This window comes from Serratia sp. K-E0102, from assembly GCF_029962625.1.
GTDB lineage: Bacteria > Pseudomonadota > Gammaproteobacteria > Enterobacterales > Enterobacteriaceae > Serratia > Serratia sarumanii.
Window position 1 is genome coordinate 2146429 of the sequence record NZ_CP124754.1, and the last position, 55573, is coordinate 2202001.

The following is a 55573-nucleotide window of genomic DNA, read 5'->3' on the forward strand; positions in this document are numbered from 1 at the left end:
ATGCCGTTCGCCCAAATCGCCACGCGCATCGGCGGCGCTTCCACGGTCATTGGCGCGACGCTGCTGCTCGGTTGGTTAGTCTGAGTCCAGAATTTCTTATGGATAGCCGGGGTTGGATTGCCCCGGTTTTTTATTTCGAGGACAGCCGCACCCACAGCGTGATGAGCTATTTCAGCGAAAGCAACATCGGGCAGGACTTTAAAGGCGCGTACTCATCCGGGCCATTGCTCAACGACATCACGGCGATCCCGCATTTCTACGGCGCCAACATGCACACCCGCATTGGCGATACGATCTACGGTTTCAATTCCAATACCGATCGCGACTTCCTCACCGCCACCGGCGGATTGGATCCGCGACTTCGTGCGCGGTGAAGACAAGATCGATCTGACGCTGTTCAACACCGGCAGCGATTTCCTGGTGAAAGTGGTGGGGCAGCCGCTGGATGCGGATGATTTCGTGCTGGCGTAATGCAGGCAACAAAAATAGGGCGTTTTGGGCAAAAACCCGACAATTCCTATTAATTCCGTCATATTAGCGTGACATAGTAGCGCGCAGAAGGCCGGGCTTGCATACCTCGGGCTTCTGTCGGATCGCCAACCTTTTCGGTTGGCGATTCATTTTCCGCCTTTCAGCATGTTGATGGCGGCGCCGAGCAGGATGCGCCGTTCGATATCGTTGCTGTCCGCCAGCTGCCGCGCCAGATGTTTTTCCAGCGTTTCCACCGACAGCGCTTCGCCGCGATGGCGCAGCTGCATCACGCCGTCGCCGATCAGGCGTGCGACCTCATCCCATACGGGTTTAATCTCCTGTTCCGAGAACGTCATGGCCTACCTCGGTTGGTTGATTTTTGCCCAATGTAGCAGCTGAACTGCGGCTTCGCTACCGGCTGCCTAAAACAGGAAGCATAAAAAACAAGCCATCAGTATTTCTTCTGGTTTTTACGCTCAATACTTGCGGTGTCGAAAAGCAGGAGAAAACATCATGAACTGGGTCGAAACCTTTACGGAGTACTACCGCCTGAGCCGCACGGGTGAAACGCAGCATTGGCTGTGTCGCCGCTGGTTGCCGCAGGGAGAGGCGCGCTTGGCCTATTTGCGGGAGTTGCTGGAGCCGACCGCGCCGCGGCGGCGGTGAGCAGGGCGCCGGCGTTTGGCCGGCGTCGTTTCGCGGGATTAACCGAAGGCTATCGCCGCCCAACGCAACAGCAGCAACGCCAGGCAGATCAGCAGCAGCACCACCACCATTTTACTGAGCTTGGCGCCCATGCGTTTTGTTGCCACGTTGTTTCCCCTTTAGCTGAAATACCATCCACCGGCGAGGATGATGAGGAAAAGCGTCACTAACGCGACGCCGTTGAGTAAATCGCTGAAGGTATCGTCAGCATCGATGTCATTTTGCCGCATGTTGCCGCCTGGCGGTCGCCATTGGGTGAATAATGTTCACAGTATGCGCCCGACAGCGCGACAGGCACAGCGAAGAACGGTAAAAACGCGTAAAGGCGGCGGTGGCGGAACGCGCAGTCGCGCTTGCGACGGATGCAGACGGCCGGCAATACGTTGTACTATCCTGTCTGCATTGATGCATTTTTCCTAAAGGTATAATCATGGCGACGGCAATTCCACAGAAATACGAGCACCTTGAGCGCTGGGCGTTCGGCGATACCGAGCAGCAGGCCGATGAAGTGGTGCAATTGATCCTCAATGGCACCAAAACGGCCACCTGTTCCAACCTCGACGGCGAGGGGATCCCGCAGGCCGGCGATCGGTTCCTGGTGGTGGACGGCAAGGGGGAGCCGGTCTGCGCGGTCGAGCTGACCGCGGTGGAAATGAAAACTTACGATCAGGTCGATGAAGCGCACGCCTTTGCCGAAGGCGAGGGCGATCGCTCGCTGGCGCACTGGCGCAAAGAGCTGCAGCGCTTCTTTGAAGAGTACGATCTGTTCTCGCCGGACATGACGCTGGTGCTGATGAATTTCAAAGTCGTCGACAAATTCTAATCTTATGCGCGCCGTTCCCTACGAGTGCCAGTGGGCCAGCCCGGAACTGGCCGCCGATCTGATCGCCGGCCGCGCGACGCTGGCGCAAGACGAAAATTGGGCGCGCAGCGGCGCCCGCGATCGGGCGGAGTACGTCGAGTGGGCCAATCACGTGTGCGGCATGGCCTGTCTGAAAATGGTGCTGGGCCACCGCGACGGCGAAGCGCCGCCGCTGCTGGAGCTGGCGCGGCGCAGCCTGCCTTACGGCGCCTATGTGCGCGAAGGGGTGCGGATAAAGGGGCTGATTTACGCGCCGTTCGTCGAGTTTGTACGCGAGCAGTTCGCGCTGCAAGCGGAGGTGAAGGTGGGGCTGGAGGCCGCTGACGTGCCGGCGCTGCTTCAAGAATGCCGTTACTTTATCGCCTCGGTACACCCTTCCATTCGCCGGCCGGAGAGCATACCGCCGCAGCGGGGCGGGCATCTGGTGCTGATCACCGCCGCCGATGCGCAAAGCGTGACCTTCCACAATCCTTCGGGCGACAGCCCGGCGACGCGCGAGCGGGTGCACCTGCCGCTCAGCCGCTTCACCCCTTTCTTTGCCGGCCGCGGCATCGCCATCGCATAAAAAAACGCGCTGTTTCCGATGAAAACAGCGCGTCGTCAGCAGTGCTGATGCATTTTCATGCCAGCCGCATCACCCAGGCGTCCGCCTGCCGATCGTAGTGCTGCTTGTACAGTAGTGACTGTTTGCCGTCGAGGATCGCCGGAATGCTGGTGTGTTCATCCCAGCCGTCCAGCTGCATGCACAGATCCGGATCGGACTTGCAGGGAATGCTCAGGGTGCCGGCGCGGTCGGCGCCGGCGTGAAGATGCGCGTCATCGACCTCGAAGCTGCCAATTTTTACGACGGTTTTGCTCATGGGAACTCCTTGCTCAATGGTGTGGTAGGAGGTTAGACCAGTGCGGCCATCGGTAAGAGCATAGCCAAATGAGCAAAAAATGCCACATAAAAATTACATTTTGGAAACAATTTCCACGGCGGCAAAGCACCGCGCCTAGTACTCCACCACAAAACTGAGATTGTCTTGATAGCTACCGACTGCCACTTCCGTCTGCGCCGCATTGACCGCCGCCTTATACGGGATGCTTTGCGCCAGCCCGGTGCCGGCGCCGCTCTGTTTGTTGGTGCTATCCCAAACGGTCGTCGTATTGGGCAAGTAAATCTGATACTGCATGAAATTGCTGGTGCCGCTTTTCATACGCCGCCAACCGGAGACCGGGTTATTGCCGTTGGTGAAATAGGTGTTGTATCCCTCGGTTTTGGTGCAGGTCAGGGTGATGCTCTGATTGACAGGATTGAACTGCCCGACCAACGCCATGCTGCCGAAGTTGACGTTGGGCGCGGTGCCGATCAGGCAGTCTTTGGTGATGGCGACGCTGACGCTGACCGTGCTGGCCTTGTTGACGCCGTCCCACCAGATGCACAGGCCGAGCACGCCGAGGCCGCAGATATGGTAGTTCCAGATCAGGTTGATGGTGTCGGTATAGGTGCCCGAACGCACGTTGGCGCCGGCGGTGGTTTTGATATACAGCGGAAAGTTGACGTTGGAAGAGATCAGGATCAGCGACAGCAGGTTCAGCGAGCTGTAGTCAATGGTCTGCCCGATGCTGTAGGGATATTGATAGTTGGCGTCGGGATAGATCAGGTAGGCGATTTTATCGCCGGAACCGTCGGTGTTGGCGACCGCCATGCCGTTGGTGGTTGACGCAACCTTGACCGTGACGGTGTTCTGCGACAGCAGCGATAGCCCGAGGCCGGTGCAGTTGAGGCCGGCGGTGCCCTGGGCGTTGATCTGCCCGTTGTAGACCACGAAAGAGCTGCTTCCCGGTAAGGTGACGGTGCCGTTGGTGGTGGCGCAGTCGGCGAATGCGCGCTGACAGAACAGCAGCGAGAGGGTTAACAATAAGAAGGCTTTCAATCCCCGAAACATAGTGACTCTCCGTCGTTGAATTAGCGGCAGACAACCGGGCCGACGCGCTGGATGCCCTGAGGCTTCGCCAGGCTGAATTCCGCCTGACACGGCGGGCCGCCGTCGGCCGGGATCACGCTCAGCCGATTGTGTTGTTGCACCGGGTCGATATAGGTCATGCCATCCCAACCGACATAGCTTTGCTGATTGCCGCCAACCACCGCCACCTGGCTGCCGTTGGCCAACGGTTTGCCTTGCTCGTCAACCAGTTCGACGTCGGCGGCGGAGATGGGTTGGATGGGGAACTCAACCAGAAAACCGCTGTGATCGCGAATGGCGACGGTTTTTTCCACCGTCGGCAGCGCGACGTCGGCGGGCAGGTTGAGCGGATCAATCTGGAATTTCGCATGGTAGTAAGAGGTGACGGTCGGCACCAGTAAATAGCCCTGGGCGTCGGTCTTGCCGATCGGCTGGTTCTCATAGCTCACCGGAATGTCGGCGTATCCTTGCGTGGACACCAGCGCAAAGGCATCGTTGATGGTGTTGGTGGCGTACACGCCGCCGTTCATCGCCACCAGCGAACCGCTGATTTCTCCCCAGTGGTTGGTTTCATCGCGGGTGCCGTATACGCCCGCTCGGGCTTCGAGTCTGCGGGTGCGCCAGGTCAGATCGGCCTGGCGGTAATCGCCGCCGCTCGGGTTATTGGCGTAGGCCAGATTCCAGCCGAAACCGCCATTGGTCGGCGCGGCGCGGCTGTAGCTGACGCGTTCGCTCCAGCGGTTGTTGTTGTCGCGCGCGGCGCTGAAGCTGGCCGTGCCCCAGCTGTCGAACGGAATGGAGAGCTGCAGCTGGGCGCTGTAACCGCTGCTGCCGATTTCCCGGTTCAGCGAGGCGTACAGGCTGCTGTTGCGCCAAAGCGATACGCTGTAGGACAGGTTCACCAGGCGGGTTCGCTGAGCGATGGCGTCGCGGACGTCAAAATAACCGGCGCCGAGGCTGCCGAGCCGGCCCAGGCTGACGCTGCCGGTCAACTGATCGGTGCGGCGGCTCAGGCGGTAGTCGCTTTTATACACGGAAATGTCGCCAAAATCGGCGCTGCGCAGGATGCGTTGGGCGTTGAGGCTGAAACGTTGGTTGCTGTAGGTGTAACCAAAGCTGCTCTGATCGCCGTGGTTGCCGGTGTAGCGATAGACGGGCTGGGGATCCGGCTGTTGCAACGGCCTGCCGGTCAGCGGATCGTAATAGGTGGGGGATTGTATCGCCCGGCCGCCGTTAAACGCTTCATCACCGGCCTGGCTGACGCTGTAGGACGCGTTGAGAACCCCCCATTGCCCGACGCGAAGGTCGGCGCCGGCGCCGCCAACCGCCAACTCGGCTGCGCCTTCGGCGCGTCCTTCCAGGGTTAACCAATCAGTGACGCCGTAACGTAAGCTGGCGCTGCCTACCCATTGCCCGTAATCGGCAGAATTCAACCCGTAGTTGCGCCGCAGCAAACCGGTGGAAATGCTGAAATCGCTCATGCCGGTCTGCAGCAGGTTGCTGGCCACGTAGAACGGCACCGTGGTGCTGACCTGGCGGCCGAGGGCGTCAGTGGTGACGACGGTGGCCTGACCCGCGCCGTTAATGTAGGGCACGCTGTTGAGGGTGAACGGCCCGGGATTGATGTTGGTGGTGCTGTTTTTATAGCTGTTGATGTATAAATCGACGCTGCTGGGCAATGCCGCCTGGCCGGAAAATTGCGGCAGCGGATAGGTGATAAGATCCGGGCGCACCGCGAAATTGCGCGCCAATTGCAAGCCGCCGATGCGCACGGCGCTGCTCCAGGGGAGCGAGCCGGTGGTAAGGTCACCGGCGATCACACTCAGCATCCGCTGGTCGTCGTTGAAACGCCAGTAGCTGTCGTATCGAATATAGCGCCCGCCATCGTCGTTCGGCCCGCCGTTAAACCCGCTGCGGTAGATGCCGGTGTTGGCGATGACGCCGAACCCGTCGAACAGCCGCTGTTCGCTCCACGCCGACAGGTAGCCCGGCCGGCCATTGCCGTTGCTTTGGCTGGCATAGATATCGTAGTTGAACAGCAAACCCAGGCTGCTTTGCGCCGGCAAGCGCTGCAACGGTGAATGGGCGCCGATGGTTTGCTGCGGCAACCAGTCGTTAGGCACGTTGATCAGCAACTGCTGGCTCTCGCCGCTGTAGCTGACATCCACCTTCTCCAGCCGATCGACGGCGATCTCTTTCGCCTGCTTATCCGCTACCGGCAGCCCGGCGTCGAGCAGTTGCTGGGGCGTCATGTAGTAATGGCCGCCGCGGTAGTTGACCGGCACGACGTTGCCGGTTTGGCGCCCGTTGACGACCGGCTCCAGATACAGCGTGGTGTCCGGCATGCTGACGGCGCTGGGCGGCGGCGGCAGATCGTCGCCGAGCGCAAACGGCAGCCAGCCGCCGGCCGCCATGCTCAGCATGGCAAACGCCAGCGGCTTAAGGCTGAAACGCCGCGTCGATAGCCTCCCTGTCGGCTGCACCTGGGCCTCAATAAGACGGAATGGCTACGGGCTGTTTGTTGTCATTGACCGTGGCCATCAGTTTGCCGCTGCTGAAACCGCCGGCGGGCGGCAAGGCGAAGCGCATTTGCGAACCGGGCAGCACGTATCCCATCAGGCCGGGATTCAGGCTGCGGCCTTGCAGCGTCACTTTCGACATGCGGGCATGCACTGCGCCTTGATTTCGCACCTCCAGCCAGCGTTCGCTGCTTTGCTGCTGTAGACGATAGCTGAGCTGAGGTTGGCTGGCGGTCGCGTAATCGCGCGGTTTTTCGCTGTCCTGTTTGGTCCAAATGCCCTTGCCGCTGACGAACAGCGGCACCGAGTAGCGCATCTGGAATTTCAGCCCCATCTCCGCACCGCCGGGGGCGGCGCCCGACGATTGTTCTTTCACCGGCACTTCATCGACCAAAATGCGGTAGGCACGTTCCTGTCCCGCCGCCGGGGCCGACTGTTTGATCAGGCGTATCAGCTGGCGTTTGCCTGGCGCGATCGACGCCACCGGCGGGCTGGCGATCACGTCGCTTTGGTTGCTGTAATCGTCTTTGCCGGCGGTTTGCCGCCAACCCAACACGCGAATTTGCATATAGACCGGTTTGCTGTCGCGATTTTCCAGCCACAGCGCGGTGGCCTGTTGTTGATCTTCAATCACCGGATCGATCGGCCAAATGAGAATGGAGGCCGCGGCCAGGGCGTGCTGCTGGCTTGCCAGGAGCAGGGCTGCCGTTAACGGCAGGCGGAAGGGTATGCGCATAACTCATCCTTATTGCAAAAAAACTTAATAAGTGACCGTCAACAAGACCGTATCGCTGTAAACGCCACTGGTGGGCAGGGTACTGGTCGAAAACAGACGGGCGTAAACCTTGATTTCTTGCGTGCTGCCGGTGGCGGCGACGGTCTGCGCCGCGCCGCCGTTGGCGCCATCCCCCCAAAGGGTGGCGTAGTTGCTGTCTTGATAAAGTTGATACAGCAGCGTTTCCGACGTGGCGGCGTTTTGTAATTTTCTGCCGCCGGCGATGGATCCGGTCACATGATTGCCGACGCCGAGGGCCAGCGTAACGCTCAGCCCCGGGTTGCAGCGAAACAGCACCGAACCGGCGCCGCTGCTGGAGACGACGCTGACCGCGTTGCTCAGCGAGGACAGTTGGCCGAAGTTCAGGGTGCCGAAGGTGGTCACGTCGCTGACGCCGCTGCCCAATACGCAGCCTTTTACCACGGTTGCATTGACGGTGAACGGCTGGCTTTTGGTCAAGTCGTTGACGCCGGTATCGCTTTGGGCCGGGGAAAGCGGCAGGCAGAACAGCAAACCGCAAATGGAAGCGCGCATCGTCATTACCAATTGATCGTGACCTGTACCGTGTCGGTGTAGCTGCCTGTCGGGGGCGTGGACTGCGCCGGAATCATGCCATAGACCGGCAGCCAGTTGTCCGAACCGTTGGCGGTTTGTGACACGCCCGTCAGATTGTCCCAAATGGTGCTGTGGGCGGCGTTGGTGTACAGGTTGTAATTCACCCGTTGGCCGGCCGCGCTTTGCAGGTAGCGGGCCGCGGTATTGCCGCTTTGCCCGCCGCCAAGCAGAACGCTGTAGCTGGTGCCGTTGGTGCATTTCACCCGAATGGCGCCGGCGTTTTGCTGCCCGGCGACGCTGGTGGCGGTGCTGAGAAAATACAGCGTGCCGAAATTCAGCGTGCCGAAGCTGACGTTGCCGCCTGAGCTGCTGCCGGCTTCACAGGCGCTGAGCAAGGTCGCGCTGACGCCGAGGGTCGCCGTTTTACTGTCGGCCAGCGCCAACAGGCTGCACGCCCATAATCCGCCGCAGCAAAGCGCGAGCCGCACCGTTACCAGGTGACCGTCATCGTGACGGTGTCGTTATAGGTGTCCGCCGCCGGGGTAGAACCGGCCGCCGGCACGCGGCCATACACGATCAGCGGAACGGCGGCGCCGGTGCCGGTGCCGGTCAGCGCGTTGGCGCCGCTGCCCCAGGCGGTGGTGCGCGCGGCATCCTGGTAAAGGTTATAGCTGATGAATGCGCCTGCGGTGCTGGCCATGCGGCGTTGGGTGCCTGACGTGACGTGGAGCCCGTTGTCCAGCGCCACCGTGTAGTCTGTGCCGGTGGTGCAGGTCAATGACAGCGTACCGGCCCCCCCTGCGCCGGTGGCGCTGGCGTCGATGATGTTGGCCAGTGAAGAGTAAGTGCCGAAGCTGATGGAGCCGAAGTCGTTGACGGAACCGCTGCTGTTGCCGCCCCCCACGACGCAACCGGCGCCGATGGTCAGCGTCACGCCTAGCGTGCCTTGAATGGTGCCTGCTGCGTTAGCCGCGCCGTTGGCGCACAGCAGGGTTGCTACCGAGGTCAATGCCATCAGAGTTTTTTTCATCTTAATTCCTTGCCGTATGAGAGAAAGCCCGCAAAGACGCCACCCAGAGGTGGGTTGAACGTATTCATTTAGCTGCACTTTAATTAATAGAATAAGAATCGGGAATTGTCTTGATGAAAGCGAGAAACTTTTTATTCCCATCCCCCGGCTGACGGGGCTTACAGGTGAGGTATACCGATAAATTGAAATGATTAGAATAATAACGAACGGTGATGGGAATATTATTAGCGTTATTTTATCGCCGGGGCGTTTAATTCCCCGGCGCGGTATCGTTTACAGGTGGAAATCCAGCGCGCCGTCGCGCACCAGCTCGCGCGGCAGGTTGTTCTTGATACGGCTGCCGATGCGCTTGGCGATGCCCAGCGGCTGCCCTTGGTAGGTGACGATGCATTCATCGCCCGCCGGCGGCAGTTCCGGGTAGAGATCGCGGCCGTGATACCACTCCTGCGCCAGCGCGGCGTCCAGCTCGAAATGCGCTTTGCCGCCGGTGCCGGCCAGCGCGATCGCCGCCTCGTGCTGCCAGCGGAAACCTTTAGGGAAACGCTCCGCCAGTTTGAGGCCGATGCGCGAGAAGCGCACCTTGCCGAACAGCGGTTCCAGCTCGGCCGGGAACAGCCAGATCTCTTTGTCGCGCTCCCACAGCCGGCCGTCATCGCCCCAGGTTAAGCCGGATGCGGCGGCGGCTTGGGCGACCTGCGCCGCTTCTTTGCCGGACAGCGGGCTGAACGGGAATTTACCGACTTTGTAGGTCGGCTTCGGCAACGGCGCCACGGCGCGCCGTTTGCGCAGGCGGGCGACGAAAAAGCCTTCGCTGTCGTAAATCTGCGGGAAGACGTGCAGGAAACCTTCGGCGGTCAGCGCCTTGTCGGCGCCGGGGAACAGCCCGCCCAGCGATTCGACGCTGACCGCGTCGCTGTAGGTGTCCAGCAGCCAGCGCACCACCTGCTGGTTTTCCTGCGCATTGAGCGTGCAGGTGGAGTAAACCATCACGCCGCCCGGCGCCAGCGCATGAAACGCGCTGTCGATCAGCTCGCGCTGGGTGGCGGCGATCTCGGCCACGCTCTGTGGCGACCAGTTGCTCATGGCGTCCGGATCCTTGCGCACCACGCCTTCGCCGGAGCAGGGGGCGTCGAGCAGAATGGCGTCGAAGCTCTCCGGCAGCGCGGCGCCGAACACCCGGCCGTCGAAGTGGGTCAGCGCGGTGTTCTTCACGCCGCAGCGGCTGATATTGGCGTGCAGCACTTTCACCCGGCTGGCGGAGTATTCGTTGGCGACGATGCCGCCCTGATTGCCCATCAGCGCGGCGATCTGGGTGGTTTTGGATCCCGGCGCCGCCGCCACGTCCAGCACCCGAGTCGGCGCCGCGCCGCCCTCAAACAGCGCGCTGACCGGCAGCATCGAACTGGCTTCCTGAATGTAGAACAGGCCGCTCAGGTGTTCGGCGGCGCTGCCCAGGCGCAGCTCTTCATCGTCGCGCTCGATCCAGAACCCTTCCGCGCACCAGGGAATGGGCTCCAGTCGCCAGTCGTAATCCTGCACCAGCGCCAGGAAGTCGGCGACGCTGATTTTCAGCGTATTGACGCGCAGGCTGCGGCGCAGCGGGCGCTGGCAGGCGGCAATAAAATCGTCCATCGCCAGCTCGGCGGGCATGATGGCGCGGGTGGCATCAAGGAAAGCGGGGGGCAGAAAAACGGCGGTGGATTTGGCCACGGGCGAACTCTCAGGGTGCAATAAAGATAAGGGCGAGAGTTTATCACAAAGCGGAAAAAAACAGGGCCTGGCGATGCCGGGCCCTGAGGAAAATGCGAAATTTAATCGCGCGGAATGGCGGTGCCCCAGGTTTTCCAGTCCTTAGGCTCTTCCGGATTCAGCAGGAAGTGTTTGTTCGGCGTGGCTTTCGGCGCCAGCGGAATGGTCGGCGGCGTGGCGAAGGCGATACCGCCGCGGATGAACTGCTGGAAGGTGCCGCTCTTGATCACGCCGCCGGTCAGGCCGAACTGCAGGTTGTAACCCGAAGCCAGCCAGAACACGCTGTTGTTGCGCACCAGATGCTGATATTTCTTGCTGATGCGCAGCGCGACGTGCACCCGATCGGACATGGCGCCAAGGTAGAAGCCGGTGATGGTACCGACCTCTACGCCGCGGAACAGCACCGGCGTGCCGATCTGCAGCGAGCCGGTTTCGGCGGCGTCGAGCACTACGCTCAGGCCGTCGAGATAGCGCGAGTCGGTGATGCTGGCCTGCTGCAGCTCGAAGGTGCGCAGCTCGCGGCCGCGCCCCGGCTCCACGTTGATATAAGGCTGGAGCAGGGTATCGAGATTGCTGACGCCGGCGGCGGAGATCTCCGGCGAAACGATTGAGAAGCGGCTGCCCAGGCGCGCGAAAGTGTGCACATATTCCGGATACAGCACCGCTTTGGCCAACACTTCGTTGCGCTCCGGCGCCAGCTGCAGCGACTCCACCTGGCCGACGTCGATACCGAGGTAGCGCAGCGGCATGCCCGCCGACAGCTTGCTGGCGTCGTAGGTTCGCAGCATGATTTGGCTGCCCACCGCGCGGGCGGCGGTTTCGCTGGCGTACAGCACGCGGTTGGCGCCCTTGTTGAGCGTCACGCCCTGCAGGTTGTCGAAGCTGATGGCGCCTTTCAGCGCGCGGTTAAGCGGCGAAGCCTGCACCGTCAGCCCGCTGCCGTTGAGCTGCACCTTGGCGCCGCCTTCGGCCCAAAAGATGCTTTCGCGGGTCAGCAGCTTGCGGTATTCCGGGCTGATGTACACGTCCACCTCAAACTCGTTGGCCTTCGGCCGAACGTTGACGATCTCGCCCACCTGGAATTTGCGGTACAGCACCACCGAACCGGCCTGCACATCCGGCAGGCTGGTGGCGCTGAGGGTCAGGGTGGTGGAAGGGGCGTTGCCGACGATGCCTTCCTCGGCTTTTTCGCTGTTGGCGTACAGCGGGTATTGGCCGCCCGGTTCCCCCTTGCTGCCGGGAATAATGCGCACGCCGCCGTCCACCCATTCTTGGGCGCTGGCGCCGAGCACTTCCATGCCGTCGATGCCCAGCTTGACGTCGAGCCGGCTGTTGACCACGAATTTGCTGTCTTTGTGCAGCAGGCCGCGATACTGCGCGTCGATGGCGGCGGTGAACACCACGCCGCCGGCGGTCAGGGTGCGGCTCAGGATCTGGCCGACTTTCACGCCGTGCACCACCAGCGGTTGCCCGACGTCGATGCCGTAGCTTTGCGGCGCATTCAGCGTGACGGTCAGCACGCCAGGCTGCTGTAACAGCGTTTCGCTGCTGTCCAGCACGTTGAAGCGCTGCTGCGGCTCACCTTCGCCCGGCACCAGCTCCAGCGTGGTGCCGGTCAGCAGTTGGCTGAGCTTGGCGTCGTTGAGGCTGATGCGCGGGCTGCGCATCACGATGCGGGTGCCGCTGCGCATCAGATCGACCACCGAAGGATCGATGGTCAGTTCACCGACCACTTTGCTGTCCTGTTGCAACGTCAGCTTGGTCAGGGTGCCGACCTGCAGCCCCTGGTACATCAGCGGCGTGCGGTTTTCACTCAGGCTGTTGCCGCTCGGCAGATCCAGCAGGATATTGACGCCGCGCTGGCTGTGGGCCAGATCCGGATACAGGGTATAGCTCTGATCGCCCTTGGCCTGCTGGCCATCGGCCGGCGAATCGAAGGCGATGGCGCCGTTGACCAGCGCCGCCAGGCTCTCCATTTGCACCGTCGCGCCGGACAGGCTGAAATCGCCCTTGAAACCGGAGACATTCCAGAAGCGGCTGTTGCTCTTCACCAGGTTGGCGAAACGGCGGTCGATCAGTACGTCGATGGTCACGCCCTTGTTACCTTCGCTGATGGTGTAGTCATACACCTTGCCGACCGGGATTTTACGGTAGTAGACCAGCGAGCCGCTGTTGAGCGAGCCGAGATCGTCGGCGTGCAGGTGGATCATCAGCTCGCCGGTGTTCAGGCGGTATTTCGGCTGGGTATCGAGCGCGGTGAAGTGAGTTTGCTCCTTGCCGCTGCCGGGCATCATGCCGATATAGTTGCCGCCGACCAGCGCATCGAGCCCGGAGACCCCGGCCAGCGAGGCTTTGGGCGTCACCAGCCAGAACTGAGTGCCTTCGCGCAGCGAGTCTTCCAGATCGCTTTTGATGCTGGCCTCCACCACGATGCTGCGCAAATCTTTGCTCAGGCTGATTTTCTGCACCGTGCCGACCTCTACGCCCTGATAGCGTACCGGCGTGCGGCCGGCGACGATGCCCGCCGCCGATTGGAAATCGATGGTGACGGTGGTGCCGCGCTCCTGGAAATTGTTATAGACCAGCCACCCGGCGATCAGCAGGGCGATGAACGGCAGTAACCAGAACGGTGAAATGCGGCGCTTGTTCTTGACCCGCGCTTCAGTCGGTGTAGTCGGCGTTTCCTGTTGCATGTGCATCCCAAATCAATCGGCTATCCAGCCACTCAACGGCAAGAATAGTCAAAATGACCGCCGAGCCAAAGTAAAACGCGGCCGGTCCCATAGTAAAAGATAACAGCTGGTCGCGGTTTACCAGCGACATCATCAAGGCGATAACGAACAGATCGAGCATCGACCAGCGGCCGATCCAGGCGACCAGACGCAGCAGACGAATGCGCGTCTTCAGGCTGTGCGAGGTTTTGAAGTGAATGCTGAACAACAGCGTGATCAGCACGATCACTTTGGTAAAGGGCACCAGCACGCTGGCGATGAACACAATGGCGGCGATCGGCACGTTGCCGGAGGTGGCCAGCGAGACCACGCCGGAGAATATGGTGTCTTCGAGGCGCACGCCGTTGGCGTAAATGATGGAAATCGGCAGCAGGTTGGCCGGTATCAACAGGATCATCGCCGCGATCAGCGCCGCCCAGGTTTTCTGCAGGCTGTAAGGCTGGCGGTGGCACATCGGCACGTGGCAGCGCGGGCAGCGGCCGCGCGCGTCGGGGTAGCCGGTATAGTGGCAGGACAGGCAAATGTGCAGCGCCGCCGGCGGGCCTTTCGGCTGTTCCTGCGGGTAGTAACGCTCCCACAGCTGCTCCAGGTTGGCGTGGATCAGCGTCAGGATGCTGAGCAGGGTGAGCGACAGGTAGGCGATCAGCGCGCTGCCCGCCTGGATGTCGGCGTAATCCTGCACCTTGATCGCCGCCACCGCCATGCCGATCAGATAGATGTCCAGCATCACCCACTCTTTGAGCCGCTCCAGCATCAGCAGCACCGGCCGCAGGTTCATGCCGAGCGCGTGGCCGAAGCGCAGGTACAGCAACGACAGCGCCAGCGTCAGCGGGGCGCCGATGGTGCAGAACGCCACCATGCTGGCGGTAAGCGGGTCGCCCTGACGGCTCATCTGCCAGATGCCTTCCAGCAAACTGGCATCGATGCGCGTGCCGAGCAGGCGGATGCTGATCAGCGGTTCGGTGAAGGCGAACGGCATCAGCAGCAGCATGGCGATCGCCATGGCGGTCAGGCGCGTCATCGACCAGTCGCGGCCGTTCACCACCTTGGCGTTGCAGCGCGGGCAATAGGCGGCCTGGTTGCCGCTGAGCGGCGGCAGCACGAACAGCAGATCGCACTCGCAGCAGCGCTGGTGGCGCCCTTTGGAAAGGGGGGCGGTGATCGCGTGTATTTTCATCTTTGACAAGTCGCTGCCCTTGAGCCCGCCGGAACTGTCAGCGTAGCTGAAAAATAAACCGGCCGCGTCACTGGCGATCGGGCGCCGGACGGTAAAACGAGGTAAACCGGGATTCTGAGCGGCAAACATACCCCGAGCGACAGGGTTTTGTGAAGCAACAGATGATTAACCTTGTGGCTATACGCATTTAATGCTTATTTTATAGGGCCTAAGCTTTGGGCTTCTGGCCATCTTCACTGTTTCAATGGTTATCACATGACAAAAGAACAATTCTACGCGGAATTAAAACGTGACCTGAGCGCGTTGCTCGGCGGGGAAACCAACTTTATCGCGGCGTTGTCCAACGCCAGCGCGTTGCTCAACGAGCGTCTGGATGACGTGAACTGGGTCGGTTTCTATCTGATGGATGGCGGCCAGCTGGTGCTGGGGCCGTTCCAGGGCAAGATCGCCTGCGTGCGTATTCCGGTGGGCAAGGGCGTGTGCGGCACGGCGGTGGCGGAAAATCGCGTGCAGCGCGTCGGCGACGTGCATGCGTTCCCGGGCCATATCGCCTGCGATGCGGCCAGCAACGCGGAAATCGTGCTGCCGCTGGCGGTTGGCGGCCGAGCGATCGGCGTTTTGGATATCGACAGCACGGTTTATCAACGCTTCGACGAACAGGACGAAGCGGGCCTGAAAGCCGTGGTGGCGGGGCTTTGTGAGCAACTGGAACAGTGCGACAGTGCGAAATATGTGACTGTGGCGGCAAGTTGATCGACGGTTAACGTGGCAATTACCGATGGCGTCATTATAATGACGCCTGTTCATGCCTGTGGCTTGTTGGCAATACCGTTGTAATCAGGAAATTTCATGGAAAATCAACCTAAGTTGAACTCTAGTAAAGAAGTCATTGCTTTTCTTGCCGAGCGTTTTCCGCTCTGCTTTAGCGCCGAAGGCGAAGCTCGTCCGCTGAAAATCGGTATTTTTCAGGATTTGGTAGAGCGCGTGCAGGGGGAAGAGAATCTCAGCAAAACGCAATTGCGTTCTGCCCTGCGCCTGTACACCTCAAGCTGGCGTTACCTGTACGGCGTCAAAGTCGGCGCGCAGCGCGTCGATCTGGACGGCAATCCGTGCGGTGAACTGGAGCAGCAGCATGTCGATCATGCTCGCCAGCAGCTTGAAGAAGCCAAAGCGCGCGTTCAGGCACAGCGTGCCGAACAAAACGCCAAAAAACGTGAAGCCGCCGGTGAATCCGCCGATGCCGCGCCACGCCGTCCGCGCCCAGCCGGTAAAAAGCCCGCTGCACGTCGCGAAGGCGGAGCCGCGCCGGAGAACCGCAAGCCGCGCCCACAAACTCGCCCACAGCCAGCTCGTCAACCTCGTGCAGCAAAAGAGGAAAACCAGCCGCGTTATGCGCCAGTCACGGATATCTCTAAACTGCAAATTGGCCAGGAAATCAAAGTCAGAGCAGGCAAGAGCGCGATGGATGCTACCGTACTCGAAATCGCTAAAGATGGCGTACGTGTGCAGCTCTCTTCCGGTCTGGCGATGATTGTGCGCGCAGAACACTTGCAGTTCTGATACGGAGGCCAACCCAGGCATGAACAAATTCGTCAGATTAACAGCGATTGCAGGGCTGCTGTGGGCGGGTGTTAGTTACGGCGCGGAAACAGCCAACATCCGCATCGGCCAACTGCCTCAACTGCAACAGGAACCTCAGCACGCTACGGTGAGTGAGCGCGTCACCTCGCGCTTCACTCGCTCTCATTACCGCCAGTTTGCCCTCGACGCGGAGTTTTCAGGCAAGATCTTCGATCGCTACCTGAACATGCTGGACTACAGCCATAACGTGTTGCTGGCCTCCGACGTGGCGCAGTTCGCCGGCAAACGCAATCAGGTTGGCGAAGAGCTGAAAACCGGCAAGCTGGACACCTTCTACGCGCTGTTCAATCTGGCGCAGAAACGCCGCTTTGAGCGTTACACCTATGCGTTGTCGTTGCTGGACAAGCCGATGAACTTCACCGGCAACGGCACTATCGATCTCGACCGCAGCAAAGCGCCGTGGCCGAAAGACAAGGCCGAGCTGGATAGCCTGTGGGATGCGAAAGTCACCTATGACGAGCTGAACCTCAAGCTGACCGGCAAGACCGACAAAGAAATCCGCGACACGCTGACCAAGCGCTATCAGTTCGCCATCAAGCGCCTGACGCAAAGCAACAGCGAAGACGTCTTCCAGCTGGCGATGAATGCCTTTGCGCATGAAATCGACCCGCACACCAACTACCTGTCTCCGCGCAACACCGAGCAGTTCAACACCGAAATGAGCCTGTCGCTGGAAGGCATCGGCGCGGTGCTGCAGATGGATGACGACTACACCCTGATCAACTCGATGGTGCCGGGCGGCCCGGCGGCGAAGAGCAAGGCGATCACCGTGGGCGATCGCATCGTCGGCGTCGGCCAGGCCGGCAAACCGATGGTGGACGTGATCGGCTGGCGCCTGGACGACGTGGTATCGTTGATCAAAGGGCCGAAAGGCAGCAAGGTGCGCCTGGAGATCCTGCCGGCCGGCAAGGGCACCAAAACCCGCGTGGTCACCCTGACCCGCGAGCGCATCCGCCTGGAAGACCGCGCGGTGAAAATGACCATCAAGACCGTCGGCAAAGAGAAGGTGGCGGTGTTCGACATCCCCGGCTTCTACGTCGGTCTGACCGATGACGTGAAAGTGCAGCTGCAGAAGATGGCCAAGCAGAACGTCAAGAGCGTGATCATCGATCTGCGCACCAACGGCGGCGGCGCGCTGACCGAAGCGGTGTCGCTGTCCGGCCTGTTCATTCCGAGCGGCCCGGTGGTGCAGGTGCGCGACAACAACGGCAAAGTGCGTGAAGACGCCGACACCGACGGCGTGACCTACTACAAAGGCCCGCTGGTGGTGCTGGTCGATCGCTTCAGCGCCTCCGCCTCCGAGATCTTCGCGGCGGCGATGCAGGATTACGGCCGTGCGCTGATCGTCGGCGAGCCGACCTTCGGTAAAGGCACCGTGCAGCAGTACCGTTCGCTGAACCGCATCTACGATCAGATGCTGCGCCCTGAGTGGCCGGCGCTGGGGTCGGTGCAGTACACCATTCAGAAGTTCTACCGCGTCAACGGCGGCAGCACCCAGCGCAAAGGGGTGACCCCGGACATTCTGATGCCGACCGGCGTCGATCCGGCGGAAACCGGCGAAGCGTTTGAAGACAACGCCATGCCGTGGGACAGCATCAATGCGGCGACCTACAGCAAGACCGGCGATATGGCGCCGTTCGAGCCGGAGCTGCTGAAAGATCACCAGCAGCGCATCGCGCAGAATCCGGAGTTCCAGTACATCGCGCAGGATATCGCGCATTACAAGGCGCTGAAGGATAAACGCAACATCGTGTCCCTCAATCTGGCGGTGCGCGAGAAAGAGAACCACGACGACGATGCGACCCGTTTGAAACGCATCAACGAGCGCCTGGAACGTGCGGGCAAGAAGCCGCTGAAATCGCTCGACGATTTGCCGAAGGATTACCAGGAACCGGATCCGTACCTGGATGAAACCGTGCATATCGCGCTGGAGCTGGCTCATCTGGAAAAAGATCGGCCCGCTCAGCAGCCAACGCCGGCCAAATAAGGCCGCGTCCGGCAGGATGAAAAACGCACCCTCGGGTGCGTTTTTTTATGGTGACGCGAAGGCCTGCTTCCCTGCAGGGGGAATGGGGGCGGGCTTATGCGTCGCCTGACAAATTTATGGCAAAAAACCCTCCGCCTTGCGCAACAATCGTTTACAATTTGCCAAATCCCGGTCGCGCGCCGTTTTTGTAAAGTTTCGTATTTTTAGTAGGTTAATGACGCGCGACTCTTGAAACTGTGACGAATGCCCATACGATCTAGGGTATCTTCGACAGCGTTTTGTTAACATTTATGAGGAAGTAAACATTTTATGATGCGTATAGCTCTGTTCCTGCTCACCAACCTGGCGGTGATGTTGGTTTTCGGGCTGGTGCTCAGCCTGACAGGAATCCAATCCAGTAGCGTTCAGGGCCTGATGATCATGGCCGGTCTGTTCGGCTTCGGCGGCGCTTTCGTGTCGTTGCTGATGTCCAAGTGGATGGCGCTGCGCTCCGTCGGCGGGGAAGTGATTGAACAACCGCGTAACGAAACCGAAAACTGGCTGCTGGAAACGGTGCGCCGTCAGTCGCAGCAGGCGGGCATCGCCATGCCGCAGGTTGCTATCTACCACGCGCCGGACATCAACGCCTTCGCCACCGGCGCACGCCGCGACGCCTCGCTGGTCGCCGTCAGCACCGGCCTGCTGCAGAGCATGAGCCGCGACGAAGCGGAAGCGGTCATCGCGCACGAAATCAGCCACGTCGCCAACGGCGATATGGTGACCATGACCCTGATTCAGGGCATCGTGAACACCTTCGTCATCTTCATTTCGCGCCTGATCGCGCAGGTGGCCGCCGGCTTCCTGGGCAACCGCGACGGTGAAGGGGAAGGCAACGGCAACCCGATGATTTATTTCGCGGTGTCGATGGTGCTGGAACTGGTGTTCGGCATCCTGGCAAGCATCATCACCATGTGGTTCTCGCGTCACCGCGAGTTCTACGCCGACGCCGGCTCCGCCAAGCTGGTGGGCCGCGAGAAGATGATCGCCGCCTTGCAGCGTCTGAAAACCAGTTACGAGCCGCAGGAAGCGGGCAGCATGATGGCGTTCTGCATCAACGGCAAATCCAAGTCGTTCAGCGAGCTGTTCATGTCGCATCCGCCGCTCGACAAGCGCATCGAAGCGCTGCGTTCCGGCCAGTACCTGAAGTAATCGGCTGAATGAAAGGAAAAACCCCGGCTCGCCGGGGTTTTTTACGGCATGACGAAATCGCTTTTTCAGGAGGAGGATGCTGATTCAAGCGTCAGATTTCGCGATTTGAATACGGCCTTTCCGCCTCTCGCGGTACGCTAGCCGCTGCAGGCTACCATGCCTGACGCCTTCGCTTGCTTGATTTGGGAAGCTCATGCTATATGCTTTGGCACCATAACGTCTGTCCCTGAGGCCCTATGAAAATCAACGCTCTTCCCTTGCTCGGCTGTGATGAGGCGCTGGCGCGCCTTACCATATTGGCGGGCGGCGTCGCCGATGCGTCTGCGGAGTTGTTAAACCGGAATGGTTACGATTCTGAACAGCCAGCTATACGCTGGCATTCAGGCGACCTGCACCTCCCATCGTTTTTCCCAGACGAGAACGACAGGCACGATTACGATTATCTGGTTGTAGAAGGAGATTTGATCGTAGAGGGGTGCATGGCGGTGTCACCCCAGCGGGAGGATGGCGGCATCATTGTGCTGGGGCGGCTGCAGTCGGATACGCTGATTTGTTTGGGCGAGCTGCTCGTGCGTGACGATGCCCGCATACGCCATGCCTATTGCAGCTCTGGAAACGACGGCGCGTTTGTGGTGGGGGGAAATCTGGCCGTGCTCACCCTGGTAGAAACGGGGGAATTTATCCATGTACATGGCGATCTCGACGCGCGATGTCTCGCCTCATTGCAGAACTTCGTTCAGGTTGACGGAGAGACGCGCTGCGACTGTCGAATCGACAGCGCGCAGTCCGCTGAACCGATCACGCGCATGTTCGCTTCAGACCTGCTGAAGGCTTTTGAGGGGGAGGATAACGACGGCCAACACATTGTTGGCTGGTATCCGGATGACGATGCCTATTTAGCGTGTTTGCAACAAGGCCGCAGCCCTTTGAGGAGCGGCGACTGACGCCAAGCGTATCACACCTGGCGCGGCGTGATTCAGGCCGGCCGCATTGCTGGAACCGCCGGCTTTAGAATCGATGGGGTTTCGGCTGTTTCTATGGCCGCTATTTCACCTCGCGGCTTGGCTGCGCCGTTTGCGCCGTCGATTGGGTGATGCGCAGGCTGCTGACCGCCGCCGCCAGAGTGGCGAACACGCCGGCCAGGACCAGCGATGCGTGGGTGCCGGAGGTGGGGAACAGGTTGAACATCAGCGCCACCAGCGCGGCCCCCGAGGTTTGCCCCAGCAGGCGAGCGGTGCCCAGCATGCCGCTGGCGCCGCCGCTGCGGTTACGCGGCGCGGCGGAGATGATGGTGTGATTGTTGGGCGACTGGAACAAGCCGAAGCCGGCGCCGCACAGCACCATGCGCCAGATAATGTCCCAATTTGACGGAGCCGCGGGCAGCAGCGCCAGCGAGAACAGCCCGAGCGCAAACACCGCCAGCCCAATGCAGCCCAGCAGGCCGGCGTGCACGCGCTCCACCAGCCGGCCGGCGATCGGCGCCATGACGACGATCGCCAGCGGCCACGGCGTCAGCAGCAGCCCGGTCGCCACTTCGTCGCGGCCCAATGCGCTTTGCAGGAAGAACGGCAGCGACACCATCGCCAGCATTTGCGCAGCAAACGAGCAGATTGAGGTGCCCATCGACAGGGCGAAGATCGGGATGCGCAGCAGGTCGACCGGCAGCAGCGGAAATTCCTGGCGCAGCTGGCGGCGCACGAACACCGCGCCAATCGCCAGCAGCGCGGCGATCTCGCTGAAGATCAGCGTCAGGCTCTGGCCCTGGGCGAAGCCGCTGATGGCGGTGATCAGCAGGCCAAAAGTCAACGCGTTCAGCACGGCGCTGGTGGGATCGAAACGGCGGTTATCGCTTTTTTGGCCGTTGGCCGGCAGGAACTTCATGCCCAGCAGCAGCGCGACGAGGCCGATCGGCAGGTTAATGGCGAACAGCCACTGCCAGGACGCGACCGACAGGATCGCCGCCGCCACCGTCGGCCCGGCCGCCGAGGAGCAGGCGACGATCAGCGAGTTGATGCCCATGCCGCGGCCGAGAAAACGCTGCGGATAGATGATGCGGATCAGCGCGGTGTTGACGCTCATGATGGCGGCGGCGCCAAAGCCTTGCAGCACGCGGGCGATGGTCAGCGTAAGCAGCGAGTCGGACAGGGCGCAGAACAGCGAGGTGATGCTGAACACCAGCAGCCCGGCCTGATAGATGCGGCGATAACCGATCAGATCGCCGAGCGACGCCAGCGACAGCAGAGAGACGGTGATCGCCAGCTGATAGGCGTTAACCACCCAAATGGAGCTGGCCGGGCTGGCGTTGAGATCGCGCGCGATGGTGGGCAGCGCCACGTTGGCTATCGCGCCGTCGAGCACGGATACGGTAATGCCGAGGGCGATGGCGAGGATCGCCCCATAACGTTGCGGGACGGGGAGGCCGTCGGAACAAGGACGCATGTTGGTCTCAGCGGTATTTATTCAGGGGAGTATTATCATGCTAATCATATTCGCCCGTGATTGCATGCCCCTTGTCCGCTGAATTGTAAACGGCGGTGAGCGGGCCGGCGGTTATCCATTTGGCTTCAATCGTTTAGCGTTCAACTGCGTTGCGCGTCGCGATCTGTTCCGATTATACTGAAACCCTTGTTTAAATTTCCTGAAACAGAACCGTTAAGTAGGGTATTCGCCATGGCTAACGCAGATTCAGACAAGCAACCGGATGCCGTCTCATCCGTAATGAAAGTGTTCGGTATTTTGCAGGCGCTCGGCGATGAGCGCGAGATTGGCATTACTGAACTGTCCCAGCGGGTGATGATGTCCAAAAGCACCGTCTACCGTTTTCTGCAGACCATGAAAGCGCTGGGCTACGTTTCGCAGGAAGGCGAGACGGAAAAATATGCGCTGACGCTCAAGCTGTTCGAGCTGGGCGCCAAATCGTTGCAGAACGTCGATCTGATCCGCAGCGCCGACGTACAGATGCGCGAACTGTCGAACCGCACCCGCGAAACCATCCACCTTGGCGCCCTGGACGAGGACGGTATCGTCTATATCCACAAGATCGACGCGATGTACAACCTGCGCATGTATTCGCGCATCGGTCGCCGCAACCCGTTGCACAGCACCGCCATCGGTAAAGTGCTGCTGGCCTGGCGCGAGTGGGATGAGGTGGCGCAGATCCTGTCGCAGATTGAATTTACCCGCAGCACCGAGCATACCCTGACCAGCGCCGCCGAACTGCTGCCGGTGCTGGAGCGGGTGCGTGAGCAGGGATACGGCGAAGATGCCGAAGAGCAGGAAGTGGGGATCCGTTGTATCGCGGTGCCGGTATTCGATCGGTTTGGGGTGGCGATCGCCGGGTTGAGCCTCTCTTTCCCGACGCTGCGCTTTTCCGAAGCGGCGCGGGAGGAGTATGTGGCGCTGTTGCACGTCGCCGCCCGGCGCATCAGTGAACAGCAGGGCTATCACGACTATCCGTTCTGACCCTTCGCTTCCATGAACAAGGCGCTGCCATGGCAGCGCCTTGTGGCTATTTCACGCCCGGCGTCAGCCGCTGCGAAATCCGTTCCAGCACTAACATCAGCAACAGCGTGGCCGCCACCAGGATCATGGTCAGCGTCGCGCCGTTGGCGATGCTGCCGCGATCGGTCAGGCTGAAGATAGTGACCGGCAGCGTCGCCCAGCTCGGCGGGTAGATCATCATAGTCGCGCCCAGCTCTCCCATCGACAGCGACAGGCTGAGGGCGAAGGCGGAGATCATATAGGGGGCGATCATCGGCAGGGTGACGTGGCGCAGGCGGAACAGCGGCGAAGCGCCCAGGCTGGCGGCGACGTTCTCGTAGTCGCCAGGCAGCCGGGCCAGCCCGGCCATCACGTTGCCGAAGGTGAAGGCGGAAATCAGCACGAAGTGGGCGACGGGCACGATCAGGAAGGTGCCGTTCATCTGCAGCGGCCCCTGGCTGAACGCCACCAGCACCCCGAGACCGATCGACACCGAAGGCACCGCGCTGGGAATGAAGAACAGCGTGCTCAGCAGGCGCTGGCCGCGCCCCTGATGGTGGCGCAGCGCCAACGCCGCCCAGGTGCCGCACAGCAGCGCGAACAGGCTGGCGCTGAAACCGATAGCCAGGCTGGCGACCAGCGCGTCCCAGGAGGCGCCGCCAAAGGCCTGGCGGAAGTGGCTGAGGGTGAAACCGCTCGGCAGCACGCCGTTCCACTGTTCGCTCAGGCTGGACATCAGGATCACCGCCAGCGGCAGGCAGAAGAACAGCGCGAACAGCGTGACCGCCAGCGTGCAGGTCAGGGTGCGGCCGGTGCGAGACCAAATCAACATCGTCAGTTCCTCAGCCCGGCGCGCGCCGCGGCGTAGCGGTAAAGGGAGAACAGCCCGAGCGACAGCGCGATATTCACGACGGCGATCGCGCAGGCGACGGCGTAATCCGACTCCAGAATCGCTTTGGAGTAGACCATCATCGGCAGCGTGGTGACGCCCTTGGCGCCAATAAACAGCACGATGCCGAACTCATTGGTGGTCAACAGCAGGCACAGGCTGCCGCCGGCCAGCAAGGCCGGCAGCGCGGCGGGCAAAATCACCTGGCGCACCACGCGCCCCGGCCGGGCGCCGAGGATGCTGGCGGCTTCGAGCTGGCTGCGATCGATCTGCGACAGCGCCGCCATCAGCGGACGCATCACCAGCGGCGTAAACACGGTGATTTCCGCCAGGATCACGCCCCAGATGGAGTAAAGAAAGTCTACCGGCGGCAGGGTGAAACCGAAGGTCGCCATCAGCGTACCGTTCAGCAGGCCGGCGGAGCCGTAGATAAAGGTGAAGGCCAAGGTGATCAGGAAGGTCGGCATGGCGATAAAGGTATCGATCACCCAGGCGATCAGCCGGCTGCCGGGGAACGGCGTGAACACCAGCAGCAGCGACAGCAGGGTGCCGAGCACCAGGCAGCCCAGCGTCGCCAGCAGCGCAATCTGCAGCGTATTGAGCAGGGCGCTGACAAAGCGTCGGGATTCGAACACCTGCTGCAGCGCGGCGGCGCTGAACAGCCCCTGATCGTCGGTAAACGCCTGTTTGACGATCAGCGCCAGCGGATAGAAAAACAGCGTCGCCAGCACCAGCAGCGGCAGCAGGATCCATAAACGGCGCGGTGAACGCGGCCGCCGGGCCGGGCGAGTAAGCGTAGAGTCGGTCATGTCAGTCCTCGATCAGTACCGCGTCGTCAGGGGCGAAATAGAGCGGCACGCGCTCGCCGATCTGCGGCATCCGGCTCTGATGGGTGGTGACCACGCGCAGCGGGTGGCCTTGCGCGTCGAACTGCAGGTGCGTCAACTCCCCCTGCCAGTGAATATCGCGCAGCGTGCCGACGATGCAGTTGCTGCGCTGGGCATCGGCATCGAGCGCAATATGCTGCGGCCGAATGCACAGCAGTTTGTCGAAGCCGCGTTGTGCGCCGTAGGTGAAACAGCCGATCACTTTTCCAGCGCAGCTGACGGTGGTCATGCCTTGGCCGGCGGTGGTTTCCAGCGCGGTGGCCGGCAGCAGGTTGGCGCGGCCGAGGAACTCGGCGGCGAAGCGGTTTGTGGGATGACGGTACAGCGCGCGGGTCTCGCCGTGGGCGATCAGGTGTCCGTCGCGCATGATGCCAATCTTGTCCGCCAGCGTCAGCGCTTCGCCCTGATCGTGGGTGACGTACAGGATGGTCAGCTCCGGCAGCTCGCGGTGCAGGCGGGCGATCTCTTCCACCATGCTGTGGCGAATCTGCGCGTCCAGCGCCGACAGCGGTTCATCCAGCAGCAAGACTTTGGGTCGCACCGCGATGGCGCGGGCGATCGCCACGCGCTGCTGTTGGCCGCCGGAGAGCTGGCTGGGATAACGCCTGGCGTAGGCGGACATGCCGACGATGGCCAGCGCCTCCTCGACGCGCTCGGCGGTGAGGCCGCGCGGCTTGCCCTGGGCGCGCAGGCCGAACGCCACATTGTCCTCGACGCGCATATGCGGAAACAGCGCGTAGTTCTGTACCACCATGCCCAGACCGCGCTCATAGGGCGGCACGTCGGTGACATCGACGTCACCGATGGCAATACGCCCGGCGGAAGGCTGCACGAAACCGGCGATCGCCCGCAGCACGGTAGTTTTGCCCGAGCCGGAGGGGCCGATCAGCGCCAGCACTTCGCCGGGGGCGATGGTGAGCGTCAGGGGTTTCAGCACTTCGGTGCCGCGATACGACACGCTGACGCGGTCGAGTTGGATGCCCGACGGCCCGGTGATGTCGAGGCTGTTATCCCGCGCCTCGGCGCGGGAAGAGAGGGTAGAAGGCATTGTCAGCGTCATTCGGTCACCTTGTGCCAGCGTGAGATATCGGCGGACAGGCTGCTCACCACCTGATTCCAGTCCGGCGCCCAGATGTCCACGCCTTCCAGCGCCGCCTGCGACCGCTTGAAGTTATCGTCGGTCGGGATGACGTCCTTACGCACCGGCATGCCGTAGGACATGGCGCTAACGCTGCTCTGCGCTTCTTTGCTCAGCAGGAAGTCGATCAGCTTTTTGCCGTTGGCGCTTTGCGGCGCGCCTTGCACCAGGCCGACATAGTAAGGCAGCGCCAGCGTGCTGCGCTTGCCGTCCGGCCCGGCCGGCCAGAACACCTGCACGTTCGGGTTGCTGCGCATCTGCGCCAGGTTCATCTGCAGATCGCCGTTGGCCACCAACAGCTCGCCTTTATTGACCAGCGCGGTCAGCTTGCCGGTGGAAGCGGAAGGGCCGACGTTGTTGCTTTGCAGCTTGCCGAGGTAGTCGAAACCGGCGTCTTTGCTACCGAAGCTGTGAAACGCCTGCAGCAATACTGCGGTGCCGTCACCGGCCTGGCCCGGCGTGGAGTACTGCAGCTTGTTGCGGAACTGCGCGTCCAGCAGCTGTTGATAGCTGGCGGGCGCCTGCGGCAACAGTTTGGCGTTATAGATGAAGCTCAGGTAGTTGTTTACCAGCGGCACGAACTGCGGCTGAGCGTCGGCGATCTGCGCCGCATCCTGCGGGGTGAAATCCTGCAGCAGTTTTTCCGCGGCGGCGCGCTGGATGAACGGCGGCGGCGTCACCAGCACGTCGGCCTGCGGGTTGCTGCGCTCTTTCGACAGCCGCTCTACGATGGCGCCGGAACCGCCTTCGACGTACTGCACCTTGATGCCGGTTGCCTGAGTGAAGGCGTCGAACTGGGTTTGATACCAGCTGTGATCGCCGGCGTGCAGACCATCGGCGGAGTAGACGGTCACCACCGCGTCGGCGGCCCAGGCCGGCGCGGAGCCGAGTGCGATGGCGGTCATCACGACCAGACGAGAAAGTTTCATAGCTTCAGCCTCACTGTTGCGGATTTATGCGTAACTGGTATACACCAGATATGCGGCCACGCTAATCGGCGAATATGACAAACAAATGAAAGCGGCAAAATATATTTGCCGGCAACGGGGAATTGGGCGTGGGGGAGAAAGGCGGGGCGGCGGGCGCAGCCCCTGTCATGCGGGGTTAAAGCGTATCGACTTCGATGCGCAGGCTGTCGTGGCGCCAGTACTCGATATCGAAATCAAGAATGCGGCCGTGCTGGTCGTAATTCAACCGGCGCAGCAATAAGGCGGGCAGGCCGACCATGGCGCCGAGCGCGTTGGCGGCGCGGTAAGGCAGGGCCGTCGGGTAGAACGACAGGTGCATGTTGCTGTAAATCAACGCGTAATGCTGTTGATAGACTTCGGTCAGGCTGCCGTTGAGATCGTGGCTGAGCAGTTCCGGCACCCGCTGCGGCAGGCAGTGGTTTTCGCAATAACAGATGGCGCGGCCGTCGGCGTAGCGCACGCGGCGCAGCAGATACACCTGGTCGAAGGGTTCGAGCGCCAGCGGCTGCATCACGTCGAGCGGCACCGTGGTTTTTTCGCCGGACAGCAGCGCGGTGCGCGGCACGCGCCCCTGCTCCTGGCACAGGCGGTGGAAGTTGGTGTTCTGCGTCGGATCCAGCCACAGCCGTTCCGGCGTGACGAACCAGCCGCGGCGATCGGCGCGATAGATGGCGCCGGTGGCCTCCAGCTGCGCCAGGCTCTCGCGAATGGTAACGCGGGTGGTGGAGAAGATGGCGCACAGCTCGCGCTCCGAAGGCAGCTTGTCGCCCGCCTGCAGCGCGCCGCGGGTGATGCGCGCCTGAAGCTGATCCTTGATCTGCAGGTAGTGGGGCATTTCGCCCTGATGTTCTTTCATTTCATCTCGCTATGGCATCGGCCCGTCATTCCGGCACGCGCTTATTATACATAGCCAGATGAATTTTTTGTTTCACCGCGCTTTGTCGTTTGACCAGGGAAGGAATTTTCCGCCACAATGCCTGCAATCTGGTATAGACCAAATAGGTGAATAACATGTCCGATCGAAACTACCTGCTGTTGACCCCCGGCCCGTTGACCACGTCGAAAACGGTAAAAGAGGCGATGCTGTTCGACAGTTGCACCTGGGATGAAGATTACAACCTGGGCGTGGTGCAAAGCATCCGGCAGCAGTTGGTGGCGCTGGCGACGCCGTCCGCCGGTTACACCTCGGTGTTGCTGCAGGGCAGCGGCAGCTTTGCGGTGGAGGGCGTGCTGGGCACGGCCATCGGCCCGCAGGACAAGCTGCTGATCGTCAACAACGGCGCCTATGGGGCGCGGATGATCGAAATGGCGCGGCTGATGGATATCGACCACCACGCTTTCGACTGCGGCGAGGTCAATGAGCCGGACGTGACGGCGATGGAGGCGGTGCTGAAAAGCGATGCGCGCATCAGCCATATCGCCATGGTGCACTGCGAAACCACCACCGGCATGCTCAACCCGCTGCAGAAGGTCGCCGGCCTGGCGGCGCGCAACGGCAAGACCTTTATCGTCGACGCCATGAGCAGCTTCGGCGGCATCCCGCTGGATGTAGACGCGCTGGGCATCGATTTTCTGATCAGCTCCGCCAACAAATGCATTCAGGGCGTGCCGGGCTTCGCTTTCGTCATCGCCCGCCGCAGCGAACTGGAGAAATGCGCCGGCCGCTCGCGCTCGCTGTCGCTGGATCTGTATGCCCAGTGGCGCTGTATGGAAGACCAGGCCGGCAAATGGCGCTTTACGTCGCCGACCCACACCGTGCTGGCCTTCGCGCAGGCGCTGAAAGAGCTGGAACAAGAGGGCGGCATTGCCGCGCGCCACCGCCGCTATCAAACCAATCAGCGGCGGCTGGTGGCGGGCATGCGCGAGCTGGGCTTTGAGACTCTGCTCGATGATGCGTTGCATTCGCCGATCATCACCGCATTCTATTCGCCAAAGGCCGACACTTACCGCTTCGCCGAATTTTATCAGCGCCTGAAACAGCAAGGGTTTGTGATCTATCCCGGCAAAGTGTCGCAGAGCGACTGCTTCCGCATCGGCAACATCGGGGAAATTTATCCACAAGATATCGAACGTTTGCTGGCGGCCGTCGGGCAGGCGATGTACTGGAATCAATAAGGATTGACCATGAAACAGATCAACGCAGTGATCCTCGACTGGGCTGGCACCACGGTGGACTTCGGCTCCTTTGCGCCAACGCAGATTTTCGTCGAGGCGTTCAAACAAACCTTCGATATCGACATCAGCCTGGCGGAGGCGCGCATTCCGATGGGGCTGGGCAAATGGCAGCACATCGAGGCGCTGGGCAAGCTGCCGGCGGTCGACGCGCGCTGGCGGCAGAAGCTGGGCCGCTCGATGAGCCACCAGGATATCGACGCGCTGTATCAGGCGTTTATGCCGCTGCAAATCGCCAAAGTGATCGACTTCGCCGATCCCATCGAGGGTGTGCCACAGGTGATTGCCGGGCTGCGCGAACAGGGCATTAAAATCGGCTCCTGCTCCGGTTATCCGCGTGCGGTGATGGAGGTGCTGGTGCCTGCCGCCGCGCAGCGCGGCTACGCGCCGGATTACTGGGTCGCCACTGACGATCTCGCAGCAGGTGGCCGGCCGGGGCCGTGGATGGCGTTGCAGAACGCCATCGCGCTGGGCATCGATGCGGTGGCGCACTGCGTGAAGGTGGACGACGCGGTGCCAGGCATTCATGAAGGGCTGAACGCCGGGATGTGGAGCGTCGGGCTGGCGCTGTCCGGCAACGAGTTTGGCGCGACCTGGCAGGAGTACCGCCAAATGGCGGCGGCAGAGATCGAGCAGCGCCGTACGGCGGCCGCCGATAAGCTGTATGCGGCGGGCGCACATTATGTGATAGACACGCTGGCGCAATTGCCGGGCGTTATCGCCGACATCAACCGGCGGCTGGCGGACGGCGAGCGGCCGTAACGACCGGGCGCGGGGCATAAAAAAACCGGGGAGAATCCCCGGTTTTTTCGTTTTGAGACGGCGTTAACGGTGAGCCAATTCGACTTCGTCTTCGCTGTCCATCACGGTTTTGTCGGTTTGCTTCATCAGCTGGCTGGTGATGGTGCCCGCCGCCATGGAGCCGTTGACGTTCAGCGCGGTACGGCCCATGTCGATCAGCGGTTCGACCGAGATCAGCAGCGCGACCAGCGTCACCGGCAGGCCCATCGCCGGCAGCACGATCAGCGCGGCGAAGGTGGCGCCGCCGCCCACGCCCGCCACACCGGCGGAGCTGATGGTGACGATGCCGACCAGGGTGGCGATCCACACCGGATCCAGCGGGTTGATGCCGACGGTCGGCGCAACCATCACCGCCAGCATTGCCGGGTAGAGGCCTGCACAGCCGTTCTGGCCGATGGTGGCGCCGAACGACGCCGAGAAGCTGGCGATGGATTCCGGCACGCCCAGGCGACGGGTCTGCGCTTCCACGTTCAATGGAATGCTGGCGGCGCTGGAGCGGCTGGTGAAGGCGAAGGTGATCACCGGCCACACCTTGCGGAAGAATTTCAGCGGATTAACGCCGGTGAAGGCCAGCAGGGCGGCGTGAACCACGAACATGATGGCCAGGCCGATGTACGAGGCCACCACGAAGCTGCCGAGCTTGACGATGTCGTGAATGTTGGAACCGGCAACCACTTTGGTCATCAGCGCCAGCACGCCGTACGGCGTCAGTTTCATGACCAGACGCACCAGCTTCATCACCCAGGCTTGCAGGGTGTCGATAGCCACCAGCACGCGCTCGCCTTTCGGCTTGTCGTCTTTCAGCAGCTGCAGCGACGCCACGCCGAGGAAGGTGGCGAAAATCACCACGCTGATGATCGACGTCGGGCTGGCGCCGGTCAGATCGGCGAACGGGTTTTTCGGGATGAACGACAGCACCATCTGCGGCACGGTCAGGTCGGCCAGTTTACCCACGTAGTTGGTCTGGATTGCCGTCAGGCGCGCGCTTTCCTGCGCGCCCTGCACCAGGCCTTCGGCGGTCAGGCCGAACAGGTTGGTGACCAGTACGCCCACCAGCGCCGAGATCAGCGTGGTGAACAGCAGCGTGCCGATAGTCAGGACGCTGATTTTGCCCAGAGAAGAGGCGTTATGCAGCTTGGCCACCGCGCTCAGGATCGAGGCGAACACCAGCGGCATGACGATCATTTGCAGCAGTTGCACATAGCCGTTGCCGACGATGTTGAACCAGCTGATGGATTCTTTCAGTACCGGGTTGTCGGAGCCGTACACCAGCTGCAGGCCCAGACCGAACACCACGCCGACCACCAGGCCGACCAGCACTTTTTTCGCCAGGCTCCATTGCTTGTGGCGGGTTTGCGCCAGCAGCAACAGGAGCGCGACAAACACCAGCACGTTAATCACGAGCGGAAAATTCATCCCCAATGTCTCCAATCATCTTTCTTATAAAAACGACTACGCATCACGTATGTCGCGATGTAAATATCGTAACAGTTTGCCGGGTGGCCTACTTATATCCAAATGGAATTTGATATAGCTTTTTGTGTGTTTTTGTTCGTTTTATATACATGAAGGTGATTGGTTGAGCGGATTTTTGTGATCAGAGTCTAATATTTCTGATTTGCTCGACATAGGATTGCACCGGCAGGGTGAAATCACCTTGCCAGCAGATGGCAAACGCCACCAGACATAGACATAACACACGCTCCAGCTGGTTGCCTTTTTGCGAGTTGAGCAGCGGCAGACGAAAACGCCAGCGGCACGGCCACAGCAGTGGAACGCCGGCGGGGGTGAGCATATCGGCCAGCAGATGGCTGAAGTAACCGATGATCATGGCGTGCAGCGCGTCGGCCGGGATCGGCCAGCTGCGCGGCACGTCCAGCTGGAACAGCGCCATGCCGCCGGCGATCGCCAGCAGGCTGTGGGTGAAACCGCGGTGGCCGAATGCGCGGGCGATAGGAATGGCGAGCCAGCGCAGACGCTGGCCCAGCACCGACTTGGGGTGATCGATGTCCGGCAGCAGCGAGGTCAGCAGCGCGGCGGGTATGATGTGCCACCAGTCGCCGGTAGCCAGTTCTGGCGTCACTTCCGCCTTCTTGGCGAAGATCGCGCAAGCGACAGAGAATATAAGGTGTCCTTCCGCGGTCATGCTGTTGCGATTCCGGCTGGTAAACTGTTAATTTATCCAGTATATGGGAAAATTCCCAGTAGTGGAAGCAGTTACCCTGTAACCAATTGTTTATTTTCCCCTGTTTTACAACGGGTTGTTAAGGCAATGCGTAACAAATCATCGATTTTGACCGGTGAGAATTAACGGCGGGCGATGGGCGGGTGCGGAACGGAAAGAAACGAGGGCGGTTGTTTGGCGTGCGGCGGGAGGAAGCGGCGGCCTTGAACAGCGCTGCGTGGCAGTGACAACGCTCCGCGGGCCGTCGCTTTCCCTGCCGCCCAGCATAATAATAACAACATGCCAATTCAATAATAATGAAACACTGTTTCGTTTGTTTTGCGGCGTGGATCCCCTTTATGCGCAGAGCGGCAAAGCCAGGGCGCCGGTGGCCGGCGCCGCAGGTCAGGCAAAATGGGCGGGGGTGAGCTGTTCCAGGGTCTCCAGCTGGTGGTCCGCCAGCGCCCAGCGCGGATCGTGGCGGTATTCGGCGGCCGGGATGACGATGGAACGCATGCGCGCGGCCTTGGTGGCGATCATGCCGTTAAAGGAGTCTTCCAGCGTGATGCAGCGCAGCGGATCGCTGCCCAGGCGCTCGGCGGCGATCAGGTAGACCTCCGGATGCGGTTTGCTGTACGGCAGGTATTCGGCGGAAACCAGCTGATCGAAGTAGCCCTCAAGATCGAACATCTTCAGCACCTGCCGTTGCATGTGCAGCGGCGAGGCGGAGGCGAGGCCGATGTTCAGCCCCTGCTCGCGGCACAGCTCCAGCGCCTGCCGGACGCCCGGCAGCAGCGGGCGCGTCTCGTGCACCAGCTCGATGGCGCGTTCGATAATCCGCGCCGACACCTCATCGAGCGATACGCCTTGCCACGGCATCGCCTGGTACCACATCTTCACCACCAGATCGATGCGCAGCCCCAGGGTGTCCGGCAGTTTGTGGCGATCGGACAGATCCAGACCCAGCGCGCCGAAGATATCCAGCTCGGCCTGCAGCCACAGCGGTTCCGAGTCGATCAACAAGCCGTCCATATCAAAAATTGCGGTTTCAATGCGTTGCGAATAAGCCATTAACGGTTAACTCCTGCCGGCGCGGGTGAATGTGCCCGATACTCTATCATCGCCGGTGGCGAGACTAAAATCTTTGCCTGCGCGTTTGGCTTTTGCCAAAGCGAAGGATATTCCACACCTCGCGTAATTTTAACCACCAGCGTTGGTGTTGGCGCTCGGTGACCTGTTGCAACATGCGGGCATAGTCCAGCACCAGTCCCGGCGTCCAGGTCATGCTTTCGCCACGGCTGCGCAGCACCGCCAGCATCCACAGATTGGGATCCAGCACCAATAACAGAAAACGGCGCCACAGATGTTTATCGCCCAGCACGCCCTCCAGCGCGCTGTCGAGCGCGCCGATGACCGTGGTGGAGCAGTTGCGCCGAGTCAGGTTGTAAGTCGCGTCCTGCCGATACCGCCGCCAGAATGCGCGCAGCGCCGCCGGGTTATAGCGATAGAACTGAATTTTCTTGTCCGGCGGGCACCAGGCGGCGATCTCGCCCGGCAGGTCGGGCAGGAAACGCCCGTCGACGTTGTTCTGTTCGCCGGCATGCAGCAACTGGCGGAAATCCTGAACGGAATGGCTGATGTCGTTGAGCGGGTAGTGACTGATATACACATCCGGCGCGAGCGCCAGGGCGGCATGACCGGTGGAGATATTGCCGCCGCCGTCGACCGCCGCGATGTATCGGTCGACAATGTAACGTCGGCGTGGATCTTTAGCCGCACCAATCGGTGTCCAGACATACACCGTGAGCGGCGTAGCCTCGTCCGCCGGGGGCGGTGGCTGCCGCGCGGGGTGCTGATTCAGAGAGAAGCTTGCCAGCCTCCGGGCGATACGCAATAAAGCCCAGCCGGAAAGCACCATCATCACGCCGAGGCAAAAGGGCACCGTCATCCGGTGCGGCGCCGGCCAGCCGACAAAAATCATCAACGAAAGCAGGATCTCGCCGCCGCCCGCCAGCGCCACGGCTTTCCATCGACTGTGTTGAATCACCGTGGAGGAGGCGATGCGCACGGCGCCGTCAAGCAGCAGCGCGCTGCCAAACACCACGGTGGCGACGATGTTATCGTCTGCGGGCACGTCCAACATTAAAAAGGCCATAAACACGAAGCCCAGCCCCTTCAGCAGCACCGGCCTGCTGGCAGAAGAGCCGATCACCAGCGCGGCGGATATCGCCACCAGCCCCTCCAGCGCCAGGATGACCGCCAGCGCATCCAGCGCCAGCACGGATCGGCCATCCTGCAGTATGTCGAACAGCACCAGCGCCCCTGCGGCTATCCACAGCCAACCGAACAGCACCAGCAGGCGGCGCTGGCCGTGCAGCGCCTGCGCGCCCAGCAATAAGATAATCAGTCGAATCATGGCGGCCTCTGCCCGAATGGATAACTTTATCTCTTCAATGATAGTGCCCGGACGGCGTTAAGCAGTTGATTTCGGCGAATTCGGCTAAGCTTGTAGCACAGCGGGAATGAAGAAAACGGTGGGCGAGCTTCGCCAACTGCAGGTAGACTTAGCCGATTCGGTTACGTCGCTAACAAGGGGAACACATGACGTATCAACAGGCCGGGCGTATCGCCATTTTGAAACGCATTCTCGGATGGGTGGTTTTTATCCCGGCGTTGCTGTCTACGCTGATTTCCGTGCTGGGCTTTGTCTACCAGCACAGTGAAAAAACTAAGGGCATCAACGCGGTGATGCTGGATTTTGTCCACGTGATGGTGGACATGGTGCGTTTCAATACGCCGTTCCTGAACCTTTTCTGGTACAACTCCCCGGTGCCTGACGTGGATAAAAGCCTGTTCAGCGGCGCCAATCTGATGTTCATCATCATCTACATACTGATCTTCGTCGGGCTGGCGCTGCAGGCTTCCGGCGCGCGCATGTCGCGCCAGGTCAAGTTCATCCGCGAAGGGTTGGAAGACCAGATGATCCTGGAGCAGGCCAAGGGCAGCGAAGGGCACACGCGCCAGCAGCTGGAGGAGCGCATTACGCTGCCGCACCACACCATCTTCCTGCAATACTTCCCGCTGTACATCCTGCCGATTGTGATTGCGGTGATCGCCTGGTTCGTGATCCGCCTGTTGGGGCAGTTGGCCGGCGCGGCCTGAGGCATGAACGGGGCGCCGAGCGGCGCCCCGGAACGTTACGACGCCTCGGGCTGCAACAGCGCCTCCACCGCGCGTTGCGCAGCCACCAGATGCTGGCCGCCGAACAGGTTGCTGCGGTTGAGCAGGTAGTACAGCTGATACAGCGGCTGGCGCTCGATAAACCCGGCACCCAGCGGCCACACGCTCTGATAGCCGTCGTAGATCTGCGGCGGCAGCTCCGGATACAGCGGCAGCATCGCCAAATCGCACTCTCGGTCGCCCCAGTAACTGGCCGGGTCGAACAGAATCGGCCCGTTGGCGGTCATCGCGCAGTTGCCCGGCCACAGGTTGCCGTGCAGCAGGGAAGGTTGCGGCTGGTGGTGCTGCAAGCGCAGATACACCCGATCGACGATGTCGTCGATATCGCCGAAGGTCATGCCTTTCTCCGCCGCCAGCTGCAGCTGCCAGCCGATGCGCTGCTCGGCGAAGAATTCCGACCAGCGGCGCTGCCAGGCGTTGGGTTGCGGGGTGGTGGTCAGATCGCTGTCGAAGTCGAGACCGAACTGCGGTTGCTCGCTCCACTGGTGCAGATGCGCCAGCTGCTGGCCCAGGCAGTAGGCGCCGTGGGCGTCGAGGGGTTTCAGCTGCTGATACTCCAGCAGCAGGAAGCTGTAGTCGCGATCGCTGCCGACGCCGTACACTTCCGGCACCCGCACGCTTTTGCTGCGCGCCAGCAACGCCAGCTGATCGGCCTCGGCGGTGAATATAGGCAGTTGTTCCCGGGCGTCGCATTTCACGAACACCTCGTTGTCACCGTAACTCACGCGCCACGCCGGGTGAATGTCGCCCCCGGGCAGTTCAATCCTTTCGCGTATCTCTGCGCTGCCAAGATGTTCACTTAACAGACGGCTAACGGCTTGCCACATGGTATCTCCCCCTCTGTGCTGCCTGATAATTCATTAGGTTAGCGTCTTTCCCGTGGTGAAAACACGACGCGGCGCACAGCCGGCGTCAAAGGCGGCGATTTTTTCAGCGTCTCGCCAGCTCAAAGTATATACCCTATTGATTAATTTAAGCGCAATACCGGTTGCAACTTGATGACAACAACGCAATGAGCGGGGGCAGGCGATGCGGCGAGCAGAGGGCATCGCCGCATCGAAGGGAATTAACCGCCGGTGAGGGCGGTTTGGTTACGCTGTAACGGACGCAGCTTGCTGTACAACAAGGCGATAACGAACAGCACGGCCTGTACGATGACGATGCAGGGCCCGGTGGCGCCGTCGATGTGGAAGCTGATCAGGGTGCCAAGCACGCAGGAGAACACCGACACCACCGTCGCCACCACCAGCATGCGTTCGAAGCGGCGGCACAGCATAAAGGCGATGATGCCCGGGGCGATCAGCATGGCGATCACCAGGATCACCCCCACGGCCTGCAGCGAGGCGACGATGGTCATCGCCAGCAGGCACAGCAGCCCGTAGTGCAGCAGCTTGACCGGCAGGCCAATCACCCGCGCATGATGCGGATCGAAGCAGTACAGCATGAAGTCTTTGCGCTTGAGCAGCACCACCGCCAGGGTGATGCCGGCGATCAGCAGGGTTTGCTTCAGCTCGCCGTCGGTAATGCCCAGCATGTTGCCGAACAAAATGTGGCTCAGGTGCTGGTCGGTATCGATGCGCGAGAACAGCACCAGTCCGAAGGCGAACATGCCGGAGAAGACGATGCCCATCACCGTGTCTTCTTTCACCCGGCTGTTCTCTTTCAGGTAACCGGTGGCTACCGCACAGAAGATGCCGGAAAGGAAGGCGCCGATCGCCAGCGGAATGCCGACCACGAACGCCACCACGATGCCGGGCAGCACCGCGTGCGAGATGGCGTCGCCCATCAGCGACCAGCCTTTGAGCACCAGGTAGCAGGAGAGCACGGCGCACACTACGCCGGTGACGATGGCGGCGACGATCGCCCGCTGCATGAACGGGTAGGCGAAGGGTTCGCTGAGCAGTTGATACAGAGTGTCCATCAGCGGCCTCCGGTTTGCGAATGCGCCACGCGGCGCCGGGACGCCAGCAGGCCGTGTTTCGGCGCGAAGAAGAACGCCGCGAGGAATACCAGCGTTTGCAGGGTGACGATCACCCCCCCGGTGGCGCCGTCGAGGAAGAAGCTCAGGTAGGCGCCGATGCCGCTGGTCAATGCGCCGATGATGATGGCGATGATCACCAGCCGGCTGAAGCGATCGGTCAACAGATAGGCGGTAGCGCCCGGCGTGATCACCATGGCGATCACCAAAATGGCGCCGACGGTTTGCAGCGCGGCGACGGTGCAGGCGCTGAGCAGGGTGAAGAACAGGATCTTCAGCCGCAGCGGCGACAGGCCGATCGACACCGCGTGGCTTTCGTCGAAGAACACCGCCAGCAGGTCTTTCCACACCAGGCACAGGATCAGCAGCGAAACGCCGATGATGATTTCCACCTGCAGCACGTCTTCGTCGGCGATGCCGAGGATGTTGCCGAAGATGATCGACTGCACGTTGACCGAGGTGGGGTTGAGCGACACGATCAGCAGGCCGACGGCGAAGAAGGTGGAGAAGATAAAGCCGATGATGGCGTCTTCGCGCAGCCGGGTGATGTGGCGCACCAGCGTCATCGCCAGCGCCGCCAGCATGCCGGTAAAGAAGGCGCCGGCGGCGTAGGGCAGGCCGAGGGCGTAGGCGCCGGCCACGCCGGGCACCACCGAGTGCGACAGCGCATCGCCCATCAGCGACCACCCTTTCAACATCAGGTAGGCGGAGAGGAACGCGCAGGCGGCGCCGACGATGGCGCTGACCCAGATGGCCTTCACCATGTAGTTGTAACTGAAAGGTTGCAGCAGAAGGTCCAGCATCAGGATTGTTTCTCCCTGGCCTGGCTGTTGGCCGGCGGATCGCTCTTGGTGTGGCCGTAGAACACCGCCGGGCGCTCATCGTCGGTCAATACCGTAACGGTGCGCGGATCGTTGTCGTCGTGCAGATCCGGGCCGGAGAGGTTGATATGGCGCAGCACGCCGCCGAACGCCTGCTCCAGATTGCTCTGGGTGAAGGTGGTTTCGGTCGGGCCGGCGGCCAGCACCGTGCGGTTGATGAGGATCACCCGATCGCAAAACTCCGGCACGCTGCCGAGGTTGTGGGTGGAGACCAGGATCAGGTGCCCCTCGTCGCGCAATGCGCGCAGCAGATCGATAATGGCATTCTCGGTTTTCACATCCACGCCGGTGAACGGTTCATCCAGCAGCAGCACGGTGCCCTGTTGCGCCAGCGCGCGCGCCAGAAACACGCGCTTCTTCTGGCCGCCCGACAGCTCGCCGATCTGCCGGCCGCGCAGCTCGCTCAGGCCGACGCGCTCCAGCGCCTTGTCGACCCGCAGCCGATCCTCGCGCGACGGAATGCGCAGGAAGTTCATCTTGCCGTAGCGGCCCATCATCACCACGTCTTCCACCAGCACCGGGAAATTCCAGTCGACGTCTTCGGTCTGCGGCACGTAGGCGATCAGATTCTTTTTCAGCGCCTCCGCCACCGGTTTGTCGCTCAGCGACACCCGGCCGGCGGTGGGCCTGACCAGGCCCATGATGCTTTTGAACAACGTCGACTTGCCGCTGCCGTTGACGCCGACCAGCGCGCAGATCGAACCGCCGCTCAGGGTAAAGCTGGCGTTGTGAATGGCGGTGTGTCCGTTGTTGTAGGTCACTGTGACGTCGTCCACGTTCAACTCAGGGCGGACAAACGGTTCATGGGTCATTGATCGAATCCTTTGGCGATGGTTTGCACGGTGGTGTTAAGCAGGTCGATGTAGGTCGGCACCGGACCGTCGCGGGTGGACAGCGAGTCTACGTACAGCACGCCGCCGTATTTGGCGCCGGTTTCTTTCGCCACCTGTTTGGCCGGCTTGTCGGAAATGGTGCTCTCGCTGAACACTACCGGAATATGGTGGGCGCGCACTGCGTCGATCACCCGGCGCACCTGCTGCGGCGAGCCTTGCTCATCGGCGTTGATCGGCCACAGATAGACTTCTTTCAGCTGATAGTCCTGCGCCAGGTAGCTGAAGGCGCCTTCGCTGGTCACCAGCCAGCGCTGTGCGGCCGGAATGCGCGCCAGGCGTTCGCGCAGCGGGGCGTCCAGCGCGCCGATTTTCTCTGCGTAGGCTTTGGCATTGCGGTTATAGGTTGCCGCGTTGGCCGGATCGTGCTCCACCAGCGCTTTGCGGATGTTCTCGATGTATACCAGCGCGTTGCTCGGCGACATCCAGGCGTGCGGATTAGGGTTGCCGTTATACGGCCCTTCGCGGATCGGCAGCGGGGTAATGCCTTCGGTGACTACCGCCGCCGGCACCTGCTTGATGTTTTCGAAGAAACGCTGGAACCAGCGTTCCAGGTTCATGCCGTTCCACAGGATCAGGTCGGCGTGCTGCGCTTTGACGATATCGCGCGGGGTCGGTTGATAGTCGTGGATCTCGGCGCCCGGCTTGGTGATGGATTCTACCACGGCGGCATCACCCGCCACGTTCTGGGCGATGTCCTGAATGATGGTAAAGGTCGTCACCACGCGCAGCTTTTTTTCCGCCAGCGCGTTTTGGCTGACCAAGGCGGCGCCGAGCAGCAGGCAGGCGAGCGTGAAAGGGCGTAACAGTGTGGCAGCGCGGAAAGGGCGACTGCGACGAAAAGCGCAACTTATCAATGGCATGATGACGTCTCCTGGTTCAAATGAAAATGATTATCAATATCAATTGAAGCGAAGTCAAGCGTCACTTGCCCACCGCCGGCGGGGTACATCTCCAACTGAAAAAATAATACCCTCCGGGAAGTTATAGCATTTTATGTATCAGTATGTAACCGCTGAAGGTAGTCCTTACAGGCGCATATCGCCACCTCCGGCTGTTTTCCCAATGCCAACTGCCCGAACCCCTGCGCCAGGCGCTGTACATCCTCTTGATCCAGCGCGGTTATGAACGCAAAACTGTTGCTGCCGAGCTCATGGTGCACGCCATTTTCGTCTGTCACCGACGTGACAAAACCTTCGCGCGTCAATTGCCCGGTCAGCTTCGCCAGGTCGGTTAATCCCTCTTCCTGATAGCGAAAAGTCACCACAAAGCAGTTTGTTGCAGATTGACTCATAAATCACCTCTTGGTATATGGATAGCTTGAGATTAGCCCAAAAAATTACTGCAGGTGTCCTTACAAGTTGTATATGCTACGCAACTCATTGAAAGGAGTGAGGGATTCTGTGAAAACAAAAATAGGTTGCCTTACGGCAATTTTGCTTTTGTCGGGGTGCGCCAAAGATCCGCAAACGGCAAGCAATATTTCAGGCAGTGGCACAACGCGCGGCGGTTGGTTAAAACCCCCTCCGCAGGCACCGGTAAACCGCACAGGCACGCCGGTTGCCTATAACGATTACATTCGTCAGGCCGCCAGCAACTACGGCGTTGACGAAACGCTGATTAAAGCGATTATTCAGGTGGAGTCCGGGTTTAACCCGAACGTGGTCAGCACCTCGAACGCAGTGGGATTGATGCAGCTTAAGGCTTCTACCGCCGGCCGCGACGCCTATCGCATGAAAGGACGAAGCGGGCAACCCAGCTCGCGTGAGCTGAAGGATCCGGCGGTCAATATTGATCTGGGAACGGCCTATATCAATATTCTTCAAAGCCAGCAGCTAGCCGGGATCAACAACCCACAGACTTTGCGTTATGCCACCATCGTTTCGTACGTGAACGGGGCGGGGGCCATGTTGCGTACCTTCTCATCGGACAAGCGCGTGGCGGTCAATCGCATCAATCAGATGAGCCCGGATGAGTTTTATCAGCACATCCAGAAAAAGCATCCGGCGCCACAGGCACCGCGCTATTTGTGGAAGGTGACCACCGCCTATCAGGCGATGTCGCAGTAACCCTCTCTCTTGTCGAATCGGCCGCTGAACGCGGCCGATTTTGTTTCCGGCACCGTTCCAGCGCGCGAGCTGCTTCTCATTTTTCGTTATTTCCTCACCGCTTATCGGAAAAACCGCACGAAAAGTTAAATTTACGTTAGCAGATAAATCTTTACGTTCATTCAATAAGTTACCGGTAACATTTTTGCGCTTGGATGCATTCTGACCTTCAATAAATATACAAATAAGTAACAAATTATTTTAAAAACCCGTATCGATCGCAAGGTTGCGGTTAAATAGTTGTGACTATCTTTGGATGGAATGTGACATGTCGAATCATAAAACCAACAATTCGCGGCGCGATTTCTTGTTGAAATCGATGACCTTAATTCCTGCGGCGGTAATTGGTGGCAGCGGCGTTGGCGCGCTGACGGCACCGACACCGGCGGTCGCGGCCTCGAACACCTCAACGCAGAACGATTACCAACCGACCTTTTTCACCCCGGAAGAGTGGGCCTTCATCAAGGCCGCCGTGGCGCGCCTGATCCCGGCCGACGAGCGCGGCCCAGGCGCACTGGAAGCCGGCGTGCCGGAGTTTATCGATCGCCAGATGAATACCCCGTACGCCACCGGCGCCATCTGGTACATGCAGGGGCCGTTCAACCCCGATGTGCCGAAGGAGATGGGCTATCAGCTGCCGCTGGTGCCCAAGCAAATCTACAACCTCGGCATCAGTGACGCCGACGCCTACAGCAAGAAAACCGCCGGCAAGGCCTTCGCCGAACTGGATGGCGCGCAGCAAGACGCCATGCTGCAAAAGTTCGAGTCCGGCGAGGCGGAGTTCCCGCAGCTGCCGTCGAAACTGTTCTTCTCCTATCTGCTGCAAAACACCCGCGAAGGTTTCTTCAGCGATCCCATCCATGGCGGCAACAAAGACATGGTGGGCTGGAAGCTGATTAATTTTCCGGGCGCGCGCGCCGATTTTATGGACTGGGTTGAGCGAGGGGAGCGTTATCCCTTCCCGCCGGTCTCGATTCGTGGGGAGAGGGGCTAAGCATGGCAACGGTAATGAAAAAAGTAGACGCGGTGATCGTCGGCTTCGGCTGGGTGGGCGCGATCATGGCCAAAGAGCTGACCGAGGCCGGCCTCAACGTGGTGGCGCTGGAGCGCGGCCCGATGCGCGATACCTATCCGGACGGGTCTTATCCGCAGGTGATCGACGAGCTGACCTATAACATCCGTCGCAAACTGTTCCAGGATCTGTCGAAAAGCACCGTCACCATTCGCCATAACAGCAGCCAGACCGCGGTGCCTTACCGCCAGCTGGCGGCGTTCCTGCCGGGCACCGGCGTCGGCGGCGCCGGTTTGCACTGGTCGGGCGTGCATTTCCGCGTCGATCCGATCGAACTGCGCATGCGCAGCCACTATGAAGAGCGCTACGGCAAAAACTTCATTCCGAAGGACATGACCATCCAGGACTTCGGCGTGACCTACGACGAGCTGGAACCGTTATTCGACAAGGCGGAGAAAGTGTTCGGCACCTCCGGCACCGCCTGGACCATCAAAGGGCAGAAAGTGGCGCAGAAGGGCGGCAACCGCTTTGCGCCGGATCGCTCCGACGATTTCCCGCTGCCGGCGCAGAAAAATACCTACTCCGCCCAACTGTTCGAGAAAGCGGCGCTGGAGGTGGGTTACCACCCTTACAACCTGCCGTCCGCCAACACCTCGGATTCTTACACCAACCCGTACGGCGCGCAGATGGGCCCGTGCAACTTCTGCGGTTTCTGCAGCGGCTACGCCTGCTACATGTATTCCAAGGCCTCGCCGAACGTCAACATCTTGCCGGCGCTGCGCATGGAGAAACGCTTCGAGCTGCGCACCAACGCCAACGTGCTGAAGGTCAACCTGACCGACGACAAGTCCCGCGCCACCGGCGTGAACTACGTCGATGCGCAGGGGCGCGAGATTGAACAGCCGGCCGATCTGGTGATCCTGGGCGCGTTCCAGTTCCACAACGTGCACCTGATGTTGCTGTCCGGCATCGGCAAGCCTTACGATCCGGTGACCGGCGAGGGTGTGGTCGGGCGTAACTTCGCCTACCAGAACATGACCACCATCAAGGCGTTCTTCGATAAAGACGTGTTCACCAACCCGTTTATCGGCGCCGGCGGCAACGGCGTGGGCGTGGACGACTTCAACGCCGACAACTTCGACCACGCCAAAGAAGGCTTCGTCGGCGGTTCGCCGTTCTGGGTCAACCAGGCGGGCACCAAGCCGATCTCCGGTCTGCCGACGCCTCCGGGCACCCCGGCCTGGGGCAGCAAATGGAAAGCGGCGGTGGCGGATGCTTACACTCACCACGTTTCGATGGACGCCCACGGCGCGCACCAGTCGTACCGCAACAACTATCTGGATCTCGATCCCAACTACAAGAACGTCTTTGGCCAGCCGCTGCTGCGCATGACGTTCGACTGGCAGGAGAACGACATCAAGATGGCGCAGTTCATGTACGACAAGATGGCGCCGATCGCCAAGGCGATGAACCCGAAACTGATCGCCGGCAGCCCGAAAAACGCCAACAGCCACTTCGACACCACCAGCTACCAGACTACCCACATGAACGGCGGCGCGGTGATGGGGGAAGATCCGAAGACCAGCGCGGTCAACCGCTATCTGCAGAGCTGGGACGTGCACAACGTGTTCTCGATCGGCGCATCGGCCTTCCCGCAGGGGCTGGGCTACAACCCGACCGGCACCGTGGCGGCGCTGGCTTACTGGTCTGCCCGCGCCATTCGCGAGCAGTATCTGAAAAACCCAGGCCCATTGGTGCAGGCATAAGGACGGCGAACGATGAAAGCATTTGTACCGGCACTGGTTCTCAGTGCAGTGAGTTTTTCCGTTTGGGCGCAGGACGCCACCGTCAGCAGCGAGCTGATCAAGCGCGGTGAATACCTGGCGCGCGCCGGCGACTGCGTGGCCTGCCACACCGACGGCAAGAGCGGCAAAACCTTCGCCGGCGGCCTGGCGATGGAGACGCCGATCGGCACCATCTACTCCACCAACATCACGCCGGACAAGAAAACCGGCATCGGCGATTACAGCTTCGAGGATTTCGACAACGCGGTGCGTAAGGGCGTAGCCAAAAACGGCAGCACCCTGTATCCGGCGATGCCGTACCCGTCGTTCGCGCTGGTGAAAGAAGACGACATGCGCGCCATGTATGCCTATTTCATGCACGGCGTGCAGCCGGTGGAGCAGGCCAACAAGGATTCCGACATCCCGTGGCCGCTGTCGATGCGCTGGCCGCTGAGCATTTGGCGCGGCATGTTCGCGCCATCGCCGGCGGACTTCGTCGCCGACGCCAAGGCCGATCCGATCATCGAGCGCGGCCGCTACCTGGTGGAAGGCCTGGGCCACTGCGGCGCCTGCCATACCCCGCGCAGCATCACCATGCAGGAAAAAGCGCTGAGCAACAGCGAAAGCGACGATTACCTGTCCGGCAGCAACGCGCCGATCGACGGCTGGGTGGCTTCCAGCCTGCGCGGTGATAACAAGGACGGCCTGGGCAGCTGGAGCGAAGCCGAGCTGACCGAGTTCCTGAAAACCGGCCGTAACGACAAGGCGATCGTATTCGGCGGCATGAGCGACGTGGTGGAGCACAGCCTGCAATACCTGAGCGATGACGATCTGACCGCTATCGCACGCTACCTGAAATCGCTGCCGCCGAAAGACGGCAAGCAGCAGGCGGCGCCGGTCGAAGACAGCGTGGCCAAGGATCTGTGGCGCGGCGACGACAGCAAGCCCGGCGCGGCGCTGTATGTCGATAACTGCGCGGCCTGCCACCGCACCGACGGGGTGGGTTACAAGCGCGCCTTCCCATCGCTGAAGGGCAATCCGGTGGTGCAGACCGAGGACGCGACCTCGCTGATCCACATCGTGCTGACCGGCAACACCACGCCGGCGGTGCAGGGGGCGGTGTCCAACATCACCATGCCGCCGTTCGGCTGGCGTCTGAACGATCAGCAGGTGGCGGACGTGGTGAACTTCATCCGCACCAGCTGGGGCAACAGCGCCAAACCGGTGAGCGCCTCCGACGTGGCCGACGTGCGTAAAGACCGCTCGATGATCCGCGACGAGAAGGAGATGGGCAGCGCCGAGGTGCCGGACCATCCGGACGCGAAGAAGTAAACCGTTTAAGGGCTCCGCAAGGGGCCCTTAGTTTTTACTGGGTGCGCCGGTTTTTTCAGCATTTCCTGTTCGTAAATCGTTCGTTCGGCCGATAAAACATAGACCCGCAACGGATTTTTCATTATCCTTTGCCGTCCTTTCATCAGGCGCAAGTATGAAATATCGCTTTAATTCACTGATTATTATTAAAAAATTCGCGGAGAAGGATATCCCGTTAGGCGCAATCGTTGGCGCCGCAGATTAAGGTAGACTGTCTCATGAGTACGATTTCTCCCGATTCAGGCACGCTGACGGCCGCTCAGCCCGCCAAATGGAACAAAACCGACACCGTCTGGATGTTCGGTCTCTATGCCACCGCGGTGGGCGCCGGCACGCTGTTCTTGCCGATCAACGCCGGCCTGAACGGCCCGCTGGTGCTGCTGTTGATGGCGCTGTTCGCTTTCCCGCTGACCTATTTGCCGCACCGCGCGCTCAGCCGCTTCGTGCTTTCCGGCTCCAGCCGCGACGGCAATATTCACGATGTGGTGGTCGAACACTTCGGCGTACTGGCCGGCAAAATCATCATGATGCTGTATCTGATGGCGTTCTTCCCGATCGTGCTGGTGTACAGCATTTCGATCACCAATGCGCTGGACAGCTTCCTGATCCACCAGTTCCACGTGGCGCCGCTGCCGCGCATCTGGCTAAGCCTGGCGGTGGTGGTGGTGCTCAATCTGGTGCTGCTGCGCGGCAAAGACAGCATCGTGGCGGCGATGGGCATGCTGGTGTTCCCGCTGTTGGTGTTCCTGATGGGCATTTCGCTGTACCTGATGCCGAGCTGGAATACCGCCAATTTCGTTCACGGCCTGGCCGCCACCCGCTTCGACACGCCGGGGCTGTGGCATTCGCTGTGGCTGGCGGTGCCGGTGATGGTGTTTTCCTTCAGCCATGCGCCGATCATCTCTTCCTTCGCCTCGACCCAGAAGAGCCTGTATGGCGATAAGGCGGAACGCCGCTGCGCGCGCATCATGCGCTACAGCTATGTGCTGATCTGCGTCACCGTGCTGTTCTTCGTGTTCAGCTGCGTGCTGAGTTTGTCCCATGAAGACATGCAGCAGGCGAAAGATCAGAACATCACGGTGCTGACCACCCTGGCCAACAAGTTTTCCAACCCGCTGATCGCCTATCTCGGCCCGGTGATGGCGATGCTGGCAATGGCGAAATCCTATCTCGGCACCTCGCTGGGGGTCACGGAGGGGGCGACCAGCCTGATCGACGGCGTCACGCGCGCGGTCGGCAAACCGCTCAGCTCGCGCATGACGCACCGCATCTCGGCGGTTTCGCTGTTCCTGCTCACCTGGGCGGCGACGGTGTGGAACCCCAGCGCGCTGCACATCATCGAAACCATCAGCGGCCCGCTGATTGCGGCTATCCTGTTTATCCTGCCGATGTACGCGGTGCGCGCGGTGCCGGCGATGCGCAAATACCGCGCGGCGAGCAACGTCTTCGTGCTGGTGATGGGCCTGATCGCGCTGTCGGCGCTGATTTACGGCCTGGTGTGATCCCCTGGGCGCGCCGCCTTCGGCGCGCCTCTCAATCCTGCGTTACACATCCCTTTGCAATTAATCGCCGGGTTGCCGGGCGTTATCTTTGATAATGCAAGCCATTCTCATTAGTATTTCCTGATTGCGTTCATGACTAAGGAGTCTTTCGTGCACCGTCGAATCACGTTGCCGGCGCTGATTTGCGCCGCCTTACTCGCCTCTCCGGCGATGGCCACCACCTATCCGCTGACCCTGACCGACACCTCCGGCCAGACCCTCACCCTCCAGCAAGAACCGAAACGTATCGTGGTGCAGGACGGGCGCGACATTCTCACGCTGGCGCTGCTCGATCGCGCCAACCCGTTCGGCCGGCTGGTGGCCTGGAATAACCTGCTGAAGAAAAGCGACGCGGCGACCTGGGATATCTTGCAGAGCAAATGGCCGGCGGCGAAAAACATCATCGATATGGGATTCAGCGACAAAGGTGAAGTGAATCTGGAGAGCGTGATCGCCAAGCGGCCCGATCTGATGATCGCCCAGCTGCGTTCCAAACCTTCGCTGAGCCAAACCGGCGTGCTGGATAAGCTCAAGGCGCTGAACGTGCCGGTGCTGTTTATCGACACCATGCTCAAGCCGGTGGAAAACACGCCGAAAAGCGTGACGCTGCTGGGGGAAACCCTCAACCGGGAAAGTGAAGCCAAGCAATATACCGATTATTATCAGCAGCATTATCAGGCCATTCTGGCCAAGACGCAGGCGGTGGAACCCAAGCCGCTGGTGTTCTTTGAAGCCAAGGCCGGCCTGAACGGGCTGGAGTCCTGCTGCTTCACCCATGCGCACGTCGGCTGGGGCGCGTTGGTGGAAGCGGTCGGCGCGCGCAATATCGGCTCTGCGCTGTTGCCGGGCGCGACCGGCGACGTGGCGCTGGAAAAGGTGATCGCCATGAAACCGGATGCCTACATCGTTTCCGGCTCGCAGTGGGCCAGCAAGACCAACGCCGCGGTGCCGTTCGGCTATGGCGTCACGCAGCAGCAGGTGGATGAGGCTTTCAATCGCATGAAACAGCGCCCGGGCTTCGCGCAGGTGTCGGCGGTGAAAGAAGGGCGGTTCTACGGCATCTACCATAACTTCTACAACCATCCGTACAACATTGTCGGGTTGGAGTATCTGGCGAAGTTTATCTATCCGGCGCAGTTCCCGGATCTGGATCCGGCCAAGACCTACAGCGAGATCCTCAGCCGCTTTACCGAAGTGCCGGAAGGCAAGGGCATTTTGGGCGCGCAGGCGCCGACGGGGAAATAACGGCAACGGGCGCGACGACGCGCCCGTTTTTGATCTTTAAGCGGCGGCCGGCGTATAGGTGGAGATGATCTCCAGCACGCCGTTGATGATGAACTGCACGCCCATGCACACCAGCAGGAAGCCCATCAGGCGCGAGATCGCCTCGATGCCGCTTTTCCCCACCAAGCGCATGATGGCGCCGGAACTGAGCAGGCAGCCCCACAGGATCACCGCGACCGTCAGGAAGATGGCGACCGGCGCCACCGCCAGCACCCAGGGTTCAAAACCCAGCGTGTTATCTTTGACGCTCGACGCTGAGCTGATGATCATCGCGATGGTGCCCGGCCCGGCGGTGCTCGGCATGGCGAGCGGCACGAAGGCGATGTTGGCCGAGGTCTTATGGCGCAGCTCGTGCGACTTGCTCTCCACCTCCGGCGCCTCATCGGCGCTTTGTTGCGGGAACAACATGCGGAAACCGATGAAGGCGACGATCAGGCCGCCGGCGATGCGCAGGCCGGGGATCGAAATGCCGAAGGTGTTCATCACCACCTGCCCGGCGTAAAACGCCACCGTCATGATGCAGAACACATAAACCGAGGCCATCAGCGACTGCTGATTACGCTCTTCGCGCGTCATATTGCCGGACAACCCGAGCAGCAACGCCACCGTGGTCAGCGGGTTGGCCAGCGGCAACAGCAGCACCAAACCCAGTCCGATGGCCTGGAATAACTGCAAAATACCCGTCATAAAAAACTCCCTGTGCAACGTTCAAGCCGCCACGCGGCGGCCCATGAGCTGAACAGCCTAGCCTGCCGTGCGCCTGGCGGCAATGGGGACAGCTCGTAACGTTCATTAACCGTCGGCCGGCGTTTTATCACTGCCGTTGCACTCGCCGGTGAGCTCCGGTCCATCCTCGCACCCCAGTGGCGCTTCATTGACCGCAATCGCCCGCGGCACCGAACGCTAGCCAAAATGCACCCGCCCATACAACGTCGCTAATACTGGGTACATATTATTAATTATTTTTAACTGTTTTTACCGTTTAACCGCTTAAGAGATTAAACACTTCTATACTGGTAAGGCTTTGTGGCATTTCTTCATAATCGAAAAGCTTAAAAGGAGTTTTACTATGGAAGTGGCAAAAGAATGGGTAGCGGCGAAAAAAATCTCCTGGGGCAGCGTCATCGGTGGTGTGATCACCGTATTGGCTGTTTCACTGTTGCTGTCGACGTTGGGCACCAGTTTGGGATTTTCCATCGTGGATCCGACATCAGACGATCCGATCAACGGAGCCGGTACCACCGTAGTGATTTGGTCCGCTGTTTCAATCATCATTAGCTTGGCTGCCGGCGCTTTTATTGCCGGACGTTTGGCTGCTAATGACGGCCTTATTCATGGCTTCCTGGTATGGGCTACGTCACTGATTGTGGCGGCGGTGTTGGGTGGAATGCTGGTCGGGTCTGCAGTGAAGGCCACCGGTAATGCGCTGGGTGCTATCGCTTCGACCTCTGGCAGTTTGCTTTCCGGCGCCGGTTCCGCGATTGGCAAAGGGGCAACCGGGTTGGCAGACGTGGGCGGTAAGGTGTTTGACAAGTTGGGTATCGACACCACGTTGGAACCTGAACAGCTGCATGGTGATGTGGTTACGGCGCTCAAAAAAAGTGGTATTCCGTCATTGCAGCCTGAATTCATGCAGCAACAGTTGAATGCGGCCAAGACTGATTTGGCAGACGCAGTAAAAGCCCTGGCACTTCAGCCTGACAATAGCGATGCGATTATTAAGCAACTGGTCGACAAGCTTAAAAAACATGGTGAGGCCATCTCGCAAGATGTGGATCAAGACACACTGAAAAAAGCTCTGGTTGAAAATACCAATATGACGCCGCAGGAAGTGGACCAGACGGTGAAGAATTTGGTCGACGCCAAAAATAAAACTGCGCAGCTGGTTAATCAGCGCTTGGATGAAGCCGAAGCAAAAATCAATCAGGCAAAACAGGAGTATGCTGAGCTGAAACAGAAGGCGCGCGAACAGGCTGCCGCGGCTGCGGACGAATTGTCTCGGGCTGCCCTGTGGTCATTCTTTGCGTTGTTGATTGGCGCAGTGGTCAGTGCATTGGCAGGCTTGTGGGGCGTTAACACCAATGCCCGACGTGTAACCGTATCATCTCCGCAGGCGTAATCTCCAGGCTCGTTTGCGCGTCTCGATGATATGGGGATGAGAGCCTGAAATACCGACGACGATGAAATGACAGCCAGGAAAGACTGGCGCCTACCCCGGCCATGTGCCGGGGTTTTTATTGTTTGCGGCGTGATTAATGACCACCTTAATCGCTGTGTAGGGTATTAGGCATCAATTGCCACGATCCCTGGGGACAGGTGGATAACATAGATGCGCTGTAAATAATAATGAGTGTGATTATGAAACAAGAACTGCATATTTTGCTGGGGAAAGCCGTTGCCTTTCTGCTCTACTGCGCTTTTTTGGCGGCCTTGGTCGGCCTGGTATTTATCGACGTACACTGGCTGCATAATTTCGTGCATGAAACCTCGCTGACCGAAGCGGCGCAGGAGCTGTTGCTGCTCGCCATCTCCGGCGGTTTCTTCGCCGTGGCCCGGCGGCAGGCTGAACGCCGCTCCGCCTGGATGCTGGTCGGCGGTTTCTTTCTCTGCATGCTGATCCGCGAGATGGATTTCGCCTTCGATGCGCTGTGGCACGGCGCCTGGGTGTGGTTCGCGCTGGCGGTCGCCTTGGCCTGCCTGGTGCATGCAGCGCGGCACATCGCGGCGACGGTGCGCGGCCTGGCCTATTTCGTGACGCATCCCGCCTACGGCATGATGTGCGCCGGCCTGCTGTGCATTCTGGTGTTTTCACGCCTGTTCGGCATGAGCGCGCTGTGGCAAACGCTGATGCTGGACGGCTACAACCGGGTGGTGAAAAACATGGTGGAAGAGGGCTGCGAACTGCTGGGCTACGGCCTGTGCCTGCTGGCCACCCTCAGCTACATGAAAACCGTTTTTGCGCCGGCTGACGCGAAAGCGTGAGGGCGGCGCTTTATTTATCCGGAACAATTTTAGTGATACTATTCGCTTAGCCGAATGTGGCTGAGAAGGTATGCGTTCCATTCTGTATACCCAGTGAGGTTTCAATCTGGCAATTGTGGGCGAGATCTGAAACCTGGCTGACCAAACCCAAAATCCAATTTTCGTACTGCATGTGATCTGTCGTGTAAGCAATGCTCGGCAGTTCACGTGATTCCATTCTGTTTCAAATTCCCCCATCAACTCACTGTGGTGCTTGAAAAAGCCCTTGGCTAGTGATTCAATCCGTTTCATGTGATTTCAATCCAAGCCACTAAAATTGTGTACATACCTGTGTACATAATTGGAGATGTACACAGTGCTCACCGATGCCAAACTCCGCAAGCTTAATGGAAAACCCATCCCAAAACTGATCGAGATGCCTGACGGCGGCGGCCTGTCTATCCGTATAACCCCACTTGGGCTGATTGTCTTCCAGTATCGATACCGGTACGCAGGTAAGGCACGCCGCATGACGCTTGGAAATTACGACGAAATTTCGCTCAAAGAAGCGCGCGATATGGTTCAAGAGGCCAAGCGCGTCTTAGCCGAAGGGAAAGACCCCATCACAGTGAAATCCATGACGCTGGAGGAGATCGCTGGCGCAGCCTCTGTGAAAGACTGTCTATCTTATTGGACTGCCAGCGCTCAGGCTCAGCGCCTTGTGAAATTGCAGTATTGGGAGAGGGCATTTGAGCGGCATGTAATCCCATATGTCGGCGATATGATTGTGGATGAAATGCAGATATCTCACTGGCAGCCAGTTTTCAAAAGGATGAGAACGAATGGGGCGGAAACCTTTGCTGGTATCATGCTTTCAAAGCTAAAGCAGGTGTTTTCGTATTGCTTGAGAACGGAGAAGATTCGCGTTAATCCGATCGCCGCATTGCGAATTAGCGATGTTGGAAAACCTGTCGGCGTGGTTAAACGGTATTTCAGCGATGATGAGATAGGAGCTTTTTGGTTGGCTCTTGAAGGTTCTCGGATTGTTCACCAGAACAAGATCTTCATTAAATTGTTGCTGCTTACAGGATGTCGTGGAGTTGAGCTAAGGAAGGCAAAGAAGGGTGAGTTTGATGTGAAAAACAGAACGTGGCGCGTTCCTGCGGAAAATTCAAAAACGCGCCAGCCGTTTGTGAGAGGACTATCAGGGGACGCCGCAAAGCTAATTGAGGAGGCTATGTCGCTATACCCGAACATATCGCAATTGTTCCCGCCGGCGATTGTGCAGGGCGATCGCCCTATGTCAGCAGGTGTTCTATTGAACATGGCGGAACAGCTTAGGAATGAGATGGGAGTTCATGACTGGGCAATGCATGATCTACGCCGCACTGCAAAAACTAAAATGAGCGAATTAGGGATTGAGCCCCACGTATCCGAAAAGGTGCTGGGGCATAAACTCGGTGGAGTTCTGGCGGTATATGACCAGCATTCATATCTCAAAGAGCAGCAAAATGCGCTGGATATTTGGGCCGCTCATGTGGCGTCCTGCGTTTCATCAATGAGGCCTTGAGCGCGGAAAAATCGTATAACGTCGCAATATCTATACTGCTCGCCGCCATGGATTGGATTGGTGCCAGGAGCTGGTTTCGGGAACGGTGTACCAGCCTTTTCCCACTGCTTTTTCCTGCGCCAAAAGGTGGTTCGTGATATACCGCCCAACTGCTGCTGTATACCTTCGCGGGTGATCAATACTGGCTGAATTGGCAGGTTGCTCTTAGTCATGGCTTATCTCTCTGTAAAACGCCCATTCAGCATGCCGATCGTGTAGTTGAATCGCGGCAAAGAAATGCCGAGCAGTTCGACCTGTGCGAAATGCTTCATGATGATAGGGCGGAAAAAGGGGGGGATATAGAAAGGTATGTAGTGCTTTGCTAAAACTCTTACTTAATAAATTGAAATTTATTGATTGAAAAATTCTAACCCTAAATAGCTTTCCGAGATATTCAGGGTGTGATTAAGATGCTGGTGAAAACTGTGTTCTTTACATTAGAAGATGTGTGGTGCGCTCTAAATTATTTTTTTATAATCTTGTCGCGAATTTTATCAAGTTTTCTCTTTGTATTTATTTGCATTTGAATGTTTCCCGGGTCAATATGTGTGGTATGCTCTATGTAATAGTTTAAGCCTCTTGCATCCTTCCAGTAGATTAACCAGTCTCCAGTAACGCTATTAGGTTTGCTGAAAATATTGTTTACCTCTTTCGTGATTAAATTGCTAATTTCATTTAGTACGCTCCCTATGTTGTTTTTTTTAACTTTATCACTTGCTAATATGGCGTTTGTTAGTGAGGGGCTGTCTTTTTTTTCACTTGTAATGCCGTTATGCTTTGCGTATTTTGTGAGAATTGCGTTTGTGGCTTTATCAATGACTTCATTTGCACTTGGATTCTTGCCCAAGCTCGTTTTATCTTTCGATATGTTATTGTATGCTCTGGTGAGGTGTTCTTCTCCTACATGTATATGGAAGTAGCCTTTTAAACAGCCTTTAAGTTCTCTTTCTTTATGCTTCATTGCTTTTGCTTCATTTGAAACATCAAGTCCTTCGAGCAGTTTAATCGCTTCACATATCCCTCTTGAAACAATGTTATTGTTGTGGGGTGTAAAGGTTGCCTTTGCTTTTAGTTCAGCTGATATTCTATTTAGTAACTCACTTTCAAACATTGAAATCATAATGCTATCCAAGTCTATTTTGATTAACAAAATTTTATATTTTCCATTTTTAGTATGCGAAGTCAAATTATTACGTTGTTTTTTATTTTGTCACTCTTTGAGATTATATTTCTGCGAATGATTTTATTTGTTTGTTATTAGTGCGCTAATTTGTTGTTTTGTTCTATTTGCTTGATCGTTGTTTGTGTGGGTTTGTTTTGTTTTTATGGTTATAATATTGAGGTGAAAGTTGGTCTTTTTAAGGAGGAGAGTGTGAAAAATAATTTTATAGACTGGTTGTTATGGTCGGTTGAACGTGTGGGAGAGGGGTACTTTGGTCACTCCGAGCGTGTTTACTGCTATGAGTTATATCATCTTATGCGTGCAAAAATGCACATGCATGAAGAAAATGAACCTGGCTCCCTTGATGAAGTGTTTTTGCATTCTGAACCAGTAAAGGTTGTTCTAAATAGCGAAAAAGCAGAGCATTTAGAAGTGTGGCCTTTGAGAATGCGGAGAATGCCGGATTTTATTTTACATTCTCCTGGTGATTTTAATCATCAAATTGCAACCATGGAGGTTAAAGTTGTAAGGCTTTCGTACGAGGCGTTGGTTGACGATCTGCTGAAACTTACAGAGATGATAGGTAGTTATAAATATCAATTGGGAGTTTTTCTTTGTATAAATAATTCAATGGGGCTCATTGTTGAACACATTAGAACGATTATTGAATCGCAAGTGCAAATTAATGATGATATACAAATTGTTATTAAGCCAAGTTTTCATGAGGATATAATTATTAAAAGTGTAGGGGAGCTTATAGCCGAGTTAAATGAAGAAGATTCAGTGGAGCCAAGTCATTAACGCCATTGGTATCTTGCAGATTCTATGTAATCTTGGTTTGACTTAGTATCTTGTCTAAGACTGTATCATTCACGGAGGGCAATAGTCTTCGCCTAATATTCGTACAAATTAAAGTACAACTGAGCTTCGTTACGTGGTAAAGCGTCTCAACATGAACCGTCGTCACTGAATAATCAGGTAGGATAACATTGAAGCATTACTTCCTCTTAACTGCCTGTAGAACGGTACTCATCGAGAATGGCGAGCACATCAAGCTGAGTGCCGGCGGGAAGGATGTAGGCAGTTTTGCCGTCGATTTCGCGGACTTCGGCCTGAGCCATGAGCGTGACGAGCTTGCGTGACTTTGGCGCACTAAATTTGGGTGCGATAAAGGATTTTGTTACCTTCTTCTTGCCCGCGGCTTTGGCTTTTTCGACGTCGCCAGCCAGCACCTTGCCAGCTTGCTCGCCATGCTCTTTTACACGCTCAACAGCGGCATCAACTGCAACGGCGCCATCTTTGACCAGCGTCTGAACATCGTGATTTGCCTGGGTGAGGGCAAGCAGCTTATCGACTGTGGCGCGGCTTTTTCCGACCAGCGCGGCGATCTCATCTGGTGATAGGTTGAAGCCTGCGAGCTCTTTTACCACCTGCGATTGCTCGTATGGGATAAGCGCCAGCTGGCTATTGCTGTTCATGATGCGCGCTATGCGCTCCACGTCGCTACCAGTGAAAGGCAGAATGGCTATCCACTCAACGGGCTTTCCCGCGTCACGGCAACGCAAATAGGCGCGGTGCCGGCGGTGGCCCTCAACAATCCAAACGCCGCCTTCATCGCGTGGTCGAACCTCAAGCGGAGGAACCGGCTTTCCTGATGACAGGTGATTGAACAGGTCATCATCAGCGGCCTGTGTGCGCTCATCGTCTACGCGCTTGTTGAAACCTTCCTGAACGTGAATATCATCCAGTTTGATGAACATCCCGGAGTCTGTGCGCTTCAGCGTTCCGTTGTTCTTCATTTGCTTGAATGAGTTCGCCATGCATTAACTCCAGACCGCGCCGGCAGTCAGCAGGCACAGGGTAAAAATGAGAAGGTAGAAAAGGTGTTTGCCGTGGTGGCGCTTAGGTGCGAA

The 55573-nt window shown here is 59.3% G+C and carries 57 protein-coding genes and 1 pseudogene (2 of these 58 running past the window's edge); 25 read left to right on the forward strand and 33 right to left on the reverse strand.

Annotation, left to right across the window (positions count from 1 at the left end):
* From SSARUM2_RS10325 to SSARUM2_RS10335, 3 genes and pseudogenes are all read left to right on the forward strand, one after another.
* A protein-coding gene (locus SSARUM2_RS10325; RefSeq protein WP_060452891.1) for a 2-hydroxycarboxylate transporter family protein crosses the window boundary here: on the forward strand, positions 1 to 84 show its 3' end. Its footprint begins 1260 nt before the window's first position; only the last 84 of its 1344 coding nucleotides appear in the window; the start codon falls outside the window, past its left edge; it ends in the stop codon at positions 82 to 84.
* 47 nt (positions 85 to 131) lie between these two features.
* Positions 132 to 341: pseudogene (locus SSARUM2_RS10330) on the forward strand (M10 family metallopeptidase C-terminal domain-containing protein); the annotation flags it as partial.
* Between the two features lie 22 nt (positions 342 to 363).
* Positions 364 to 471, forward strand: coding sequence for a hypothetical protein (locus SSARUM2_RS10335; RefSeq protein WP_226907361.1), 108 nt, complete (start codon positions 364 to 366; stop codon positions 469 to 471).
* A 146-nt stretch (positions 472 to 617) separates the two neighbouring features.
* Here the strand turns inward: SSARUM2_RS10335 and SSARUM2_RS10340 are convergent, their stop codons facing one another.
* Positions 618 to 827, reverse strand: coding sequence for a hypothetical protein (locus tag SSARUM2_RS10340; protein ID WP_004931526.1), 210 nt, complete (start codon positions 825 to 827; stop codon positions 618 to 620).
* 157 nt (positions 828 to 984) lie between these two features.
* Here SSARUM2_RS10340 and SSARUM2_RS10345 point away from each other — a divergent pair, with 157 nt between their 5' ends.
* Positions 985 to 1137: a hypothetical protein gene (locus tag SSARUM2_RS10345; protein WP_162846222.1), complete on the forward strand. Its 153-nt coding sequence runs from the start codon at positions 985 to 987 to the stop codon at positions 1135 to 1137.
* 38 nt (positions 1138 to 1175) lie between these two features.
* Here the strand turns inward: SSARUM2_RS10345 and yniD are convergent, their stop codons facing one another.
* On the reverse strand, positions 1176 to 1268 hold the full coding sequence (gene yniD / locus SSARUM2_RS10350; RefSeq protein WP_223307179.1) for a small membrane protein YniD: 93 nt from the start codon (positions 1266 to 1268) through the stop codon (positions 1176 to 1178).
* A 338-nt stretch (positions 1269 to 1606) separates the two neighbouring features.
* On the opposite strand from yniD, the gene SSARUM2_RS10355 reads away from it, so the two are divergent.
* Both SSARUM2_RS10355 and SSARUM2_RS10360 read left to right on the forward strand, forming a co-directional pair.
* The gene (locus SSARUM2_RS10355) at positions 1607 to 1999 is read left to right on the forward strand and encodes an ASCH domain-containing protein (RefSeq protein ID WP_033638276.1); all 393 of its coding nucleotides are present in this window, start codon (positions 1607 to 1609) and stop codon (positions 1997 to 1999) included.
* Between the two features lie 4 nt (positions 2000 to 2003).
* Positions 2004 to 2603: a hypothetical protein gene (locus SSARUM2_RS10360; RefSeq protein ID WP_033653895.1), complete on the forward strand. Its 600-nt coding sequence runs from the start codon at positions 2004 to 2006 to the stop codon at positions 2601 to 2603.
* Positions 2604 to 2658: 55 nt separating this feature from the next.
* Here the strand turns inward: SSARUM2_RS10360 and SSARUM2_RS10365 are convergent, their stop codons facing one another.
* The 10 genes from SSARUM2_RS10365 to yebS form a co-directional block, all read right to left on the reverse strand.
* A complete protein-coding gene (locus tag SSARUM2_RS10365) occupies positions 2659 to 2898 on the reverse strand; it encodes a DUF1480 family protein (RefSeq protein ID WP_004931517.1) in 240 nt (79 codons plus the stop codon).
* Between the two features lie 135 nt (positions 2899 to 3033).
* Positions 3034 to 3969, reverse strand: coding sequence for a spore coat protein U domain-containing protein (locus SSARUM2_RS10370; RefSeq protein ID WP_033638278.1), 936 nt, complete (start codon positions 3967 to 3969; stop codon positions 3034 to 3036).
* A 20-nt stretch (positions 3970 to 3989) separates the two neighbouring features.
* On the reverse strand, positions 3990 to 6410 hold the full coding sequence (locus SSARUM2_RS10375) for a fimbria/pilus outer membrane usher protein (RefSeq protein ID WP_185744060.1): 2421 nt from the start codon (positions 6408 to 6410) through the stop codon (positions 3990 to 3992).
* Between the two features lie 67 nt (positions 6411 to 6477).
* Complete coding sequence (locus SSARUM2_RS10380) at positions 6478 to 7242, reverse strand: molecular chaperone (RefSeq protein ID WP_033653896.1); 765 nt, start codon at positions 7240 to 7242, stop codon at positions 6478 to 6480.
* Between the two features lie 24 nt (positions 7243 to 7266).
* Positions 7267 to 7815, reverse strand: coding sequence for a spore coat U domain-containing protein (locus tag SSARUM2_RS10385; RefSeq protein WP_086557004.1), 549 nt, complete (start codon positions 7813 to 7815; stop codon positions 7267 to 7269).
* A 5-nt stretch (positions 7816 to 7820) separates the two neighbouring features.
* Positions 7821 to 8324, reverse strand: a complete 504-nt coding sequence (locus SSARUM2_RS10390) for a spore coat U domain-containing protein (RefSeq protein ID WP_072008406.1) — start codon at positions 8322 to 8324, stop codon at positions 7821 to 7823.
* Between the two features lie 2 nt (positions 8325 to 8326).
* The gene (locus tag SSARUM2_RS10395; RefSeq protein ID WP_033638282.1) at positions 8327 to 8866 is read right to left on the reverse strand and encodes a spore coat U domain-containing protein; all 540 of its coding nucleotides are present in this window, start codon (positions 8864 to 8866) and stop codon (positions 8327 to 8329) included.
* 273 nt (positions 8867 to 9139) lie between these two features.
* Positions 9140 to 10576, reverse strand: a complete 1437-nt coding sequence (rsmF, locus tag SSARUM2_RS10400; protein ID WP_060438749.1) for a 16S rRNA (cytosine(1407)-C(5))-methyltransferase RsmF — start codon at positions 10574 to 10576, stop codon at positions 9140 to 9142.
* Between the two features lie 101 nt (positions 10577 to 10677).
* The gene (locus SSARUM2_RS10405) at positions 10678 to 13308 is read right to left on the reverse strand and encodes a PqiB family protein (RefSeq protein ID WP_033647432.1); all 2631 of its coding nucleotides are present in this window, start codon (positions 13306 to 13308) and stop codon (positions 10678 to 10680) included.
* Positions 13277 to 14524 (reverse strand): membrane integrity lipid transport subunit YebS, encoded by a 1248-nt coding sequence (gene yebS, locus SSARUM2_RS10410; RefSeq protein ID WP_041037977.1) that lies wholly within the window; start codon positions 14522 to 14524, stop codon positions 13277 to 13279. The genes SSARUM2_RS10405 and yebS overlap by 32 nt, the downstream gene beginning before the upstream one ends.
* A gap of 255 nt (positions 14525 to 14779) precedes the next feature.
* Between yebS and SSARUM2_RS10415 the strand changes: the two genes are divergently transcribed.
* The 5 genes from SSARUM2_RS10415 to SSARUM2_RS10435 all read left to right on the forward strand — a co-directional run bounded on the left by SSARUM2_RS10415 (position 14780) and on the right by SSARUM2_RS10435 (position 20284).
* Positions 14780 to 15277, forward strand: a complete 498-nt coding sequence (locus tag SSARUM2_RS10415; RefSeq protein WP_033638286.1) for a GAF domain-containing protein — start codon at positions 14780 to 14782, stop codon at positions 15275 to 15277.
* A 96-nt stretch (positions 15278 to 15373) separates the two neighbouring features.
* The gene (proQ, locus tag SSARUM2_RS10420) at positions 15374 to 16084 is read left to right on the forward strand and encodes an RNA chaperone ProQ (protein WP_033638287.1); all 711 of its coding nucleotides are present in this window, start codon (positions 15374 to 15376) and stop codon (positions 16082 to 16084) included.
* Between the two features lie 19 nt (positions 16085 to 16103).
* A complete protein-coding gene (prc, locus tag SSARUM2_RS10425; RefSeq protein WP_033638289.1) occupies positions 16104 to 18152 on the forward strand; it encodes a carboxy terminal-processing peptidase in 2049 nt (682 codons plus the stop codon).
* 309 nt (positions 18153 to 18461) lie between these two features.
* Positions 18462 to 19340 (forward strand): protease HtpX, encoded by an 879-nt coding sequence (gene htpX / locus SSARUM2_RS10430; RefSeq protein WP_033638291.1) that lies wholly within the window; start codon positions 18462 to 18464, stop codon positions 19338 to 19340.
* Between the two features lie 236 nt (positions 19341 to 19576).
* Complete coding sequence (locus SSARUM2_RS10435) at positions 19577 to 20284, forward strand: hypothetical protein (RefSeq protein ID WP_049196132.1); 708 nt, start codon at positions 19577 to 19579, stop codon at positions 20282 to 20284.
* A gap of 100 nt (positions 20285 to 20384) precedes the next feature.
* On the opposite strand, the gene SSARUM2_RS10440 is transcribed toward SSARUM2_RS10435, so the two are convergent.
* Complete coding sequence (locus tag SSARUM2_RS10440; RefSeq protein WP_049196133.1) at positions 20385 to 21779, reverse strand: MFS transporter; 1395 nt, start codon at positions 21777 to 21779, stop codon at positions 20385 to 20387.
* Positions 21780 to 22010: 231 nt separating this feature from the next.
* Here SSARUM2_RS10440 and kdgR point away from each other — a divergent pair, with 231 nt between their 5' ends.
* The gene (gene kdgR, locus SSARUM2_RS10445; RefSeq protein ID WP_049212641.1) at positions 22011 to 22802 is read left to right on the forward strand and encodes a DNA-binding transcriptional regulator KdgR; all 792 of its coding nucleotides are present in this window, start codon (positions 22011 to 22013) and stop codon (positions 22800 to 22802) included.
* Positions 22803 to 22848: 46 nt separating this feature from the next.
* On the opposite strand, the gene SSARUM2_RS10450 is transcribed toward kdgR, so the two are convergent.
* From SSARUM2_RS10450 to phnR, 5 genes are all read right to left on the reverse strand, one after another.
* On the reverse strand, positions 22849 to 23652 hold the full coding sequence (locus SSARUM2_RS10450) for an ABC transporter permease (RefSeq protein WP_049212642.1): 804 nt from the start codon (positions 23650 to 23652) through the stop codon (positions 22849 to 22851).
* 2 nt (positions 23653 to 23654) lie between these two features.
* On the reverse strand, positions 23655 to 24518 hold the full coding sequence (phnU, locus tag SSARUM2_RS10455) for a 2-aminoethylphosphonate ABC transporter permease subunit (RefSeq protein WP_033646329.1): 864 nt from the start codon (positions 24516 to 24518) through the stop codon (positions 23655 to 23657).
* A 1-nt stretch (position 24519) separates the two neighbouring features.
* Entirely contained in the window at positions 24520 to 25644 is a 1125-nt protein-coding gene (phnT, locus tag SSARUM2_RS10460; protein ID WP_049212660.1) for a 2-aminoethylphosphonate ABC transport system ATP-binding subunit PhnT, read from the reverse strand.
* An 8-nt stretch (positions 25645 to 25652) separates the two neighbouring features.
* Complete coding sequence (locus SSARUM2_RS10465) at positions 25653 to 26663, reverse strand: 2-aminoethylphosphonate ABC transporter substrate-binding protein (protein ID WP_041034835.1); 1011 nt, start codon at positions 26661 to 26663, stop codon at positions 25653 to 25655.
* 175 nt (positions 26664 to 26838) lie between these two features.
* The gene (gene phnR / locus SSARUM2_RS10470; RefSeq protein WP_047567850.1) at positions 26839 to 27558 is read right to left on the reverse strand and encodes a phosphonate utilization transcriptional regulator PhnR; all 720 of its coding nucleotides are present in this window, start codon (positions 27556 to 27558) and stop codon (positions 26839 to 26841) included.
* Between the two features lie 155 nt (positions 27559 to 27713).
* Here phnR and phnW point away from each other — a divergent pair, with 155 nt between their 5' ends.
* Positions 27714 to 28817, forward strand: coding sequence for a 2-aminoethylphosphonate--pyruvate transaminase (gene phnW, locus SSARUM2_RS10475; RefSeq protein ID WP_033653908.1), 1104 nt, complete (start codon positions 27714 to 27716; stop codon positions 28815 to 28817).
* A 9-nt stretch (positions 28818 to 28826) separates the two neighbouring features.
* Positions 28827 to 29636, forward strand: a complete 810-nt coding sequence (gene phnX / locus SSARUM2_RS10480; RefSeq protein WP_049196137.1) for a phosphonoacetaldehyde hydrolase — start codon at positions 28827 to 28829, stop codon at positions 29634 to 29636.
* Between the two features lie 63 nt (positions 29637 to 29699).
* Here phnX and SSARUM2_RS10485 read toward each other — a convergent pair whose 3' ends face one another.
* The 4 genes from SSARUM2_RS10485 to SSARUM2_RS10500 all read right to left on the reverse strand — a co-directional run bounded on the left by SSARUM2_RS10485 (position 29700) and on the right by SSARUM2_RS10500 (position 34255).
* Positions 29700 to 31091, reverse strand: a complete 1392-nt coding sequence (locus tag SSARUM2_RS10485) for an L-cystine transporter (protein WP_033638304.1) — start codon at positions 31089 to 31091, stop codon at positions 29700 to 29702.
* Positions 31092 to 31272: 181 nt separating this feature from the next.
* Entirely contained in the window at positions 31273 to 31821 is a 549-nt protein-coding gene (locus SSARUM2_RS10490; protein WP_049212644.1) for a metal-dependent hydrolase, read from the reverse strand.
* A 423-nt stretch (positions 31822 to 32244) separates the two neighbouring features.
* On the reverse strand, positions 32245 to 32910 hold the full coding sequence (hxpB, locus tag SSARUM2_RS10495) for a hexitol phosphatase HxpB (RefSeq protein ID WP_033638306.1): 666 nt from the start codon (positions 32908 to 32910) through the stop codon (positions 32245 to 32247).
* 64 nt (positions 32911 to 32974) lie between these two features.
* Complete coding sequence (locus SSARUM2_RS10500) at positions 32975 to 34255, reverse strand: hypothetical protein (RefSeq protein ID WP_060426241.1); 1281 nt, start codon at positions 34253 to 34255, stop codon at positions 32975 to 32977.
* A gap of 185 nt (positions 34256 to 34440) precedes the next feature.
* On the opposite strand from SSARUM2_RS10500, the gene SSARUM2_RS10505 reads away from it, so the two are divergent.
* Positions 34441 to 35001, forward strand: coding sequence for a YniB family protein (locus SSARUM2_RS10505; RefSeq protein WP_033638308.1), 561 nt, complete (start codon positions 34441 to 34443; stop codon positions 34999 to 35001).
* A 35-nt stretch (positions 35002 to 35036) separates the two neighbouring features.
* Here the strand turns inward: SSARUM2_RS10505 and SSARUM2_RS10510 are convergent, their stop codons facing one another.
* The 6 genes from SSARUM2_RS10510 to ghoS all read right to left on the reverse strand — a co-directional run bounded on the left by SSARUM2_RS10510 (position 35037) and on the right by ghoS (position 40122).
* Positions 35037 to 35906, reverse strand: a complete 870-nt coding sequence (locus tag SSARUM2_RS10510; protein ID WP_033642864.1) for a fructosamine kinase family protein — start codon at positions 35904 to 35906, stop codon at positions 35037 to 35039.
* A gap of 239 nt (positions 35907 to 36145) precedes the next feature.
* Positions 36146 to 37000 carry a metal ABC transporter permease gene (locus SSARUM2_RS10515; RefSeq protein ID WP_033638310.1) on the reverse strand — a complete coding sequence of 285 codons (855 nt, stop codon included), beginning with the start codon at positions 36998 to 37000 and terminating at the stop codon, positions 36146 to 36148.
* Complete coding sequence (yfeC, locus tag SSARUM2_RS10520; protein WP_033638311.1) at positions 37000 to 37860, reverse strand: iron/manganese ABC transporter permease subunit YfeC; 861 nt, start codon at positions 37858 to 37860, stop codon at positions 37000 to 37002. Before yfeC ends, SSARUM2_RS10515 begins: the two co-directional genes overlap by 1 nt.
* Entirely contained in the window at positions 37860 to 38750 is an 891-nt protein-coding gene (locus tag SSARUM2_RS10525) for a manganese/iron ABC transporter ATP-binding protein (protein WP_033638312.1), read from the reverse strand. The genes yfeC and SSARUM2_RS10525 overlap by 1 nt, the downstream gene beginning before the upstream one ends.
* Positions 38747 to 39691: a metal ABC transporter substrate-binding protein gene (locus tag SSARUM2_RS10530; protein ID WP_033638313.1), complete on the reverse strand. Its 945-nt coding sequence runs from the start codon at positions 39689 to 39691 to the stop codon at positions 38747 to 38749. Before SSARUM2_RS10530 ends, SSARUM2_RS10525 begins: the two co-directional genes overlap by 4 nt.
* A gap of 131 nt (positions 39692 to 39822) precedes the next feature.
* A complete protein-coding gene (gene ghoS, locus SSARUM2_RS10535; RefSeq protein WP_033638315.1) occupies positions 39823 to 40122 on the reverse strand; it encodes a type V toxin-antitoxin system endoribonuclease antitoxin GhoS in 300 nt (99 codons plus the stop codon).
* A gap of 109 nt (positions 40123 to 40231) precedes the next feature.
* Here ghoS and SSARUM2_RS10540 point away from each other — a divergent pair, with 109 nt between their 5' ends.
* The 6 genes from SSARUM2_RS10540 to SSARUM2_RS10565 all read left to right on the forward strand — a co-directional run bounded on the left by SSARUM2_RS10540 (position 40232) and on the right by SSARUM2_RS10565 (position 47889).
* Entirely contained in the window at positions 40232 to 40897 is a 666-nt protein-coding gene (locus tag SSARUM2_RS10540) for a transglycosylase SLT domain-containing protein (RefSeq protein ID WP_004931439.1), read from the forward strand.
* Positions 40898 to 41204: 307 nt separating this feature from the next.
* On the forward strand, positions 41205 to 41930 hold the full coding sequence (locus tag SSARUM2_RS10545; protein WP_033646320.1) for a gluconate 2-dehydrogenase subunit 3 family protein: 726 nt from the start codon (positions 41205 to 41207) through the stop codon (positions 41928 to 41930).
* Positions 41931 to 41932: 2 nt separating this feature from the next.
* Positions 41933 to 43714, forward strand: coding sequence for a GMC family oxidoreductase (locus SSARUM2_RS10550; protein WP_060452893.1), 1782 nt, complete (start codon positions 41933 to 41935; stop codon positions 43712 to 43714).
* Positions 43715 to 43726: 12 nt separating this feature from the next.
* Complete coding sequence (locus SSARUM2_RS10555; protein WP_033638319.1) at positions 43727 to 45064, forward strand: cytochrome c; 1338 nt, start codon at positions 43727 to 43729, stop codon at positions 45062 to 45064.
* Between the two features lie 257 nt (positions 45065 to 45321).
* Positions 45322 to 46605: a serine/threonine protein kinase gene (locus SSARUM2_RS10560; RefSeq protein WP_033638320.1), complete on the forward strand. Its 1284-nt coding sequence runs from the start codon at positions 45322 to 45324 to the stop codon at positions 46603 to 46605.
* Between the two features lie 150 nt (positions 46606 to 46755).
* Positions 46756 to 47889 (forward strand): ABC transporter substrate-binding protein, encoded by a 1134-nt coding sequence (locus SSARUM2_RS10565; protein ID WP_033646319.1) that lies wholly within the window; start codon positions 46756 to 46758, stop codon positions 47887 to 47889.
* 36 nt (positions 47890 to 47925) lie between these two features.
* On the opposite strand, the gene SSARUM2_RS10570 is transcribed toward SSARUM2_RS10565, so the two are convergent.
* On the reverse strand, positions 47926 to 48615 hold the full coding sequence (locus SSARUM2_RS10570; RefSeq protein WP_033653915.1) for a MarC family NAAT transporter: 690 nt from the start codon (positions 48613 to 48615) through the stop codon (positions 47926 to 47928).
* Positions 48616 to 48997: 382 nt separating this feature from the next.
* Between SSARUM2_RS10570 and SSARUM2_RS10575 the strand changes: the two genes are divergently transcribed.
* The 3 genes from SSARUM2_RS10575 (at position 48998) to SSARUM2_RS10585 (ending at position 52459) form a co-directional block, all read left to right on the forward strand.
* Positions 48998 to 50047 (forward strand): hypothetical protein, encoded by a 1050-nt coding sequence (locus tag SSARUM2_RS10575; protein WP_039566428.1) that lies wholly within the window; start codon positions 48998 to 49000, stop codon positions 50045 to 50047.
* Positions 50048 to 50286: 239 nt separating this feature from the next.
* Entirely contained in the window at positions 50287 to 50910 is a 624-nt protein-coding gene (locus SSARUM2_RS10580) for a hypothetical protein (protein ID WP_049234254.1), read from the forward strand.
* A gap of 346 nt (positions 50911 to 51256) precedes the next feature.
* Positions 51257 to 52459 carry a site-specific integrase gene (locus tag SSARUM2_RS10585; protein ID WP_060452894.1) on the forward strand — a complete coding sequence of 401 codons (1203 nt, stop codon included), beginning with the start codon at positions 51257 to 51259 and terminating at the stop codon, positions 52457 to 52459.
* On the opposite strand, the gene SSARUM2_RS10590 is transcribed toward SSARUM2_RS10585, so the two are convergent.
* Together SSARUM2_RS10590 and SSARUM2_RS10595 are read right to left on the reverse strand one after the other, a co-directional pair.
* Positions 52423 to 52671 (reverse strand): hypothetical protein, encoded by a 249-nt coding sequence (locus SSARUM2_RS10590; RefSeq protein ID WP_071532844.1) that lies wholly within the window; start codon positions 52669 to 52671, stop codon positions 52423 to 52425. The two genes, SSARUM2_RS10585 and SSARUM2_RS10590, sit on opposite strands and share 37 nt — an antisense overlap.
* Before the next feature lie 290 nt (positions 52672 to 52961).
* Positions 52962 to 53618: a hypothetical protein gene (locus SSARUM2_RS10595; protein ID WP_154635237.1), complete on the reverse strand. Its 657-nt coding sequence runs from the start codon at positions 53616 to 53618 to the stop codon at positions 52962 to 52964.
* 252 nt (positions 53619 to 53870) lie between these two features.
* On the opposite strand from SSARUM2_RS10595, the gene SSARUM2_RS10600 reads away from it, so the two are divergent.
* On the forward strand, positions 53871 to 54461 hold the full coding sequence (locus tag SSARUM2_RS10600) for a hypothetical protein (protein ID WP_060452896.1): 591 nt from the start codon (positions 53871 to 53873) through the stop codon (positions 54459 to 54461).
* A gap of 206 nt (positions 54462 to 54667) precedes the next feature.
* Here SSARUM2_RS10600 and SSARUM2_RS10605 read toward each other — a convergent pair whose 3' ends face one another.
* Both SSARUM2_RS10605 and SSARUM2_RS10610 read right to left on the reverse strand, forming a co-directional pair.
* Positions 54668 to 55480: a chromosome partitioning protein ParB gene (locus SSARUM2_RS10605; RefSeq protein ID WP_060452897.1), complete on the reverse strand. Its 813-nt coding sequence runs from the start codon at positions 55478 to 55480 to the stop codon at positions 54668 to 54670.
* A 3-nt stretch (positions 55481 to 55483) separates the two neighbouring features.
* A protein-coding gene (locus SSARUM2_RS10610) for a hypothetical protein (RefSeq protein ID WP_154582428.1) crosses the window boundary here: on the reverse strand, positions 55484 to 55573 show its 3' portion. It continues 54 nt past the right edge of the window; only the last 90 of its 144 coding nucleotides appear in the window; its start codon lies off the right edge, out of view — the gene reads right to left on this strand; its stop codon occupies positions 55484 to 55486.

Coding starts and splice junctions, on each gene's coding strand:
- SSARUM2_RS10405 (WP_033647432.1), bottom strand. CDS start 13,308: ATGCAACAGGAAACGCCGACTACACCGACTGAAGCGCGGGTCAAGAAC.
- phnR (WP_047567850.1), bottom strand. CDS start 27,558: ATGAAAGAACATCAGGGCGAAATGCCCCACTACCTGCAGATCAAGGAT.
- SSARUM2_RS10515 (WP_033638310.1), bottom strand. CDS start 37,000: ATGGACACTCTGTATCAACTGCTCAGCGAACCCTTCGCCTACCCGTTC.
- phnX (WP_049196137.1), top strand. CDS start 28,827: ATGAAACAGATCAACGCAGTGATCCTCGACTGGGCTGGCACCACGGTG.
- prc (WP_033638289.1), top strand. CDS start 16,104: ATGAACAAATTCGTCAGATTAACAGCGATTGCAGGGCTGCTGTGGGCG.
- phnW (WP_033653908.1), top strand. CDS start 27,714: ATGTCCGATCGAAACTACCTGCTGTTGACCCCCGGCCCGTTGACCACG.
- hxpB (WP_033638306.1), bottom strand. CDS start 32,910: ATGGCTTATTCGCAACGCATTGAAACCGCAATTTTTGATATGGACGGC.
- SSARUM2_RS10570 (WP_033653915.1), bottom strand. CDS start 48,615: ATGACGGGTATTTTGCAGTTATTCCAGGCCATCGGACTGGGTTTGGTG.
- SSARUM2_RS10500 (WP_060426241.1), bottom strand. CDS start 34,255: ATGATTCGACTGATTATCTTATTGCTGGGCGCGCAGGCGCTGCACGGC.
- SSARUM2_RS10555 (WP_033638319.1), top strand. CDS start 43,727: ATGAAAGCATTTGTACCGGCACTGGTTCTCAGTGCAGTGAGTTTTTCC.
- SSARUM2_RS10340 (WP_004931526.1), bottom strand. CDS start 827: ATGACGTTCTCGGAACAGGAGATTAAACCCGTATGGGATGAGGTCGCA.
- phnU (WP_033646329.1), bottom strand. CDS start 24,518: ATGACCGACTCTACGCTTACTCGCCCGGCCCGGCGGCCGCGTTCACCG.
- htpX (WP_033638291.1), top strand. CDS start 18,462: ATGATGCGTATAGCTCTGTTCCTGCTCACCAACCTGGCGGTGATGTTG.
- yfeC (WP_033638311.1), bottom strand. CDS start 37,860: ATGCTGGACCTTCTGCTGCAACCTTTCAGTTACAACTACATGGTGAAG.
- SSARUM2_RS10380 (WP_033653896.1), bottom strand. CDS start 7,242: ATGCGCATACCCTTCCGCCTGCCGTTAACGGCAGCCCTGCTCCTGGCA.
- ghoS (WP_033638315.1), bottom strand. CDS start 40,122: ATGAGTCAATCTGCAACAAACTGCTTTGTGGTGACTTTTCGCTATCAG.
- SSARUM2_RS10360 (WP_033653895.1), top strand. CDS start 2,004: ATGCGCGCCGTTCCCTACGAGTGCCAGTGGGCCAGCCCGGAACTGGCC.
- SSARUM2_RS10435 (WP_049196132.1), top strand. CDS start 19,577: ATGAAAATCAACGCTCTTCCCTTGCTCGGCTGTGATGAGGCGCTGGCG.
- SSARUM2_RS10575 (WP_039566428.1), top strand. CDS start 48,998: ATGGAAGTGGCAAAAGAATGGGTAGCGGCGAAAAAAATCTCCTGGGGC.
- SSARUM2_RS10395 (WP_033638282.1), bottom strand. CDS start 8,866: ATGAAAAAAACTCTGATGGCATTGACCTCGGTAGCAACCCTGCTGTGC.
- yebS (WP_041037977.1), bottom strand. CDS start 14,524: ATGAAAATACACGCGATCACCGCCCCCCTTTCCAAAGGGCGCCACCAG.
- SSARUM2_RS10505 (WP_033638308.1), top strand. CDS start 34,441: ATGACGTATCAACAGGCCGGGCGTATCGCCATTTTGAAACGCATTCTC.
- SSARUM2_RS10415 (WP_033638286.1), top strand. CDS start 14,780: ATGACAAAAGAACAATTCTACGCGGAATTAAAACGTGACCTGAGCGCG.
- yniD (WP_223307179.1), bottom strand. CDS start 1,268: ATGGGCGCCAAGCTCAGTAAAATGGTGGTGGTGCTGCTGCTGATCTGC.
- phnT (WP_049212660.1), bottom strand. CDS start 25,644: ATGCCTTCTACCCTCTCTTCCCGCGCCGAGGCGCGGGATAACAGCCTC.
- SSARUM2_RS10465 (WP_041034835.1), bottom strand. CDS start 26,663: ATGAAACTTTCTCGTCTGGTCGTGATGACCGCCATCGCACTCGGCTCC.
- SSARUM2_RS10550 (WP_060452893.1), top strand. CDS start 41,933: ATGGCAACGGTAATGAAAAAAGTAGACGCGGTGATCGTCGGCTTCGGC.
- SSARUM2_RS10590 (WP_071532844.1), bottom strand. CDS start 52,671: ATGACTAAGAGCAACCTGCCAATTCAGCCAGTATTGATCACCCGCGAA.
- SSARUM2_RS10385 (WP_086557004.1), bottom strand. CDS start 7,815: ATGCGCGCTTCCATTTGCGGTTTGCTGTTCTGCCTGCCGCTTTCCCCG.
- SSARUM2_RS10345 (WP_162846222.1), top strand. CDS start 985: ATGAACTGGGTCGAAACCTTTACGGAGTACTACCGCCTGAGCCGCACG.
- SSARUM2_RS10450 (WP_049212642.1), bottom strand. CDS start 23,652: ATGTTGATTTGGTCTCGCACCGGCCGCACCCTGACCTGCACGCTGGCG.
- SSARUM2_RS10510 (WP_033642864.1), bottom strand. CDS start 35,906: ATGTGGCAAGCCGTTAGCCGTCTGTTAAGTGAACATCTTGGCAGCGCA.
- SSARUM2_RS10545 (WP_033646320.1), top strand. CDS start 41,205: ATGTCGAATCATAAAACCAACAATTCGCGGCGCGATTTCTTGTTGAAA.
- SSARUM2_RS10580 (WP_049234254.1), top strand. CDS start 50,287: ATGAAACAAGAACTGCATATTTTGCTGGGGAAAGCCGTTGCCTTTCTG.
- SSARUM2_RS10560 (WP_033638320.1), top strand. CDS start 45,322: ATGAGTACGATTTCTCCCGATTCAGGCACGCTGACGGCCGCTCAGCCC.
- kdgR (WP_049212641.1), top strand. CDS start 22,011: ATGGCTAACGCAGATTCAGACAAGCAACCGGATGCCGTCTCATCCGTA.
- SSARUM2_RS10530 (WP_033638313.1), bottom strand. CDS start 39,691: ATGCCATTGATAAGTTGCGCTTTTCGTCGCAGTCGCCCTTTCCGCGCT.
- SSARUM2_RS10370 (WP_033638278.1), bottom strand. CDS start 3,969: ATGTTTCGGGGATTGAAAGCCTTCTTATTGTTAACCCTCTCGCTGCTG.
- SSARUM2_RS10490 (WP_049212644.1), bottom strand. CDS start 31,821: ATGACCGCGGAAGGACACCTTATATTCTCTGTCGCTTGCGCGATCTTC.
- proQ (WP_033638287.1), top strand. CDS start 15,374: ATGGAAAATCAACCTAAGTTGAACTCTAGTAAAGAAGTCATTGCTTTT.
- SSARUM2_RS10365 (WP_004931517.1), bottom strand. CDS start 2,898: ATGAGCAAAACCGTCGTAAAAATTGGCAGCTTCGAGGTCGATGACGCG.
- SSARUM2_RS10440 (WP_049196133.1), bottom strand. CDS start 21,779: ATGCGTCCTTGTTCCGACGGCCTCCCCGTCCCGCAACGTTATGGGGCG.
- SSARUM2_RS10605 (WP_060452897.1), bottom strand. CDS start 55,480: ATGGCGAACTCATTCAAGCAAATGAAGAACAACGGAACGCTGAAGCGC.
- SSARUM2_RS10485 (WP_033638304.1), bottom strand. CDS start 31,091: ATGAATTTTCCGCTCGTGATTAACGTGCTGGTGTTTGTCGCGCTCCTG.
- SSARUM2_RS10355 (WP_033638276.1), top strand. CDS start 1,607: ATGGCGACGGCAATTCCACAGAAATACGAGCACCTTGAGCGCTGGGCG.
- SSARUM2_RS10585 (WP_060452894.1), top strand. CDS start 51,257: ATGTACACAGTGCTCACCGATGCCAAACTCCGCAAGCTTAATGGAAAA.
- SSARUM2_RS10525 (WP_033638312.1), bottom strand. CDS start 38,750: ATGACCCATGAACCGTTTGTCCGCCCTGAGTTGAACGTGGACGACGTC.
- SSARUM2_RS10595 (WP_154635237.1), bottom strand. CDS start 53,618: ATGATTTCAATGTTTGAAAGTGAGTTACTAAATAGAATATCAGCTGAA.
- SSARUM2_RS10375 (WP_185744060.1), bottom strand. CDS start 6,410: ATGCTGAGCATGGCGGCCGGCGGCTGGCTGCCGTTTGCGCTCGGCGAC.